The 57,671-nt window shown below is 40.1% G+C and carries 51 protein-coding genes, 8 tRNA genes, 1 rRNA gene and 2 pseudogenes (1 of these 62 running past the window's edge); 10 read left to right on the top strand and 52 right to left on the bottom strand.

Annotated features, from left to right (window positions below; all coding sequences use genetic code 11):
- Together BQ5364_RS03825 and BQ5364_RS03820 are read right to left on the bottom strand one after the other, a co-directional pair.
- On the bottom strand, window positions 1-71 hold the 5' end (the start) of the coding sequence (locus BQ5364_RS03825; RefSeq protein WP_004614698.1) for an asparaginase. 940 nt of this gene lie to the left of the window's left edge; only the first 71 of its 1,011 coding nucleotides appear in the window; it begins with the start codon at window positions 69-71; its stop codon lies off the left edge, out of view.
- A gap of 91 nt (window positions 72-162) precedes the next feature.
- Window positions 163-774 carry a TetR/AcrR family transcriptional regulator gene (locus BQ5364_RS03820; protein WP_022250534.1) on the bottom strand — a complete coding sequence of 204 codons (612 nt, stop codon included), beginning with the start codon at window positions 772-774 and terminating at the stop codon, window positions 163-165.
- A gap of 161 nt (window positions 775-935) precedes the next feature.
- Between BQ5364_RS03820 and BQ5364_RS03815 the strand changes: the two genes are divergently transcribed.
- Complete coding sequence (locus tag BQ5364_RS03815) at window positions 936-3,038, top strand: efflux RND transporter permease subunit (RefSeq protein ID WP_004614700.1); 2,103 nt, start codon at window positions 936-938, stop codon at window positions 3,036-3,038.
- Window positions 3,019-5,274 carry a methyl-accepting chemotaxis protein gene (locus tag BQ5364_RS03810; protein WP_071143671.1) on the top strand — a complete coding sequence of 752 codons (2,256 nt, stop codon included), beginning with the start codon at window positions 3,019-3,021 and terminating at the stop codon, window positions 5,272-5,274. The genes BQ5364_RS03815 and BQ5364_RS03810 overlap by 20 nt, the downstream gene beginning before the upstream one ends.
- Before the next feature lie 167 nt (window positions 5,275-5,441).
- Here the strand turns inward: BQ5364_RS03810 and BQ5364_RS03805 are convergent, their stop codons facing one another.
- From BQ5364_RS03805 to BQ5364_RS03755, 11 genes and pseudogenes are all read right to left on the bottom strand, one after another.
- A complete protein-coding gene (locus BQ5364_RS03805) occupies window positions 5,442-5,978 on the bottom strand; it encodes an HD domain-containing protein (protein WP_022250531.1) in 537 nt (178 codons plus the stop codon).
- Between the two features lie 226 nt (window positions 5,979-6,204).
- A complete protein-coding gene (locus BQ5364_RS03800) occupies window positions 6,205-6,519 on the bottom strand; it encodes an ArsR/SmtB family transcription factor (RefSeq protein ID WP_004614703.1) in 315 nt (104 codons plus the stop codon).
- A gap of 63 nt (window positions 6,520-6,582) precedes the next feature.
- On the bottom strand, window positions 6,583-7,002 hold the full coding sequence (locus BQ5364_RS03795; RefSeq protein WP_004614704.1) for a PPC domain-containing DNA-binding protein: 420 nt from the start codon (window positions 7,000-7,002) through the stop codon (window positions 6,583-6,585).
- Between the two features lie 14 nt (window positions 7,003-7,016).
- A pseudogene (locus BQ5364_RS03790) lies at window positions 7,017-7,881 on the bottom strand (Gfo/Idh/MocA family protein).
- Complete coding sequence (locus BQ5364_RS03785) at window positions 7,878-8,606, bottom strand: FadR/GntR family transcriptional regulator (protein ID WP_117787466.1); 729 nt, start codon at window positions 8,604-8,606, stop codon at window positions 7,878-7,880. The pseudogene BQ5364_RS03790 and the gene BQ5364_RS03785 overlap by 4 nt, the downstream one beginning before the upstream one ends.
- A gap of 68 nt (window positions 8,607-8,674) precedes the next feature.
- Window positions 8,675-9,607, bottom strand: coding sequence for an SIR2 family NAD-dependent protein deacylase (locus tag BQ5364_RS03780; protein WP_071143670.1), 933 nt, complete (start codon window positions 9,605-9,607; stop codon window positions 8,675-8,677).
- Window positions 9,552-10,331 (bottom strand): protein-ADP-ribose hydrolase, encoded by a 780-nt coding sequence (locus BQ5364_RS03775; protein WP_071143669.1) that lies wholly within the window; start codon window positions 10,329-10,331, stop codon window positions 9,552-9,554. The genes BQ5364_RS03780 and BQ5364_RS03775 overlap by 56 nt, the downstream gene beginning before the upstream one ends.
- A gap of 159 nt (window positions 10,332-10,490) precedes the next feature.
- Complete coding sequence (locus tag BQ5364_RS03770; RefSeq protein WP_004614710.1) at window positions 10,491-10,934, bottom strand: Rrf2 family transcriptional regulator; 444 nt, start codon at window positions 10,932-10,934, stop codon at window positions 10,491-10,493.
- Between the two features lie 63 nt (window positions 10,935-10,997).
- A pseudogene (locus BQ5364_RS03765) lies at window positions 10,998-11,258 on the bottom strand (arsenate reductase/protein-tyrosine-phosphatase family protein); the annotation flags it as partial.
- Window positions 11,259-11,272: 14 nt separating this feature from the next.
- Window positions 11,273-12,286: a permease gene (locus tag BQ5364_RS03760; protein WP_071143668.1), complete on the bottom strand. Its 1,014-nt coding sequence runs from the start codon at window positions 12,284-12,286 to the stop codon at window positions 11,273-11,275.
- A 104-nt stretch (window positions 12,287-12,390) separates the two neighbouring features.
- A complete protein-coding gene (locus BQ5364_RS03755; protein ID WP_004614713.1) occupies window positions 12,391-12,663 on the bottom strand; it encodes an ArsR/SmtB family transcription factor in 273 nt (90 codons plus the stop codon).
- A 145-nt stretch (window positions 12,664-12,808) separates the two neighbouring features.
- Here BQ5364_RS03755 and ymfI point away from each other — a divergent pair, with 145 nt between their 5' ends.
- On the top strand, window positions 12,809-13,543 hold the full coding sequence (gene ymfI, locus BQ5364_RS03750; RefSeq protein ID WP_004614714.1) for an elongation factor P 5-aminopentanone reductase: 735 nt from the start codon (window positions 12,809-12,811) through the stop codon (window positions 13,541-13,543).
- 17 nt (window positions 13,544-13,560) lie between these two features.
- Here ymfI and BQ5364_RS03745 read toward each other — a convergent pair whose 3' ends face one another.
- Window positions 13,561-14,331 carry a type III pantothenate kinase gene (locus BQ5364_RS03745; RefSeq protein WP_071143667.1) on the bottom strand — a complete coding sequence of 257 codons (771 nt, stop codon included), beginning with the start codon at window positions 14,329-14,331 and terminating at the stop codon, window positions 13,561-13,563.
- Between the two features lie 13 nt (window positions 14,332-14,344).
- A complete protein-coding gene (locus BQ5364_RS03740) occupies window positions 14,345-15,001 on the bottom strand; it encodes an ECF transporter S component (protein WP_022250525.1) in 657 nt (218 codons plus the stop codon).
- 290 nt (window positions 15,002-15,291) lie between these two features.
- On the opposite strand from BQ5364_RS03740, the gene coaBC reads away from it, so the two are divergent.
- Window positions 15,292-16,491, top strand: a complete 1,200-nt coding sequence (gene coaBC, locus BQ5364_RS03735) for a bifunctional phosphopantothenoylcysteine decarboxylase/phosphopantothenate--cysteine ligase CoaBC (RefSeq protein ID WP_004614717.1) — start codon at window positions 15,292-15,294, stop codon at window positions 16,489-16,491.
- A gap of 156 nt (window positions 16,492-16,647) precedes the next feature.
- Here coaBC and BQ5364_RS03730 read toward each other — a convergent pair whose 3' ends face one another.
- From BQ5364_RS03730 to BQ5364_RS03675, 12 genes are all read right to left on the bottom strand, one after another.
- Complete coding sequence (locus BQ5364_RS03730) at window positions 16,648-18,168, bottom strand: hypothetical protein (protein ID WP_022250516.1); 1,521 nt, start codon at window positions 18,166-18,168, stop codon at window positions 16,648-16,650.
- A gap of 23 nt (window positions 18,169-18,191) precedes the next feature.
- Entirely contained in the window at window positions 18,192-18,680 is a 489-nt protein-coding gene (locus BQ5364_RS03725; RefSeq protein WP_022250515.1) for a hypothetical protein, read from the bottom strand.
- Entirely contained in the window at window positions 18,680-20,071 is a 1,392-nt protein-coding gene (locus BQ5364_RS03720) for a dicarboxylate/amino acid:cation symporter (RefSeq protein WP_071143666.1), read from the bottom strand. The genes BQ5364_RS03725 and BQ5364_RS03720 overlap by 1 nt, the downstream gene beginning before the upstream one ends.
- Before the next feature lie 165 nt (window positions 20,072-20,236).
- On the bottom strand, window positions 20,237-20,767 hold the full coding sequence (locus tag BQ5364_RS03715; protein WP_004614722.1) for an isochorismatase family protein: 531 nt from the start codon (window positions 20,765-20,767) through the stop codon (window positions 20,237-20,239).
- A gap of 14 nt (window positions 20,768-20,781) precedes the next feature.
- Window positions 20,782-21,534 carry an exodeoxyribonuclease III gene (locus BQ5364_RS03710; RefSeq protein ID WP_004614723.1) on the bottom strand — a complete coding sequence of 251 codons (753 nt, stop codon included), beginning with the start codon at window positions 21,532-21,534 and terminating at the stop codon, window positions 20,782-20,784.
- Window positions 21,531-22,280, bottom strand: a complete 750-nt coding sequence (gene truA, locus BQ5364_RS03705; protein WP_071143665.1) for a tRNA pseudouridine(38-40) synthase TruA — start codon at window positions 22,278-22,280, stop codon at window positions 21,531-21,533. Before truA ends, BQ5364_RS03710 begins: the two co-directional genes overlap by 4 nt.
- 64 nt (window positions 22,281-22,344) lie before the next feature.
- On the bottom strand, window positions 22,345-22,797 hold the full coding sequence (gene nrdR, locus BQ5364_RS03700) for a transcriptional regulator NrdR (protein WP_022250510.1): 453 nt from the start codon (window positions 22,795-22,797) through the stop codon (window positions 22,345-22,347).
- A 51-nt stretch (window positions 22,798-22,848) separates the two neighbouring features.
- The gene (locus BQ5364_RS03695; protein WP_022250509.1) at window positions 22,849-23,109 is read right to left on the bottom strand and encodes a PRC-barrel domain-containing protein; all 261 of its coding nucleotides are present in this window, start codon (window positions 23,107-23,109) and stop codon (window positions 22,849-22,851) included.
- Window positions 23,110-23,154: 45 nt separating this feature from the next.
- Window positions 23,155-24,369, bottom strand: coding sequence for an ABC transporter permease (locus BQ5364_RS03690; protein WP_071143664.1), 1,215 nt, complete (start codon window positions 24,367-24,369; stop codon window positions 23,155-23,157).
- Window positions 24,370-25,143: an ABC transporter ATP-binding protein gene (locus BQ5364_RS03685; RefSeq protein WP_004614728.1), complete on the bottom strand. Its 774-nt coding sequence runs from the start codon at window positions 25,141-25,143 to the stop codon at window positions 24,370-24,372.
- A 101-nt stretch (window positions 25,144-25,244) separates the two neighbouring features.
- On the bottom strand, window positions 25,245-26,750 hold the full coding sequence (yjeM, locus tag BQ5364_RS03680; protein WP_268874325.1) for a glutamate/gamma-aminobutyrate family transporter YjeM: 1,506 nt from the start codon (window positions 26,748-26,750) through the stop codon (window positions 25,245-25,247).
- Window positions 26,747-28,144 (bottom strand): aminopeptidase, encoded by a 1,398-nt coding sequence (locus tag BQ5364_RS03675; RefSeq protein WP_044988156.1) that lies wholly within the window; start codon window positions 28,142-28,144, stop codon window positions 26,747-26,749. The genes yjeM and BQ5364_RS03675 overlap by 4 nt, the downstream gene beginning before the upstream one ends.
- 222 nt (window positions 28,145-28,366) lie before the next feature.
- Between BQ5364_RS03675 and BQ5364_RS03670 the strand changes: the two genes are divergently transcribed.
- Complete coding sequence (locus BQ5364_RS03670; protein WP_022250506.1) at window positions 28,367-29,053, top strand: helix-turn-helix domain-containing protein; 687 nt, start codon at window positions 28,367-28,369, stop codon at window positions 29,051-29,053.
- Here BQ5364_RS03670 and BQ5364_RS03665 read toward each other — a convergent pair.
- The 8 genes from BQ5364_RS03665 to BQ5364_RS03630 all read right to left on the bottom strand — a co-directional run bounded on the left by BQ5364_RS03665 (window position 29,037) and on the right by BQ5364_RS03630 (window position 37,614).
- Complete coding sequence (locus BQ5364_RS03665; protein WP_004614732.1) at window positions 29,037-29,570, bottom strand: ferritin-like domain-containing protein; 534 nt, start codon at window positions 29,568-29,570, stop codon at window positions 29,037-29,039. The genes BQ5364_RS03670 and BQ5364_RS03665 overlap by 17 nt on opposite strands.
- A gap of 87 nt (window positions 29,571-29,657) precedes the next feature.
- Complete coding sequence (locus BQ5364_RS03660) at window positions 29,658-29,840, bottom strand: ferredoxin (RefSeq protein ID WP_004614733.1); 183 nt, start codon at window positions 29,838-29,840, stop codon at window positions 29,658-29,660.
- A 56-nt stretch (window positions 29,841-29,896) separates the two neighbouring features.
- Window positions 29,897-31,633: an ABC transporter ATP-binding protein gene (locus BQ5364_RS03655; protein ID WP_071143663.1), complete on the bottom strand. Its 1,737-nt coding sequence runs from the start codon at window positions 31,631-31,633 to the stop codon at window positions 29,897-29,899.
- Window positions 31,626-33,359 (bottom strand): ABC transporter ATP-binding protein, encoded by a 1,734-nt coding sequence (locus BQ5364_RS03650; RefSeq protein ID WP_071143662.1) that lies wholly within the window; start codon window positions 33,357-33,359, stop codon window positions 31,626-31,628. The genes BQ5364_RS03655 and BQ5364_RS03650 overlap by 8 nt, the downstream gene beginning before the upstream one ends.
- Before the next feature lie 166 nt (window positions 33,360-33,525).
- Entirely contained in the window at window positions 33,526-34,284 is a 759-nt protein-coding gene (locus BQ5364_RS03645; protein ID WP_004614736.1) for an ABC transporter permease, read from the bottom strand.
- Window positions 34,285-34,306: 22 nt separating this feature from the next.
- Window positions 34,307-35,398 carry an ABC transporter substrate-binding protein gene (locus tag BQ5364_RS03640; protein ID WP_004614737.1) on the bottom strand — a complete coding sequence of 364 codons (1,092 nt, stop codon included), beginning with the start codon at window positions 35,396-35,398 and terminating at the stop codon, window positions 34,307-34,309.
- Window positions 35,399-35,452: 54 nt separating this feature from the next.
- Window positions 35,453-36,238, bottom strand: a complete 786-nt coding sequence (locus BQ5364_RS03635; protein WP_117787480.1) for an ABC transporter ATP-binding protein — start codon at window positions 36,236-36,238, stop codon at window positions 35,453-35,455.
- Window positions 36,239-36,441: 203 nt separating this feature from the next.
- The gene (locus tag BQ5364_RS03630; protein WP_022250500.1) at window positions 36,442-37,614 is read right to left on the bottom strand and encodes a MalY/PatB family protein; all 1,173 of its coding nucleotides are present in this window, start codon (window positions 37,612-37,614) and stop codon (window positions 36,442-36,444) included.
- Window positions 37,615-37,777: 163 nt separating this feature from the next.
- On the opposite strand from BQ5364_RS03630, the gene BQ5364_RS03625 reads away from it, so the two are divergent.
- The 3 genes from BQ5364_RS03625 to BQ5364_RS03615 are packed head-to-tail and all read left to right on the top strand — an operon-like array spanning window position 37,778 to window position 41,250.
- Window positions 37,778-38,329: a prolyl-tRNA synthetase associated domain-containing protein gene (locus BQ5364_RS03625; RefSeq protein WP_044988158.1), complete on the top strand. Its 552-nt coding sequence runs from the start codon at window positions 37,778-37,780 to the stop codon at window positions 38,327-38,329.
- 22 nt (window positions 38,330-38,351) lie between these two features.
- Window positions 38,352-39,254 (top strand): ABC transporter ATP-binding protein, encoded by a 903-nt coding sequence (locus BQ5364_RS03620; protein WP_004614741.1) that lies wholly within the window; start codon window positions 38,352-38,354, stop codon window positions 39,252-39,254.
- Window positions 39,229-41,250: a DUF6449 domain-containing protein gene (locus tag BQ5364_RS03615; protein WP_071143661.1), complete on the top strand. Its 2,022-nt coding sequence runs from the start codon at window positions 39,229-39,231 to the stop codon at window positions 41,248-41,250. Before BQ5364_RS03620 ends, BQ5364_RS03615 begins: the two co-directional genes overlap by 26 nt.
- Window positions 41,251-41,296: 46 nt before the next feature.
- Here the strand turns inward: BQ5364_RS03615 and BQ5364_RS03610 are convergent, their stop codons facing one another.
- On the bottom strand, window positions 41,297-43,033 hold the full coding sequence (locus tag BQ5364_RS03610; protein ID WP_071143660.1) for a S8 family peptidase: 1,737 nt from the start codon (window positions 43,031-43,033) through the stop codon (window positions 41,297-41,299).
- A gap of 106 nt (window positions 43,034-43,139) precedes the next feature.
- On the opposite strand from BQ5364_RS03610, the gene BQ5364_RS03605 reads away from it, so the two are divergent.
- Window positions 43,140-44,282: a DUF4317 domain-containing protein gene (locus tag BQ5364_RS03605; protein WP_071143659.1), complete on the top strand. Its 1,143-nt coding sequence runs from the start codon at window positions 43,140-43,142 to the stop codon at window positions 44,280-44,282.
- Window positions 44,283-44,324: 42 nt separating this feature from the next.
- Here the strand turns inward: BQ5364_RS03605 and rbr are convergent, their stop codons facing one another.
- Both rbr and BQ5364_RS03595 read right to left on the bottom strand, forming a co-directional pair.
- Window positions 44,325-44,930: a rubrerythrin gene (gene rbr / locus BQ5364_RS03600; protein WP_004614768.1), complete on the bottom strand. Its 606-nt coding sequence runs from the start codon at window positions 44,928-44,930 to the stop codon at window positions 44,325-44,327.
- A gap of 57 nt (window positions 44,931-44,987) precedes the next feature.
- Entirely contained in the window at window positions 44,988-46,004 is a 1,017-nt protein-coding gene (locus tag BQ5364_RS03595) for a glycosyltransferase family 2 protein (RefSeq protein ID WP_022250496.1), read from the bottom strand.
- A 131-nt stretch (window positions 46,005-46,135) separates the two neighbouring features.
- Between BQ5364_RS03595 and BQ5364_RS03590 the strand changes: the two genes are divergently transcribed.
- Complete coding sequence (locus BQ5364_RS03590) at window positions 46,136-47,356, top strand: 6-phosphofructokinase (protein WP_022250495.1); 1,221 nt, start codon at window positions 46,136-46,138, stop codon at window positions 47,354-47,356.
- A gap of 189 nt (window positions 47,357-47,545) precedes the next feature.
- On the opposite strand, the gene BQ5364_RS03585 is transcribed toward BQ5364_RS03590, so the two are convergent.
- The 14 genes from BQ5364_RS03585 to BQ5364_RS03520 form a co-directional block, all read right to left on the bottom strand.
- Window positions 47,546-49,450: a hypothetical protein gene (locus tag BQ5364_RS03585; RefSeq protein ID WP_071143658.1), complete on the bottom strand. Its 1,905-nt coding sequence runs from the start codon at window positions 49,448-49,450 to the stop codon at window positions 47,546-47,548.
- Entirely contained in the window at window positions 49,435-50,838 is a 1,404-nt protein-coding gene (locus tag BQ5364_RS03580) for a tetratricopeptide repeat protein (protein WP_071143657.1), read from the bottom strand. Before BQ5364_RS03580 ends, BQ5364_RS03585 begins: the two co-directional genes overlap by 16 nt.
- A 184-nt stretch (window positions 50,839-51,022) precedes the next feature.
- The gene (locus BQ5364_RS03575; RefSeq protein WP_004614773.1) at window positions 51,023-52,255 is read right to left on the bottom strand and encodes a 6-phosphofructokinase; all 1,233 of its coding nucleotides are present in this window, start codon (window positions 52,253-52,255) and stop codon (window positions 51,023-51,025) included.
- A 102-nt stretch (window positions 52,256-52,357) separates the two neighbouring features.
- Window positions 52,358-52,927 (bottom strand): glycerol-3-phosphate responsive antiterminator, encoded by a 570-nt coding sequence (locus BQ5364_RS03570; RefSeq protein ID WP_004614774.1) that lies wholly within the window; start codon window positions 52,925-52,927, stop codon window positions 52,358-52,360.
- A gap of 17 nt (window positions 52,928-52,944) precedes the next feature.
- A complete protein-coding gene (locus BQ5364_RS03565) occupies window positions 52,945-53,646 on the bottom strand; it encodes a transglycosylase domain-containing protein (protein ID WP_004614775.1) in 702 nt (233 codons plus the stop codon).
- Between the two features lie 179 nt (window positions 53,647-53,825).
- Window positions 53,826-53,899 (bottom strand) — tRNA-Arg (locus BQ5364_RS03560).
- A 4-nt stretch (window positions 53,900-53,903) separates the two neighbouring features.
- Window positions 53,904-53,990: transfer RNA gene (locus BQ5364_RS03555), tRNA-Leu, on the bottom strand.
- 25 nt (window positions 53,991-54,015) lie between these two features.
- A tRNA-Val gene (locus BQ5364_RS03550) sits at window positions 54,016-54,088 on the bottom strand.
- A gap of 37 nt (window positions 54,089-54,125) precedes the next feature.
- Window positions 54,126-54,199, bottom strand: a tRNA-Asp gene (locus BQ5364_RS03545).
- A gap of 19 nt (window positions 54,200-54,218) precedes the next feature.
- Window positions 54,219-54,292: transfer RNA gene (locus BQ5364_RS03540), tRNA-Ile, on the bottom strand.
- A gap of 50 nt (window positions 54,293-54,342) precedes the next feature.
- Window positions 54,343-54,415, bottom strand: a tRNA-Thr gene (locus BQ5364_RS03535).
- Window positions 54,416-54,428: 13 nt separating this feature from the next.
- Window positions 54,429-54,500, bottom strand: a tRNA-Glu gene (locus tag BQ5364_RS03530).
- A gap of 5 nt (window positions 54,501-54,505) precedes the next feature.
- A tRNA-Asn gene (locus tag BQ5364_RS03525) sits at window positions 54,506-54,578 on the bottom strand.
- Between the two features lie 88 nt (window positions 54,579-54,666).
- A 23S ribosomal RNA gene (locus tag BQ5364_RS03520) occupies window positions 54,667-57,563 on the bottom strand.
- Between the last annotated feature and the right edge of the window lie 108 nt (window positions 57,564-57,671).

Raw genomic sequence — 57,671 nt, 5'->3', positions numbered from 1 at the left:
GCAAGCCCGTGTTCCGTTTGTTTTGAAGCGATTGTTCCACCTGTACCAATCATAAGAATCTTTTTTTTCATTTTCACATCAACCTCACCGTCTCATTTTAACATGTCTTTCCACGGAATACAACCACAGGATATTCTTTCTTTAAATTAAATTTTCTTCCTACTATTGTCTCTGTATTGTGGACATATGACTTTTTATGATTGCCCGGATGCTGGCATTTAAATATGGTTTTAATTCCTCATAGCTTACGGGATCATTGTCCAATATCGTGCTGTACGAGGCAGAACTTGCCAATTCAATAATGAGAAACAACATCGTATCCGGCGCTTCAATATGCACATCCGGACATTCCGCCAACAACTCCTCCAACAGGTTTTTTACTCCTGTCGCTTCTTCCTTTTGTTCAATAGCTGCCCTGAAAACTCCCCAACTCAGATTCTTCGAGACAAACCGTAGAACTGCCTTATTCTTTTTCATCTGCTCTAATACATAATCCACAATAAAAATAATTTTATCTTCAAATTTCGGAACATTCACTTTTTTCAGTTCTGTATTTGCTGCCTTAAAAAGTTTCTCTGCAGTCCTTGCAATCAGTCTGTCTCGAATTTCAAACTTGTCCTTAAAATAAAGATAAAACGTACCTTTGGCAACTCCTGCATCCTGAACAATATCATGTATCGACGTCTTGGAAATTCCTTTTGACATAAACAAATTATACGCGCTTCTAAAAAGCGCATCTTCTTTCTGCTGTTTGTTTTCATCTACTTTTCCCATGTATTTTTCCTCGCTTTGTCCATTTTCTTTCCCTATTATAATTTCCAAATGACCAAAAGTCAACTTTTCACTTCCAAATTATTGACTTGTAGTCATTTTTAGGTTATACTCTTAGATAGTTAAAAATGACTGTTAGTCATATTTGAAAAGGAGGAATTTTTATGGTGAAAGTAGGAAAAAAGATTGCAAAGCACCGAATTGCCATTCTAATTATCGGTTTTTTGCTTTTAATCCCTTCTGCTTTCGGATACTTCAACACCAGAGTCAACTACGATATCCTGTATTATCTTCCGGATAATATTGATACCATGAAAGGTCAGGAGATTCTGATGGATGATTTTGGGAAAGGCGCCTTCGCAATGGAAGTAGTCGAAGGTATGACAACCAAAGAAGTGACCGATGTAAAAAAGAAAATTGAAGCTGTAGACGGTGTTGCCGATGTCATCTGGTACGATTCGATCTCTGACCTGTCCGTTCCGATTGATTCTCTTCCAGACAAAATCAAAGACATTTTTCAAAAAGATTATTCCACACTGATGGCTATCTTCTTCGACGACACAACTTCTGCTGATAACACAATGGATGCCATCACAGAGATTCGAAGCATCACAAATAAGCAATGTTATCTTAGCAGTATGTCAGCAGTCGTAACGGATATCAAGGCACTCTCCGAAAAAGAGACTTCTATGTACGTGCTGATCGCCGTGGTACTTACATCCATTGTTCTTGCCCTCTGTACAAATTGCTGGATTCTTCCGGTATTCTTTATGCTCAGTATCGGAATGGCGATCGTATATAATATGGGAACCAATTATTTTCTTGGAGAAATTTCCTATATTACAAAAGCGCTAAGTGCTGTCCTTCAACTCGGAGTTACAATGGACTACTCGATTTTTCTGTGGCACAGTTATCAGGAAAATCAGGAACGTTTTCCAAACGACAAAGACCGTGCGATGGCACATGCCATCTCCAACACTTTTTCTTCCGTTTTGGGAAGCTCTGTCACTACTGTAGCAGGATTTATCGCACTTTGCTTCATGAGCTTCACGCTTGGAATGGATCTTGGCATCGTCATGGCAAAAGGTGTTGTCTTCGGTGTCCTCAGCTGTGTGACTATTCTTCCTTCTTTTATTTTGGTTTTTGATAAATGGATTGAAAAAACTTCACACCGCTCCCTCATTCCTAAGATGGAAAAACTGACACACTTTGTCACGGATCATTACAAAGTATTTGCCGTTGTCTTCCTGTTAGTATTAGGTCCTGCAGTCTGGGGATACACGAAAGCCGATGTGTATTATAACTTAGATGCTACCCTTCCAAAATACCTGGACAGCATAAAGGCAAACGAAAAGCTGAGCAATACCTTTGACATGAATGCGACACATATGGTTTTGGCAGACGCTGATCTGTCTTCCAAAGAGGCAAAGGAAATGCTTCAGGAGATGTCTGATGTAAAAGGTGTCAAATTTGCGCTTGGACTTGATAGTCTTCTCGGTTCTTCCATCCCGCGCGATATGATTCCGGGCGAATTGACAGAGACATTAAAACAAGGAGACTGGCAATTGATTTTAGTACAGTCTGAATATAAAGCTGCAACTGACGAAGTAAACAAGCAATGTACCGAATTAAATAAAATCATAAAAAGCCATGACAAATCCGCAATGTTAATCGGCGAAGCACCGTGTACAAAAGATCTGATTACAATCACCGACAAAGACTTTAAAGTAGTCAGTGCCATTTCGATCATTGCAATTTTCATTATCATTGCATTTGTATTCAAATCCGGCTCACTGCCACTGATTCTTGTATCTGTCATTGAATTTGCAATCTTTATCAACTTGGGAATTCCATACTATACCGGAGTGAAGATGCCGTTTATTGCATCTATCGTAATCGGTACGATTCAGCTCGGTGCAACTGTCGATTACGCAATCTTGATGACAACACGGTATAAAAAAGAGCGCTGCAAAGGAAAACCAAAAAAAGAGGCTGTTTATATCGCGCTTTCAACTTCCATCAGCTCCGTTATCGTATCTGCACTTGGATTTTTTGCCGCGACATTTGGAGTCGGACTATATTCTGACATTGATATGATTTCCGCTCTCTGCAGCCTGATGGCACGTGGTGCAATTATCAGTATGTTCACCGTAATCTTTATTCTTCCGTCCGCACTGATGATTTTCGATAAACCAATCTGTGCAACGACAAAAGGAATGCGTTCAATCAATCAGGAGGTAACTAATTATGAAAAACAGAGATTATAAAAAACTTGTAACAATTGCAACAGCTGTCGCTTTAATTGTTGGATCTTTGGGTGCCGTATCGTCTCCGACACTTGCAAAAGATACCAAAACTACCGCTCAGACAACGACAGCAGAAAAGAAAACCACAAAAGAAAAAGAGGTCTCTTCTGATTCAAAACCATATAAATCTGAGACAGTATATGCAAAGACAGACGAAGACGGAAACGTCACATCTGTCATTGTGTCTGACCAGCTAAAAAATATTAACAGTACCGGAAAATTCAGTGATACCTCCACTTTAAGTGATATCGAAAATGTAAAGGGCAACGAAAAATTTTCTAAGCAAAAAAATAAGTTAATTTGGAACACAGCAAAAAAAGATATCTGCTATCAGGGTACAACCACCCAATCACTTCCTGTCGGAGTCAAGGTAACTTATACTTTGGACGGCAAAAAAATCAGCGCCAACGATCTAAAGGGGAAAAGCGGTCATCTTGTTGCGCGCTACCAATATGAAAATACAACGATTTCCAAAGAAGATTACGTTCCGTTCTTAATGGTGACTGGACTGATTTTCGACACAGATAAGATGACAAACCTGCAGGTGACAAATGGTAAAATTTTCTCCGACGGCGACAGGGACATTATAATCGGAATGGGACTTCCTTCTTTAAAAGAAAAATTGGACGTCAAAAATCTGGATCTGGACATTCCTGACTATTTCGAGCTGGAAGCTGATGTCACAGATTATGAACTCTCTGAAGGAATGACGATTGCTACAAACGATATTTTCAATCAATTGGATACAGAAGGATTTGACAGTTTGTCTGAACTAGAAGATTCTATGCAGACACTTCAGGATTCTTCCAACAAATTGGTAAGTGGTTCAGGAGAATTACGAAATGGACTGGACACCCTGCTGTCTTCTTCCGGTACATTGACAGACGGGATTGATCAATTGATCGCCGGCGGCAATACGCTAAAAGACGGTACTTCTTCCCTTGCATCCGGAAGTAAATCTCTGGCAGATGGAAGCGCTGCCCTCACAGATGGAACCTCACAATTAAAAGACGGCACAAACACACTCAATGCCGGTGCTTCCAAGGTAAGTCTGGGGCTTACTTCCGCCTCTAAGCAGGTTTCTGCCGTACTTCTTCCCGGCGCAGTTCAGTTAGATGAAGGCGTTGCGAAAATGCAGGAGCAGCTAGCTCCTGGAATCTCTTCGCTTGCAGGCGCTCTGCAGCAATTAGACGCCGGACTTAACAATCCGCTTACCGCAGAACAGCCTGGACTAAAAGCCAGTATTTCTGCGGTAAATGATGTGATGAATACAGGCACTTCACAGACTGGTAACCAAAGCCTGAAAGATATTGCAAAAAATACTGCTACTGCTGCACAGACACTTGCCCAGATGTTTCCACCTTCTTCAACAAATGATGAAGCAAACAGCGCAATCGCTTCCTTATCTGCATTATTAGAGCGTGACGATCTCCCAGAAGATGTAAAAGCATCTATTCAGGAAAGCATCAATACGTTGCAAGAACAAGCCAGCACACAGGAACGTGCAAAATCAGATATTCAGGAATTGTTAAAGAACGTAGTTATTGGAACACAGACAACCAGCGCTGTTGTAGATCAAGTTGCGCAGAATACGATTGCAATCAACGCTGGAACCGATAAACTTTCCTCCGGCGCCAGTGAACTTAACAACGCCGTAACCGGTCAAAATGGTCTCATCGACCAAGTGAATGCTGGTGTCTCCACTTTAAAAAACGGAACCTCGCAACTTTGCGAAGGAATCGGCGGACAGAACGGTCTTGCCAACGGCTTGAATCAACTCGCAAGTGGCTCCTCTCAAGTAAGCAGTGGGGCTGCCACTTTGAACAAAAAAATGACTGAGGCATATAACGGTGCCAAAAGCGTTTCAGATGGTGCAGCACAATTAAACTCCGGTGCCGCACAATTGGATTCCGGTGCTGGAACACTTGTAAATGGTCTCCAGACGTTAAACAGCGGTTCCGCCGCACTGATCGAAGGCGTGAAAAAACTAGATGACGGCGCCATCGCACTGAATGATGGTATGATTCAATTCAATGAAGAGGGAATCCAAAAATTGGTCGAAGTATTTGACGGTGACATTGATGGACTGCTCAATAAAGTCAATACAATATTAGACAGCTCCAAATCTTATAAGAACTTCTCCGGTATCTCTGACGGTATGGACGGAGATGTAAAATTCATCTTTGTGACAGAATAACTCTCTGTTGAATACACTAAACAATCGTGTTATACTCAACCACCCACAAGGGATTAACCTATAAAGAATGAACATAGAAATACCACCGCTCAACTCCAAGTGGTGGTTTTCTATGTTTTAAATCACCAGTGACAAATCAGGTAAATGATATCATTTCATTACATGTGTTACCCAAAATTCTTTTCCACCAACTCGCAATATTCCAAGTACACTGGATTTTCTTTCATCGCTTCCCTCAGTGAATCTCTGACACCTTTGTAATACCAGCCGATGATTTCCTTATCTTTCATGCGAAATCTCTGCCACAATTCTTCTCCACATTCCGGATAATCACGGTCAATGTCGCGCATATTCGACAGCTTATCTGCAAGACTGATCATCTGCACTTCCCTGCACGCTGTCTTCAAATGTTCAATCGTCGCCCCTTTGCGCTCCATCCATGTCTTAGACTTATCTTCACTTTCCTTCGCCACAAACTCTGCTACTCTTTTTGTAAACTCCCGACAGATCACTTCTTCCGTAATTTCTTCGCAGTCTTCAATTGTATCATGCAAAATTGCCGCACTGATGATCTCCTCGTCCTCTGTCATAGACGCTACAATTCTGCCCACCTCTAATGGATGTACAATATACGGTCTGTCCGTACCTTTTCGAACCTGTCCCTCATGTGCCTGTGTCGCAAACATAATCGCTTTTTCTATCACTTCGATACCGTCCTTTCTATCTTTTTCTGCCATTGGAAATTAAATACTTTCTTGTCTTTACTTCAAGAATGCCTGTGTCGCAAGCTATATATAATACAAATTTTAACACTCATCTTCTAAAGCCACAACCTCTTCTCAGTAATTTGTGATTTTATTAAATTTATATATCGCTAAATATAGATATTTTATCATTAGCAATAGGCAGGAATATTCCTGCCTAAGAGATTTAAAGTTCACTACGGATAAATTCTGCAAGTTCTTGAATGTTTTTTTCGTTCCTCCTGTAATACGTCCATTTACCGAACCTTCTAGATTCCAAAAGCCCTGCACGTTGTAACATATCTAAATAGTGCGATATAGTTGATTGTGAGATATTTGTCTTCTCACAAATAGAACCAACACATACACTGTTTGAAAAATCATCTCCATCCGGAATATGTAGTCCTTGTGGCGGAAAATATTTTTCAGGTTCTTTCAACCATTTCAAAATGCTTAATCTCGTTTCATTGCTTAATGCTTTAAATATATCTAATTTGCTCATGTTTGCATTATATATCTATTTTTACAGATATGTCAATATTAAGCTCTGTAAAAATAAAACAACTTAAAATCGAAACAGATTAAGGCCGATCTGTTCATCATAATATCTGTCTACCGCTCCATCAATGACTGTAATCACCATCTCACAAGTTGCACTTACAACAGCCTGATTCAAGTGCCCGCCAAAGACTTCGCCCTTGTCGTTACCTGCGCTCATATGCAGATGACAGTAAAACTCATCATTCATTGTATTGACTGTTCCTGTCAGGGACACAATTTCAAAACTTCCGCAAAATTCATTTGCCAAATATTCTTTTTCATCTGTTTTAAACACACCGACTGTAAACTTATTCATCGCCCCCAACGCCTGTACGCTTGCCAGTTTTATCTCTTCTTTTAGGGCAATTTCTTTTACCTGTGCAAGAATTTCTTCTCCTCTGTCCAGTCGCGCAACGATGGTATCTTTAAATCTTCTATACTCCATAACAATCCCTCCAATTATAAACTTTCTCGTTCTTCCGGATAAGACAGTCCCCACGCCTTTCTGATTTCAGTCATAACGTTCATCACATCCACCGTATAATCAAAATGCATCTCATCTGCAGCACCTGACACTGCCTCTTCCATATCATTCACCTCATACCAGAGTGCATCCTTCGTACTTCCACACTCTATGACTTCCTGCGAGGCATCTTCTGTATAAGTGATTACAGCTTTTTCTGCCCGTGGATAGTCATAAATCTCAACATAGCCATTCTCAAATGCAAGCATTCCCCTCTTCGGCTGTTTTGCATGCAGAGTAAGCGCTATCGTAGCCATCTCTCCTGCCGGATTCATAAGCAGGATTCCCGCCTGCTAAATTCGGATTAAAGAAACGGTTCTGCATATCGTATTCCTTATAACTTCCAAAATTCATCTGAGCCATGCAAAGTTTCCCCAACTTTCCGCTTCGAATCACTTCCTGCAATTTTTTATATAAAGGCATATGATAAATCGTCATTGCCTCCGCCAAAACGACACCATTTTCTTCTGCAAGCTGTTTTGCTTCTTCCAGTTCCTTTGCATTCAGCGTAATAGATTTTTCACAAAGCACATGTTTTCCATGCTTCAATGCCTCTCTCAAATATTGTATATGTGTATTGTGCGGTGTGGAAATATAGACAATATCCACATCATCATCCTCAAAAAGATCCTGTATGTTCTTATAAACTTTTTCAACTTCATACTTTTTGGCAAACGCAACTGCATTCTCATATGTTCTATTTGCAACACCGTAGAGTGTTCGTCCGTCTTTTTGCATTGCCTGTGCCAATTCATTGGCAATCACACCACATCCTAAAGTAGCCCAACGATAAGTTTTCATTTCCCGGTCCTCCTAATCGAATCTAAGTCAAGAGCAGCACGAATTTGAATAATATGCTCCTGCATTTTTCTATATGCCATATCCATATTCTGATTTTCAATAGCTGTTACAATCTCTCTGTGCATCTTTTGAGATTCTGCAAAATGCTGCCTGTCAACTGTATACTGTTCCGCAAAAAAATCTTTTTCAATGGTCACATGGCGTATTGCCTCAATAATCTGTAACATAAAATTGTTATGTGCAGATGCCGCTATCCCTAGATGGATTGCGCCATCATATTCCATCATGACCTCAGCTGATATTTCCCCCTTATGATAAAGAACTAACGCTTTTTCATGATTCACTAATGCTTCCTGCAAACATTTCAAATCCTCTGATGTTCTATTTTGAGCAGCCAGCCTTGCTGCATCTGCCTCAAACAGAATTCTGGCCTCAAAGACTTCATCTACTATAGAACGATCAAATATCCCATATTTTTTTATTACACTTGAAAAAATTTGAGCATTCTTTTCACTGACATATGTCCCATTTCCTTGATGCGCCTCTAAAATTCCAAGTGTTGACAATGTGCAGATTGCTTCTCTGAGCGGAACTCTGCTGATTCCTAACAAATCAGCAAGCTGTCTCTCATTCAATATTTTATCACCGGACTTTAAATTTCCACTTCTTATCTCCTGTAAAAAATATTGAATGGCAGTCTCTCTGGCACTTTGTTTTTCCTCCATATCCCGCCTCCTGTTCCAAATGGTATAACCAATTATATTCCTTCTTGTTTTCATTGTCAAATACTACTTTACACATTGTCTTTGATTATTTTTCCAAGCACCTCTCCAATATCTTGATCAATACAGATGGATCTTTCTGAAATCTCCTTCGGTGCATAGGCTTGTCCCCAATTTATACAGGCATAGACCGCCTTTGGATTCTCCGCCGTCATCCGCCAGAAAGGATACTTGATGATCGCCGGGGTATTTTCTCCAACCCCTAATTCCAGAAAAAGAATAAAAAGATTTTCGTGTCTCTTTAAAAACTCATAGTATCGATTCGATGCCGCATACCATCCCTCATCTTGTATAAATGTTCCATCAGCACGCAGATTCATACTCATCGGTTTCCCACATTTTGGGCAGTGCGGGACCAACTCTGATGGAATCTTCCTTTCAGGTTGTCTGCTTTCCGGAACAACTAACCGCCCATTACCATCGACACGATACCCTTGCGCCTCAACCATTTTTCTAATGACCGCTTCGTTATTGTAAGTGTTCTGATGACACGGTTCACTGCACTGGAACAGACCATAGTCCCCTTGCGTGTAAAATAACCGATGTTTATCAAATCCGGCTTTTTGAAAGCAATGATCTACATTTGTGGTCAATACAAAATAGTCTTTTTCTTTAACCCGTGAATACAAATTATTATAAACCGGATTCGGTGCATCCATATATCGATTGATGTAAATATATCTGCTCCAATATGCCCAATGTTCTTCCAATGTCTCATATGGATAAAAGCCACCGGAATACATATCTATAAAATGATATCTATTTGCAAAATCTCCAAAGTACTCTTTAAAACGTTCTCCCGCATAATGAAATCCGGCAGAAGTTGATAAACCGGCCCCCGCTCCAATAATAATCGCGTCTGCCTGTTGGATTTGTTTTTCCAGTTTCTCAATCTCTTTCCAACAATCGGTTGTAGATTTCCCAATCTTTTTCCTTAAAAACATTAAATACCACCTCCATCTGTGAACCTGTTTCTCGGAAATATTTTTTGACTGTATCCACAGCAATCTGACCTGCAATCTCATTCGGAAAGTGAAACTCTCCTGTGGAAATACAACAGAATGCAATGGATTTCAATTCATATGCATCCGCCAACTCCAGACAAGAACGATAGCAGGCTGCAAGCAGCGTACGGTCTTTTTCTGTCAATTGCCCACGGACAATCGGACCAACAGTATGCAGAACATATTTCGCCGGAAGATTGTAGCCCTTTGTGATTTTTGCTTTTCCCGTCGGCTCCGGTTTCCCTTGCCTTTCCATTATTTTTTGACATTCCAACCGCAACTGAATCCCCGCATTAGAATGTATTGCGTTATCAATACAACCATGACAAGGAATAAAACATCCTAGCAGCGCACTGTTTCCGGCATTTACAATTGCATCAACTTTTAATTTTGTGATATCACCTTTCCAAAGATACATATTATCCTTACGTGATGTCAAAAAATTCAGTTCGGTAATCTCCTGCTGTGTCAATTCATTTTTCAAATACTCATCCTGTATACGAAGAAATTCTCTGCTGATCGGAACAGCCGGACGAACGTTCATCAATGACCGCAACAGCCGTTTTTTCTCTTCTATTTCAGTTGGAATAGAAATCTCCTCATATTCCGGTTGTTCCTTTGTGAGACAGGTAATCAAATATTCCAAACGTTCTGTTTGTGTCATGTCATCCTTCCTCCTTTTATTGTAATACCTATCATTACAACTTAATATGAACCATTTTTATCGTAATGTCAATAGTTACAACATTTTTATGATGACAAAAAATGCTCGATATTAGAAAAAAGACTTCACCCAGAAAATTTCTAAGTAAAGTCTCTCTATCTATTCTCTTTCTTTCGCAATATAATATTGTGTATCTTTCATCACATCTTCTAATGTAATTTTACCAAGCTCATTCTCCAAGGCATCTTGTATCTGTATAAGTTTTCCGTCCAAAACATTGTGAATATTTCTTCCAACCGGACACTTCTGATTCGGATTTTCATGAAAATGAAAAAGTTCTCCATGCTCTACACATTCTACCGCCTGATAGATATCAAAAAATGTAATCTCATCAAGTGGTTTTGCAATCGAAGCACCTCCACTTCCTCTCTGCACTTTCACAAGTCCTGCTGCCTTTAATTGAGACAATATCTTTCGAATAATCACCGGATTGACATTGATACTGGCAGCCAAAAACTCACTGGTAAGTTTAAATTCCTCTTTAAATGTATCGATACAGGCAAATATATGAACTGCAATTGTAAAACGGCTTGAAATCTGCATGGTAGTTCCTCCCTTTCGTGCTTTTCTCTACCACAGATTATAATGCCATCTCATTGTAGTGTCAACATTACATCCCATAGTGATGACAATGTCCACCGGTGGTATTTCAGACAACAGTTTTGAATATTGTGTTTCTTCCATATCAATCTGATACTGCTCTTTCATCAAACGGACAGCATCTTGATTAATCTGTGGTTTCGTCTCCGTACCTGCTGAATAGCTTTCAAAAATCTCAGAAGCCAAGCTTTTCCCAAGTGCTTCCGCAATCTGACTTCTGCAAGAATTATGGACACATACAAATGCCACTTTCTCTTTCATTTTCATCTCCTCCTGCTCATCTACATTAAAAATACATGAAATGCATTAAACACATATCCAACTATTATAATTCCGGTCGCACAAATTGTAATAAATACACCTAGCAACTTTGGTTTTACGGCCTTTTTCAACATAATCATGGACGGCAGACTCAGTGTTGTAACCGCCATCATAAAAGAAAGAATCGTTCCAAGTTGCGCCCCTTTTACAAGCAGTGCTTCCGCAATCGGAATTGTCCCGAAAATATCCGCATACATCGGAATTCCAACCAAGGTTGCAAGGACTACGCCAAACGGATTGTTGCTTCCCAAAATGGATTCAATCCACGTCTGAGGAATCCAATTGTGAATAATCGCTCCAATTCCCACACCCACTAAAATATACGGAAATACTTTACGAAATGTCCATTGCACTTGTTCTTTTGCATTCATAACCCGTTCTCGCTTTGTGATAGTCGGGGAGTCACTCTCCACATGACTGGCGTTTCTGATAAATTCTTCCACATACGTTTCCATATGCATTTTTTCTATAAGCGTACCTCCTATTACCGCAATCGCAAGTCCTAAGATAACATAGACAAATGCAATTTCCGCGCCAAAGATGCTCATCAACAATACCAAACTTCCCAAATCGACCATCGGTGAAGATATCAAAAACGAAAATGTTACTCCAAGCGGCAATCCTGCACTTGTAAATCCCATAAAAATTGGAATACTTGAACACGAGCAAAACGGAGTCACGGTTCCAAGCAACGCCGAAATTATATTTGCCCATATTCCATGAAATCTTCCTAATATCTTTTTACTTCTCTCCGGTGGAAAATAGCTTTGAATATAGGATATGATAAAAATAAGCAAGCATAATAAAATCGTAATCTTAATCACATCATATAGGAAAAACTGAATGCTTCCTCCTACTCTTCCTTGAATATCTACCCCCAACACTGACAAACCTTTTCCGATAATTTCATTCATCCATTTCATTCCAAGTATCTGTTCCTGCAAAAATTGAAACATTAATTTTAACTTCTCCATTCAACACCTCCATATTGTTTTTTCATATCAAATATTTTTGATGTGTTAGGCTTTTATAAAAGCCATCTAATGATGACTTTTTATTTCCGATTCCTCTTCATCTGCTAGGATGTAAGTTCCGTCAATCTCTTGATTGCATATTCTCTCCCACTTTTACTGATGGTGTAGTGCGTCCATTTACCTTCCTGTCTGCTTGTTACTATTCCCGACTCACACAAAATCTTCATGTGATAAGATAACGCAGACTGAGCGATATTCAATTCTTCCATCAGGACACACGCACACTTTTCACCGCCTTTGAGCAATTCCAGTATCGAAAGTCTCTTTTCATCACAGAGTGCTTTAAATATGATCGTATCGTTTTTATACCCATTCATTCTACGGACACCTCACATCAAATATTTTTGATGTATTCATTGTAATCTAATTCATGACGAATGTCAACTAAAACCACCTTGTGATTGCCTCCCCTCCCCAATTACGCTATAATGATGTCATCAACGAAGGAAATGAGGAATTTTTATGCACAAAAAAACGGTATTAGTCACTGGTGCTTCCCGTGGGATCGGACGTGCCATTGCAATGACATTTGCACAAAATAATTACCACGTATTCTTAAATTGTCGTCACTCCATCTCAGAACTGGAATCCGTAAAATCTGCAATCGAAGCAATTCCTTACGGCTCCTGCGATATTTTTATCGGCGATGTAGGAAATCCACATTCTGTCAAAGAGCTGTACGAGATGATTTACACAAAATACGACTGTCTGGATGTACTTGTCAACAATGCGGGAATTGCTCACATTGGTCTGCTAAGCGATATGAGCGATGAAGAATGGTGCAATCTTCTGGACACGAATCTTTCCTCTGTATTTTACTGCTCCCGTGAAGCAATTCCAAAAATGGTGTCAAAAAAATCCGGTAAGATTATCAACATATCCTCGATGTGGGGAACAGTCGGCGCCTCCTGCGAAGCTGCCTATTCCGCAACAAAATCCGGTATCCACGGGCTTACGCGGGCGCTTGCCAAAGAGCTTGCTCCAAGTAATATTCAGGTAAATGCTATCGCATGTGGGGCGATTGAGACGAGCATGAATGCCCAACTGAGCGCAGAAGAAAAATCTGCCTTTGAAGAAGAAATTCCTGCGGGGCGTTTCGGCACACCGCAGGAAGTCGCTGATTTGGTATGGAATCTTGTCAACAGTCCTTCCTATCTGACCGGTCAAATCATCGGTCTGGATGGCGGTTATATTTAAAACCGCCATCTAAAGCACTATTTCTGATTCTTTTCATATATGAGTTTTAGACCTTTCAACAATAAATTTTCATCTAAAAACATATTCCGACCGCAATGGGGAACGATATACTTCGCAGCCTCCCCGGTCGCAACAATAGCTGCCGCTTTTTCTTTCAATTCTCTCTCAATGCTGGCAATGGAGCCATCTATACAGGCAGCAGTCCCATAAATGATTCCACTTTTCATACATTCCACCGTATTACTTCCAATAACCTTTTTCGGCCGTTCCAAACTGATTTTCGGAAGCTGCGCCGTTCCTTGCGTCAGAGATTCCGAAGAAATCCGGACTCCCGGAATAATCATTCCTCCGATATAATGTTTTTTTGCATCAATCACAGAAAGGGTCGTCGCTGTTCCCATGTTGACTACAATGAGCGGAAGTGGGTACTCTGCTATCCCTGCTACTGCATTTGCCACCAGGTCACTCCCCACCTGTCCCGGCTGATCCATCATAATATTCAATCCGGTCTTCACTCCCGGTTCGATAATCAACACCTCATTTTCGGAAATCCTCTTTGCCGCCTCTTTTACAACATTTGTCACCGGGGGCACCACAGATGCGATAATCGTTCCCTCTATCTGATTCATATTCAAGCCATGTAATTCAAATATATTTTTAAAACTAATTGCATACTCCAGCCCTGTTCTTGTCAGGCTCGTGGAAATGCTCTCCACAAAGACTATATTTTCACCTTCAAAACATCCGACCACGGTGTTCGTATTCTCGATATTAATTGCCAGAATCATATTTTTCCTCCTGCTATCCTGTCACGAGACGCGATTTCAACAGCGTTCTTCCGACAACTGCCACAATCACTGCCGCAACAATCGCCTCAGGTATTCCATTCATCGCAATGATGGATAAAATAAAGCCATACACCGCATTTGCCGCAACTCCATTTGCCGCTGCATAGGCATCTCTAAAAAACACAAAAATCAAATTCATTACTAACAATGTGTTGACAAAAGATCCCGCAAGCCCTGCAATTCCTAAAGCTACCAGCATGCCTGATCCTTTGGACTTCATTTCCTTATACAATACTTTAAATACAAAATACGGAATAATCCCAACTAAAATACGTGGGACAAAACAGATAATAATACTTCCGATCCCCCCCTGCATCTCACCGAGTGAATAAAACGGTGTAAACACAAACGATGTCACTGTCGGATTCATCGTATTATTAATAAAACTCGTCAGTCCAAAAATGCCTCCTAAAACAGCGCCTTTCTTTGGACCAAGTAAAATAGAACCGATAATAACCGGTACATGGATAATCGTCGCCCTTGTAAATCCAAGCGGGATATATCCTAAGAATGGGGTAAATGCCATGATAATAATCAGTGCCGCGAACAGTGCAACCTGTACCATGCCAAGTGTCTGTGACCTTCCGTCACTCTTTGCTTTGTTATTCATTTTTTCCTCCTTGTTATCATTCTCTTACGAGATACAATACATATCGCTCCAGTTCACACATACACATACGTCTGAGAACGCTCATGCTCGCATGGAAACGTCTGATGTCGTGTGTTGATGAAAGGAATTGAATTCCGTGAACTGCAACGGAGTTACTTTCTCAGTATACCATCCTCCTTCACACGAAAACAACCATGTTTTCAAAAATAAACACAAAATTTGCGTACACTTTTTCTAAATATGTGCTAGAATAATTTACAAACCATTCAGAAAGCAGAGGATTTCAAATTATGTTAAAGGGAAAAACTGTTATTTTAGGTGTTACGGGAAGTATTGCCGCCTACAAAATCGCCAATCTTGCCAGCATGCTTGTAAAGCTTCATTGTAATGTCCATGTTATCATGACAAAGAACGCAACAAATTTTATCCATCCGATTACATTCGAAACATTGACAAACAATCGTTGTCTTGTTGATACATTTGATCGAAATTTTCAATATAATGTAGAGCATGTGGCGCTCTCCAAACAGGCAGATGTCGTTTTAATCGCTCCTGCAACTGCCAATGTTATCGCCAAACTGGCAAATGGACTTGCTGATGACATGCTTACAACTACAACACTCGCATGTACCTGTAAAAAAATCATTTCGCCGGCAATGAACACACAGATGTATCAGAACCAGATTACACAGGACAATCTGCTGAAATTAAAAGATTACGGATTTGAGGTGATTGATCCGGCAACCGGAATGCTTGCCTGCCGTGACGTAGGAGAAGGAAAACTCCCTGATCCAGAGACTTTACTAGACTATATCTTAAAAGAAATCGCATATGAAAAAGATATGAAAGGATTAAATGTCCTTGTCACCGCCGGACCAACCACAGAAGCGATCGACCCTGTTCGCTATATTACCAATCATTCTACCGGAAAAATGGGGTATGCCATTGCAAACTGCGCAATGCTCCGCGGTGCCAATGTAACTTTAGTCACTGGACCTACTTCACTTCCGAAACCACCATTTGTCAATACGATTTCTATTAAAAGTGCTGAAGAAATGTTTGATGCCGTAACTTCTTGTTCCGATACTCAGGACATTATCATCAAAGCTGCCGCTGTGGCAGATTATCGTCCTGCCTCTGTCAGTGATGAAAAGATGAAAAAGTCAGACGACTCTCTCTGTATTCCATTAGAGCGCACGAAAGATATTTTGAAGCACTTAGGAGAACACAAAAAAAATCACCAATTTTTATGTGGCTTTTCTATGGAAACAGAAAATATGTTAGAGAATTCCCGTGCGAAACTGGAAAAGAAACATCTCGATATGATTATTGCAAACAATTTAAAAGTGTCCGGTGCCGGATTCGGAACCGATACGAATGTCATTACGATGATTACAAAAGAAGAAGAACTCGCATTAGACATTATGACAAAAGCCGAAGCGGCAAAACAAATTTTAGATAAGATTCTTGAAAAGCTAACATTGATATGATCCTTTTGATTTCAAAGACCTGATGGCTTTTGGAATGTTCATTTTGGCATTACTAACATTCGTTTTTACGTTTATCAGATAATGTTTTAGAGCATAGAAAACCACTCCAAAACTTTGGCGAGCGATGGAGTGGTATTTCTATAACCATATATCTACCTATTTTTCTAATTCTATACCTACATTCTGTGCATAGCTTTCGAACACAGTCTCAATCTGCGAATTGCATGCTTCCATGTTCTTTTCTTTTCCGATATAATATCTCTTTTCAGAATCTGTCGTATACGGCAATTCCACAGAAGCCGTAATCGGTGCAGCAAAACCATCTTCATCTTTTGCATCTTTATTATAAGCAAAGAAATATGGTTCCTGAATCAATGCATAGCCATCTTCTGTTGTTTTTGCTGCTGTCAGATTTGTAAGATGTCTGTCAATCAATCCTGTATACATTTTCGCAATTGGAGAGTTTTCTTCACAAATAGAAGTTGTCTGTGTGTATCCCCACTTATCAACAGTTATTCCTCCGTCAATCTGAGGATCATACATGTACACACGAACATTGTTTTTCACTGCATACTGATTGATTTGTCCAATAATGGCACGTGTTTTTTCATTTCCAGAACCACCTATGAGCACAAGCGAATTTCCCTTTTCATCAAGCAACCATTCCAGTTGACGGTATGTAATCGGGTAAATATTTATCTGCTCGTCAGAGCCAAAAACTTCTGTTCCGTAACTGTTAAATGTATCTCGAATATATGTTTCTTTTGTATACTTTGAAAATTGAATGTTATTTGTTTTAATAAATTCAAACATTTGTTTTAGACGTGCTGTATACTCATCCGTCACATACTTTCTTACCTGATTTCCTTCTTTATCAAGAACCGGATTTCCTTCGTCGTCCGTTTCCTTCACATAAAGACCTTTGGAGTCACGGTCAACCATCTCCTCAAAAGCATACATGATTGGACATTTTCCGCTTGTATTTCCTTTCCCGCTGTAGTCTGTCTGATTATCTTTGTTATAAAGAAAGATAATAGGCTGTTGCAATCTTCCGACTGTCACCTCTTTCCCTTCTGCATTGGTATAAGAAAGTGCAGTATCGTGATCTGACGGATATGCAATCCAGTCATCCAAGTTTGTAAGATATCTTGACACAAACTCTCCATACATATAATTGTATTTTGTTCCAAGAGTTGTCTTTTCGTTCGACATACGGACAAACATAGAACCGTCATCACCATTATCTACATTAAAATCATAAGAATAAATAGTATCAATTCCGTATTCCTTTGCATATGCATTTACATAAGGACTCATTGCACGGCTGTTATGACACCATGAACCGCTCAACTGAATCAGGTAATTTCCTTCCTGTCCCAAAAGCTGAATGAGCTGGTCATAGCTGATGTCCTGAAATACAATATCTTTATCCTCAAACGTATCAATTCCATCCTGTCGTTCTGCATCTGCTTTGGAGTGTGCATTAAAGTCACCGTAAGCATATTCTTTTTCAAACTCATAGTCCGGGGAAGAAAGTTGTGCATTCGAGACTTTGAGTTCTTCTTTTTCTAAAGTTTTAACATTATTTTTGATGCTGCTGTTTTTTCCTGAGCAACCCGTAATCATTCCTGCCGCCATCACTGTAACAAGAACAGCAGAGATTAGTTTTCTTTTCATGATCAATCTCCTCCTATCTTTTCCTAACACATTGGAATAGATACTTCTTCCGAAGAACCACCGGAACTTCCTGTTGAAGTATATTCAGATTCCAACTCTATCAGGTCTGCATAATTTTCGATAAGAGTATATTGATCAGCTGTCAGATAGCTGTCAATCACTTCTCTTGCTTCTGTTACATATTTTTTCACATCATCAAAGGAATAGCCTTCTACAGTCTTTCTTGCATCTGCAACACTTGCCGCTTTAATTGCCAGACGTGCATATTCTATTTTTGCCGCATTAAATACATTCATATTTTTAATCTTCTTTTTGAGATCAAAATTCGGATCTAATGCATTATAATATTTTACTGCACGATCGATTTTTGCTTTTGATTCCTCTGTATAAGTTACTTCTCCGATATTTTGAATGGCATCATTTGTTCTTACCACTGAGGCTTTTACAGAAAATACAGAAAGTCCCAGACATACAAAAGCCGCCACAATCAGTGCAATTGTTGATTTTTTCATTATGCCCGTCCTCCCTTTTTCTCTAATTTTTCATCCTCTGTCTGAAAAATTTCGTCATCCAAAAGTTCTGTTTTTCTTGCAACAACAGCAGCTGTCACATTTGCTCCTACGACATTCGTCAATGTTCGTGCCATATCTGTAATGTTATTGATCGGAGTCAGAAGTACCACTGCTGCAATCGGAAGATTTACTGCACTGAACAGTGATACTGCTGTCACAACTCCGATTCCCGGCATTCCGGCGCTTCCCATCGAAAGTACAAGGCACATAAAGCACATGATGAGGTATTGACTGATATTCCAACTCTGCCCCGTTGCATTTAGATAGAACATAGCTAACAAAATCGGCCAAATACACGTACAGCCCGCCATTCCAATTGTTGTTCCAAGTGGCGCTGTAAAGTTCGCTACCTCCTCATCTACACCAACCTTATGTATCAGACGGTCAATTGTAATCGGAAGCGAGCCGACACTACTCTGTGTCGTAAATGCTGTCGCCTGTGCATCAAATGTCTTTTTAAAGAATTTGAGCGGACTTATTTTTCCTGCAAATTTCAGAATGAACGCATTTACAACATAAGCCTGTACGAAGCATACCACATAGACAACCGCAACAAGCAGAATCAATTGTACCAAAGCGTCTTTATCACTCAACAGCTGGCTTGCAGACACTGCTGTCAAACATAGCACTGCATATGGAGTCAAATCAATGACGTAGGAAAGAATTCGGAAAATGATCTTCTTCACCGCCTCAATGATACTCTTAAACGGTTTCACTTTATCTTCACCTTCGTCTGATGCTACACTTACATATGCAACCGCAATTGCAACTGCAATAATGATAATAGCCACAACATTGTCTGCTGCCAGATCCCCAAACACATTTGTCGGGAACAAGTTCAAAATGATCTTATCAAAAGATGTCCCCATTTCCTTATATGCGTCAAGTGTTGTACTGGAGACTCCTGCAATGTCGGCAAACACTGCTTGCGCTCCCTTTCCAACCTGTGTTGCCATGCCAAAGACAATTGTAACTACAATCGCAATTGCCGATGAAACCAAAAGCCAGAATACAGACTTTGTTCCAATTCGTTTCATTTTTTCTTTATCGTTTAACTGAATCAATCCTGAAATGACAGAAACAAGAATCACCGGTGCGACAAGTGCCGTAATCAAATTCACATAAATATCGCCGATCAATGCAAGCCATGTCATATAAGAATTGTTCTCGGACGCAAATACGATTCCAAGCACCGCTCCCATTACCATACTGATCAAAATGACAAATGTCCAATTAATTTTATATGCCAGTTTGTTCAACACTTTAAATAAAAGCAAGGCAATGATAAGTACAAGCAAGGCAATCCAATTTACGCTTAAAAGTGCATCCATTTTTAAAACCTCCTCTTTCTTTTCTCAACATTCCTATTATAGTATTGTAAAAAGTCAGAAACAAATTGGTTTTTTTGATATATATATTTGATTTTTCTATAATTTAAAAAATCCTCGCTTTATAAACCTAAAATGATTTATAAAACAAGGATTCTATCGTCCACTCTATTTAATCAATCTCTGTATCTTTTTACTCTTTTCCGTCCCCGCTTCTTTTAGCAGTTCAAAAAGCACTGACTCGTATGTCGTAATAATTGCGCCTTCCTCTTTCATCCGCTGCAATGCAATCTTTTTGTCATTTTCTTTTCTGCTGGAAACACAATTCTCCACAATGACCGGAATAAATCCTGCTGCTTTCAGATCAATCACCGTCTGAAGTACACAAATATGTGTCTCAATCCCGCAGATGATAATATATTTTTTGTCTCTTATCTTTTCTTTTACACCTTCATATGCACTAAACGAAATCTTTTCCACATACTCTTCTGTTCCCGCAGCCGTTGTAATCTCATTAACAGTCTCTCCAAGTCCTTTTGTGTACTGCTGTGTAAGAAACATCGGAACCCCAAGCACATTTAACCCTCGGAGCAAAATGCCAGATTGGCAGATCAAATTTTCCTTTTCGTGCATGACAGGCACTAATTTTTCCTGATAGTCAATGACAAGTGCCGCTGTATGTTCCGCCTCTATTCTCATCTTATATCTCCTCCTTATTTTAGATCCAGTTCAATCGGGCAGTGGTCCGATCCCATCACATCAGTTAAAATTTTTGCGTCTGCAAGCCTGTCTTTCAAACTCTCTGACACACAGAAATAGTCGATTCTCCAGCCGGCGTTCTTTGCTCTTGCACTGAATCGATATGACCACCAAGAGTAAATTCCTTCCATCTCCGGATAAAAATAGCGGAATGTGTCGATAAAACCGGCTTTTAAAACTTCACCGAATTTTGCACGTTCCTCGTCTGTAAAACCGGCATTTTTCCGATTGGTTTTTGGATTTTTCAAATCTATCTCCGCATACGCCACATTCAGATCCCCCGCAAAGATAACCGGTTTCTTCTGTTCCAATCCTTTTAGATATGCAAGAAAATCCGTCTCCCACTGTATGCGGTATGAAAGTCTTGCAAGTTCACTCTGTGAATTTGGCGTGTACACGGTCACAAAATAAAACTCCTCAAATTCCAGTGTAATAACACGCCCCTCTTTGTCATGCTCCTCTATCCCGATGCCATATTGTACCGACAATGGTTCCTTTTTTGTAAACACAGCCGTCCCGGAATATCCTTTTTTCTCTGCATAATTCCAATATTGATGGTATCCTTCCAATTCCAAATCTAGCTGTCCTGCCTGCATCTTACTCTCCTGAATACAGAAAATATCTGCATCCGCCTCCTGGAAAAATTCTAAAAATCCTTTCTGCACACACGCACGAATTCCATTTACGTTCCACGATATCAGTTTCATCTTTCTTCTCCTTCCTGATAATATACTTTTTCTAAAAACAGTCCTCTCGCCGGCGCTAAAAAGCCGGTCAGTTCTCGTTCTTTCTGTTCAAGAGCCATCTTTATATCTTCAATACTCTTTTCTGCGCATCCTACTTCCAAAAGTGTTCCTGTCAGAATTCTCACCATATGATACAAAAAGCCGGTTCCATAAAATTCAAACTCCAGCCTTGTCCATTTTTTTACAATCTTAATCTCATAGATTGTCCTCACTTTTGATTTCTCATCTTTATTATCCGTAAATGCTGAAAAATCATGTGTTCCTTTCAGATACTCTGCCGCTTTCTTCATATCATCCAGATGTAGTTCCTTCGTAAAATGATATGTATATCTTCTTGTAAAAACACACGGCTTCTTTCGTGTATCGATACAATACTTATACTTTTTCGCCTTTGCACTGTAGCGGCTGTGAAAACTTCCAGGAACAAGCTCCATTTCTTTCACACAGATATCCTCCGGCAAAAGACAGTTCAGTTCTCCCACAAAACTCTCATCTAAAAGCCCCGACACTTTCATGTTTGCCACCTGGCCATTTGCATGAACACCCGCATCCGTTCTTCCGGAGCCATCGATTTCGACCGGATAACCAACGATCTGCTCCACCGTACGTTCTAAAATTGTCTGAATCGTCAGATTGGTCAAATTTTGTCTCTGCCATCCTTTGTATCTTGAACCATCATATGCAATTATCATTTTATAATTTCTCATCTATACTGCTCCCTTTACTCAAAATAGAGAGTTCCGTTTCCGGAACTCTCGTATCAAGTGTGTTTTATTTATCCAGAATTTTCTTCAATTCTGCCACAAATGTATTCACGTCCTTGAACTCTCTATACACCGACGCAAACCGCACATAGGCAACCGGATCTAAATTCTTAAGCTTTTCCATCACAATCTCTCCAATCAGATTGCTGGAAATCTCTTTTTCTTCCCGCTTAAAAATCTCCGTCTCAATAGCTTCGATCGTCCTTTGAATCGCCTCTGCAGACACCGGTCTTTTATAGCACGCCCGCAAAATGCCGGCCTCAATTTTTGCCCGATCATACTGCTCTCTATTATTATCTTTTTTTATGATAATCAAAGGAATCGTCTCAACCTTCTCATATGTAGTAAATCTTTTCCCGCACTCATCACAGGCTCTTCTTCTTCGAATCGAATTCCCGTCTTCTGCCGGTCTGGAATCAATTACTTTCGTATCTGGATTACTGCAATATGGACACTTCATATTCTGTTCCTCCTCAGGATTTTCTCATATCGTCATTTTAGCAGATAATAGTTAGTCTTTGCAAGTTTTCAGACATTTTTCTTCACATATTTCTACCATGATAATATCCGGACCTACTTTTTTGATACATTCAAATGGAATCACATATTCCGAATCGCATCCAAACAGCCCATGCATCTTCGCCTGCCCCGGTACAACGATCGCCTCAACACATCCTTTGCATAGATCAAATACCAGATCCACCACACACCCAAGCCGCCTGCAGTCACAAAGATTAATCACTTCTTTCTGTCTCAATTCACACAACCGCATCTTTTTTCCCTGACTCATTTATTATTCAGTATATGCCGCTTTCCTCTATGCTGCCATCACTTTTTCACTTTCAAATGCTTTTACAATAATACCCACAAGCAGGAAACCGATTGCAAATGTCATCGCCACCGTCACCCCATACTGTGCCATTGTCACCTCATGACTTAAGATTCCTTTTAAAACCAAAGAAATATTATAAACCGGAATATAGTACATCTTTCCATCTGTGTTTCCTGTAGTGAACATCGTCATCAAACCTAGAACAAGCACTACCATATAGAGCGGCATTACATAGGTAGTCGCCTCTTTGATTGTCTTTGCAAACACCGAAGTAAGTGCAATCATCGTAGAATATAAAAACGCAACTCCAATAAGCAGGACTGCAAGCATTGCAATCTGGTTTGCATTCAAACTGATATTCAAATTCTCACCTGATGTTCCAAGCATCGACTTGGACATCAATGGCATAAATGCCACCATCGCTCCCACGTAAATTACTGAAGAAATTCCAGACAACGCCATCAGTGCAAACACTTTTCCGAGCACGATCGAACTTCTCTTGATCGGCGCCACAAGAAGGCTTGCCATTGTTCCTCGTTCTTTTTCACCCGCAATCATATCCGTTCCGATTCCCATTGCCCCTGCAAATAAAAGAATTGTGATAAAATACGGGAGCATCATTCCAAGCGCCTTTCCACTCGCCTTTTGCTCGTCCTGAATGACCATCTTATCGTTGTCAGAATTCACTGTAAACACTGCAATCTGCTCTAAATCTCCCACACGCTCTGTCAGCAGCGTCTGACGGTACGCCTCAAGTACTTCCAAAGAGATCTCTTTATATGCCGCATTAGAATATTCTTCCGACGGATTGTAATAGGTCTTGATCTGTGGAGCCGGATCTCCCTCCTTGTAATCTTGAATCATCTCATCCATATTCTTTGGAAACTCAATCAAAAGATCGGCTTCTCCATCCCGAATCTTCGTCTCCACATCTGCCCTCTCACTTTCGGAAATCGCATGTATCTTATAATCCGCATGGATACTCTCTAAAAATTTTTCAAAACTTTCCTGTTCATTTTGAACATAGACAATCGGCTTGTGTTTTGTGATGTCATCCTCCATCCCTGTAATCATCTGACTCATCAGATACATAATTCCAATCATGATAATAACCGGCAGAAAAAATACCGAAAAGACCATTTTTTTATCCTTGAAAACACGTACCATCTCTTTATTGAAGATTTCTTTGATGCTCTTCATCTACGCCTCCCCCTTTCTGCTTCTGTACAACTCGAAAAATGCATCCTCCAAATCTTTCGTCCCTGTACTATCCAGTATTTCCTGCAATGTACCTTCACTTACCTTCTGACCATCAATGATCACTCCAATCCGGTCACAAAGCTTTTCTGCCTCCGACATAATGTGCGTGGAGACAATAACAAGCTTTCCCTCTTCACGCAATTTTTTCAGGTAATCTGTCACACCTCTTGCAGTCACGATATCAAGACCATTTGTCGGTTCATCAAAAATCACGATTTCCGGATCATGTACAAGACTTACCGCAATTGCCGCCTTTTGTTTCATTCCGGTCGACAGTTCTTTGATCTGTTTATGCGCAAAATCCTTAATACCAAAATACTCAAATAATTGTTCTTTTCGTTCTTTTAAAACCTCTTTTGACACACCGTGAAGCCTTCCAAAAAATTCAAACATATAGTCGGGTGTAAACTGTGGATCAAGCTTAATGTCACTTGTCAGGAAACCGATGCTTTTACGCACCTGCTCCGCCTCTGTCACCACATCATGCCCTGCAACCTTAACCTCACCTTCTGTTGGCTTAATAATCGTTGCAATGCAGCGAAGTGTCGTCGTCTTCCCTGCACCGTTCGGACCCAATAGACCATATATTTCCCCTTTGTGCGCATTTAGGCTCAAATGATCTACCGCTACCTTTCGATTGCTCTTTGTTTTGGATTCTTTCATCTGCTTTTTGTTCAGTTTATACACTTTTGTCAGATTTTTTATCTCTATCATATTCCCCCACCTTTCTTAATTTCCTTAGTATGCAATAAAAAAATCACCACTTTCCTTCTAATTTATCTAAAAAGTGGTGATTTGTAAACCTGATATTTCTTTTATTTCATTTTTTTCTCATATCTGCTGTGCAATACTAATGCTACTACAGTGAACAGCACCGGTCCTACGATACTCCAAACAGTTGTCGCAACATCTCCCGCCATCGCCGGCTGGATGATTGTAAAGAAGTTTGCAAACCCAACAGTCACTGTTACCAGTACTGTAAAGACGATTGCTACCGTATCATTTTTGAAGATCACAAACGGTTTATGAATATTTTTATTTTTCTTAAATCTGATAAACGCTGCTGAAATAAACATATATGGAAGTGTCATCGCAACGTTTGTCATTGATACAAGAATGTTGAAAAATTGTGTCATCGTATCTCCACCCATAGCGATTAACAGAATAAATACCACAACTACAACCGCCTGAATCTTCAACGCAAATTTCGGCATTCCATCTTCCATTTTACAGAATCTTTCCGGCAGTAATCCTTTCGGACTTCCTTCAATCAGCTGTTTCAAAGGAGAATAGCTTAACGTAAATACTGCGCCTGACAAAGACAGCAGCATTGAGATCCCCATAATTCTTGCAGCCCAGTTGCCCATCTGTACACAGACTCCCTGACTTGCTCCAAATACAGCTCCAATCTGGTATCCAAGATTGTTCATAATCACATAAGATGCATTTCCCTTATGCACAGTTGCTGCGGAAAGTGTATCGCTCCAGTTTGTAAAGATTCCCACACAAAAAATTCCGATTGAATATCCCACTGCAACAATAATAGCTGCTATTGTAAGACCTTTTCCAAAGTTCTTTTCCGGATTTTCAGTCTCATCTACAAGACCTCCGACAGCCTCTGTTCCACCATATGCAAACAACGCATATACAAGGAACGCCAGCATGGCAATACTTCCCGCATACTCTGGATTCGGAGAATCCACAAATGATGCCACCGATGTAATCGGCTGTGCCAGTTCACCTTTATTTCCAATCAATACCAAAAGTGCACCTCCAATCAGCATCACATTTAAAAACATACATGCAATTCCGCCGATTGATGCTACTTTCTGGATATTTTTCAATCCTTTGCTTCCAAAAAATGTAACTGCAATGATAAAGACTACACCGAGAATCCCAAGTGTCTGTGTTGATTTCAATCCAAACAATGTCCAATCTGCTGTCGTATCTTTCCCAAAAATCGCATTGGAAAGCGGCACCATGATACCTGATGCAATATTAACGAGCCAGATTACATAAGATGTATACCACATGAATGTTGCCACGAACGCATATTTTTTTCCGACACAGATTTGCATCCATGAAAAAATACCACCCTTTTCATCTTTAAAAGCCGAGCCATACTCTGCAACCATAAACGCAAATGGGACAAAGAAAACTACTGCTGATAACAGGAAAAACGGAATCGCTCCATATCCCATCAGATAAAATGATCTAGGCATATTGTTAAACCCATACACCGATGTAAAGATCATTAGAATCAATGCTCCCATTGTTAGTTTTTTGTTTTTTCTGCCATTCTTTCTCCTCCTGTACTCTATGCGTTCGCCAAAAACGCACGATATCCCTTTACGGCTTCGTAGATATCTGCTTTGCTACTCACCTCATAAGGTGCATGCATACAAAGAAGCGCAATTCCGCTGTCAATCACTTCCATTCCGTAATTTGCCATGATATAAGCAATTGTACCGCCGCCTCCGGCATCCACCTTTCCAAGCTCATCGAACTGATATGCCACATTTGCATCGTCAAAGATTTTTCTTAAAACTGCAATATATTCTGCATTCGCATCATTAGAACCGCTTTTTCCTCTGACACCAGTAAACTTATTCATAGAAATTCCTCTGCCAAAGAATCCGGAATTTCGTTTTTCATAATGCTCTGCATACAGAGGATCATACGCTGCGCTTACATCTGAGGAAAGCATTCTGGAACGCGCAAGCGCTCGTCTTACTTTCAATTCAGATTCCCCTTCTGTCAGCGCAATTAACTCAGCAACTGTATTTTCAAAGAAATGTGACTGCATTCCTGTCGCACCTACACTGCCGATTTCTTCCTTGTCCACAAGAAGACACACTCCTGTCTTTTTCAGATTTTCTGCCTCCAGCATCGCAAAAAGGGATGTAAATGCACAGATTCTGTCATCCTGTCCATACCCTAAAATCATACTGCGGTCAAAACCAAGGTCTCTTGCTTTACCGGCTGGCACAATTTCAAGTTCTGCTGACTGAAAATCATCCTCTTCAATCCCATACTCCTGTTTTAAAATAGAAAGAATATTCGCTTTCACCAGCTCTTTTTCCTCTTCTTTCAAATCTTTACAGTCTCTCAAAGGCATATTTCCGATCAAAAGGTCCATATTTTCACCTTCAATAACCTTTGCCGCAGTCTTTTCCATTTTTTCGCCCGCAAGATGGATCAAAATATCCGTAATCGTAAATACCGGATCTCCTTCTTTTTCCCCAACGCAGATCGGAACGGTCTTTCCGCTTTTCAGTACAGCTACACCATGTAGAGCAAGCGGCTGTGCAACCCACTGGTATTTTTTGATTCCACCGTAATAGTGTGTGTCCAGATAGGCAAATCCATCCGCTTCATACAGCGGATTCTGTTTTACATCCAAACGTGGTGAGTCAATATGTGCTCCAAGAATATTCATTCCATTGGAAATCGGCTCTTCCCCGATTTGAAATAATGCGACCATCTTATGCATCCAGACCGCATACACTTTATCACCTGTTTTCAGCTGTTTATCCTCGGCAATATAGGCATTCAAATCTTTGTATCCGGCCTCCTTGGCCATCTCAACCGCCAATGCCACACATTCACGCTCTGTCTTTCCTGCATCCAGACATGTTTTATATCGCTCACAAACCGCATTAACTTCCTTAAGCTCCTTCTGATCATACGACTTCCATACACTCTGTTTTCCCATTGTGAACCCTCCAGTCATTTTTACAATTTTTTATTTTTTTTATTTTATTTACACACTGTTTATAACGCAAACATTCTATATTTTCTTGACAGGAAAATTTTTGCGTAGTATTATACTATGAATAAAATTTTCGCACAAAATGTGGAAAATAAAATTTTTATTTTTTTTTAAAATTGATTTTTTATCAAAAAATTGATTTATAAGAAAAGAAGGAGTATACACATGACAATCAATGAACGTGTCGGAAATAACATCCGCAAATACAGAATCGCACACCATTATACGTTAAAAGACTTATCCGCACTTGTACACAAGAGTTGTTCTACTCTTTCAAAATATGAAAAAGGAATTCTTCCTGTCAGTGTTGAGACGCTGGAAGAATTCGGGGAGGTTTTTCATATTCCCACTTCGCATCTCTTGTCTGCGCCGTCCGAGGGGAAACCGGACGTCTCTCGCAAAAGTCTCCTCAAAAAATACTACATGTACAATTATGATGGCAGAAGAAAACGAATTATGAAAAGTATTATTGAAGAATACGCCACAGATCAGCCGGATACCTATTCGATTCAGCTTTTCTATGACGTAGATGATCTGGAACACTTTGGAAAATGCGAGGTAATCTATTCCGGTGAAAGCACAACCTTTGGGCCATGGCAAAATTATAGTTTAAAAAATACTGCAAATACACTGGAGGAAATTTGGATGTGCACCGTAAATACCTTTTCTCAAACGGATCTGAAAAGTGGTATCTTGTCCGGTATCTCACAACTTACCATGCGCCCCTGCAGCCGAAAGATCCTGATCACGTCTCAGATACAAAAAGAAAATCATTTCATAGATGACCTGCTGCTCTCCAAAGAGGATATCCAGCAGATTAAAAAATACAACTTATTTACACTCGGGGAATAGCCGTTTTTACGTATTTTTCATACAATTGCTCTATGATTTCAATATGCAGCCGTTCATCTAAAATAATTCGCTCCAGATTTGCGACAACATACTCGTCCTGAATCCATTCTGCCTGTCTTTTATAGGTTGCAATCGCAAGCTTTTCCCCTTCATATGCATGTTTCAGCATCATATCTATCCGCCTTGGGTATCGGTTGCACCCAGGGCTCCAATATGTAAATCTTCTCCGCTCAACACTCCAAAGCCTTGGGTCTGCCCCAAGTTTCTGCGCCAGCTGCCCATAAATATTCATGTGGTGCATTTCCACCATACTGATCTTGTGAAATGTCTTTCCGATTTCTTCATACTTGCCATTTGCGATCAAACTGTTGTAAAAATACAGACTGACTGCAGACATCTCTGAGTTGCAGGCTCCGATATTGCTTAACATCGCCATTGCATACCTCGGATTTTTTTCACATACTTTCACAGGAGGATATTCTGCAGAATCTCTTACCTGAATCTCTTCTTCACACATAAAAAAGTCTCCTTTATTTCTCTATACTTTACACTTTATGGTAAAGTCAGAAAAAGGAGACCTCTTTTTTTCTTTTCTCTATAAATTCTATTCTTCGATGTCAATCACTGAGACAGGACAGCCATCTCTTGCTTCTTTTGCTTCCTTTTCGTTCTCTTCAGTCACGTCTGCATGTACCTGTGCAATCTCATCACCCATGCAAAACACTTCCGGGCAGATACTTACACACATCCCGCATGCAATACATCCATCTTCTACAACTGCTTTCATCCTGTAATTCCTCCTGGTTCTTTTTTTACAGTATGTCCGCTTTTTTGTGTTTTATACTATGCAAACTGACTTTGATATAATTTTGCATAGAAACCGTTTCTTGCAAGTAACTCCTCGTGGTTGCCCTGTTCTACAATATTGCCATCCTTCATCACTAAAATGATATCTGCCTCTTTTATTGTTGACAGACGATGTGCCACAATAAAACTCGTTCTCCCCTCCATCATTTTCTGAAATGCTTCCTGAATCTTAATCTCAGTTCTCGTATCAATTGACGATGTCGCCTCATCCAGTATCAAGATCGGTGGAAGTTTCAGCATCACTCTGGCAATACACAGAAGCTGTTTCTGTCCCTGTGACAGATTCCCTCCATCTTCCGAGATGACTGTATCGTACCCATCGGACATGCGCTTGATAAATCCATGTGCATGCGCTGCCTTTGCAGCCTCAATAATCTCTGCTCTCGTAGCTTCGGGTTTTCCATATGCAATATTTTCAGCGATTGTTCCTGATTTCAGCCAGGTGTCCTGCAATACCATTCCAAAATTTGCACGCAGACTGTCTTTTGTAATCTCTTTCACATCATGTCCACTCACATAGATTTTCCCCGCATCGATATCATAGAACCGCATCAACAAATTGATCAAGGTTGTTTTTCCACATCCTGTCGGACCTACAATCGCAACCTTTTGTCCCTGTTTTACATGTAGATTCAGATCTTTCAACAACGGTGTATCCTTTCGGTAAGAAAACGAAATATGCTGCAATTCCATACTTCCATCTGTCTGCTGCAAAATCAGTGCGCCTTCTTTGTCTTTCGTTTCTACCTCTTCATCTATAAAATCAAACACTCTTTTCGCACACGCAAATGCATTCTGGATCTCTGTGAGCACACTCGATATCTCATTGAATGGTTTTGTATATTGATTGGCATAGGTGAGAAAACAAGACAACTGTCCAACCGTGATCACGCCCTGCATCGCCAAAACGGCTCCAAAAATTCCCACACCCGAATATACAAGCCCATTCACAAACCTTGTGCTTGGATTCGTGATGGAAGAAAAGAAAATGGCGCGGATACTGCATGTTTTTAGTTCCTCGTTAATTGTATCAAACCGTTCTAATGAACGTTTTCCATACCCAAATGCCTGCACAACTTTTTGATTTCCCACCATCTCATCCACGAGAGATGTCATCTGTGCCCGCGTTTCAGACTGTATTTTAAACATGTTATACGTCTTTTTTGCAACAAAACTTGCGACAAACAATGACAATGGTGTGATGAAAATAACAATGAGCGAAATCTTGACATTGATAGAAAGCATAAATGCCAATGTCCCGGCAATTGTCACAACACCTGTAAACAGCTGTGAAAATCCCATCAAAAGTCCATCTGAAAATTGCTCTACATCTGTGATGATTCTGCTGATCGTCTCTCCGTATGGGTGACTGTCTACATATTTCAAAGGAAGTTTTTGCAGATGTTCAAATGCATTCATACGCACATCCTTTACCACCCGGTACGTAATCTGATTATTGCACAGATTCATCAGCCATTGTGCCATGCTTGTCACTCCAATGATAACTGCAAGTTTCACAAGTATTTGCAGAATTTTCCCAAAATCGACCTGCCCCTTTCCTACAATAAAATCTACCGCATCCCCAATTAAAATCGGTGCATACAAAGTAAAGCCCACTGTGATCACAGCAAAAACCAACGATAATATCAGATAATGCAGATACGGCAGCAAAAGCTTTCCGACTCTCTTAATCGTTCCATGATGTTTACGCATGATGTCCCACCTCCTCTTTTGAGAATTGCGAACTGCAAATTTCCTGATAAACTTCACAGGTCCGAAGCAATTCCTGATGTGTTCCGATTCCTGCCATTTTGCCGTCATCCAATACAATGATTTTATCCGCCTGCATGATCGATGAGGCTCTCTGTGACACGATAAATACCGTCATCTGATCTGTATTTTCTGCAATCGCTTTACGCAGCCTCGCATCTGTCGCAAAATCAAGTGCAGATGCGCTGTCATCCAAAATCAATATCTCTGGATTTTTCACAAGTGCTCTTGCAATGGTAAGCCTCTGTTTTTGTCCTCCTGACAGATTCTTTCCGTTCTGGCTGATTTTCGCATCCAGTCCTTCTTTCTTTTTCTCTACCACCTCCAGAGCCTGCGCCGTTTCCAATGCTCTGTAAATCATCTCGTCTGTTGCATTTTCATTTCCCATTTTCATATTGTCGCGAATGGTTCCACGAAACAATACTGCTTTTTGCGGAACAACACCTATTTTCTTTCGAAGCGTCTCAATCTTATAGTTTTTCACATTTTCTCCATTTACCAATATCTGTCCTTTCGTGACATCATAAAATCGAGGGATCAGATTGACCAACGTCGATTTCCCGGATCCGGTTCCTCCGATCACACCGACTGTCTCTCCCCTTTTTACAACGAAACTGATATTTGATATCGCTTCTTCTGCACCGGAATAAGACATACTGACCTCATCAAAGATCACCATATTCTCTTTATTTGATTCCTCTCTATCATATTCTCCATCGACAATATCTGACGTCAGTTCAAAGACTTCATTAATACGAGATCCTGATGCAAGCGCTTTTGTGAAAGATACGATCAAATTAGCCAATGCAATAAGCGCTAGAAGAATCTGAGACATATAATTGACAAGCGCAATCACTTCTCCCTGTGAAATATTTCCAACATACACCTGCTTTCCACCAAACCAGACAATTGCAATTGTTGCCACATTTACAATAATGTAAGTCGCTGGATTTAAAAGTGCCGAAAGTTTTCCTACCAGCATCTGAACATCGAGCAAACTGCTGTTTTCCTCTGCAAATGTTTCGATTTCCCGTTTCTGTGTACAGAACGCCCTTACAACACGTATCCCGGAAAGGTTCTCTCGCGTAGATAAAAGTATTCCATCCAGCCCGCGCTGCACTTTTTTATATAACGGAATCGTGATCATCATAATTCCATAGATCACAATTGCAAGAAGCGGTACTGCCACCACAAAAATCAGGGCAGCTTTCACACTGATTGTAAAAGCCATGATCATTGCTCCCACCACAATAAACGGAGATCGTAAAAACAGACGCAATACCAGATTCACACCGGACTGTACCTGATTGATATCGCTGGTCATCCTCGTCACAAGCGTCGCGCTTCCCGCCTGATCAATCTCTGCATAGGATAACGAATTGATATGCGCAAACAGATCATGGCGTAATTCTGTTCCAAACCCGACTGCTGCCTTTGCCGCAAAGTACTGTGCCGTCAAAGAGCAGGCAAGTCCAAGTACTCCAAAAAGAACAAGCACTGCTCCCATTTTCCAGATATAAGGCATATCCTGATTTTTAATCCCAATATCAATAATATTCGCCATAACAAGCGGCACAATCAATTCAAAGCACGCTTCCAGCAGTTTAAACAATGGTCCGATAATACTTTCTTTTTTATAATGTTTCAAATAACGAAGTAATTTTCTCATGCTTTTTATCGTTCCCTTTCTTTTTTACTTTTGATACCGCTCATTATAAAGCTTTCCTTTTTTCTCTGCAAGGTTCCTGCATCATTTTTCGGCAATCTCAAAACTAAAAAAGCAACTCATAAATGCTAAAACTGCTTTTATGGTTGCTTTTATACTCTTTCTAAAATCACATGGTCCATTTAAGAAGGTGTTTCTTCAACAATTCAAATGCCTGCATAACTATCACAAGTATAATTACCATGAATACAAATCCTACCCATGTATTAGCAAAAATACCAAGTTCCGCATATTTCTTTACGAAATATCCCATTCCTTCTCCAGCTCCATACATTTCCGCATAAACCAGCATCACAAAAGAACTTCGAAGAGAATTTACAAATCCTGCCAATATGGAAGGACTCGCTGCCGGAAGAATCACCTTTGTAATCCGCTTCATTCCTTTTAATTCCAAAGTTGCCGCTTTGTCAAGATAACGCTTGTCAATCGTCATAATTCCGGTAATTGTTGCAAACAGCGTTGCCCATACAATATTATATACTATCAAAAATACGGAAGCAGAAAATAATGTTGGTGCAAGTAATAGTACAAACGGAGACAAAAGAATAGAAGGCACTACGCTGAACGCATAGATAACCGGATGTAAAATTTCCCGAACTCTCTGGTTCAACCCCATAATCGTCCCTAAAAAAAGTGCAATGAGCAAAGAAAGCAAAATAGATGGAATCAGCAATTTAAATGAAGCAACTGCATTTCCAAACATCATATCTTTGCTGTCGATAAATGCTGCTTTAATCTTATCTGTTGACGGGAACAAATATGGATTTACCAATCCATTGCTTGTCAAAAAAATATATAATGCCACTAACCCAATGAATATACAACATGTAATCCAGTATTTTTTTAGAAATGCTTTTACTGTATTCATGATCTATCTCCTGTAAAATTGCTTATTTGTCATGCTCCTGGAAAAACGCAGCCATCTCTTCGTAAAATTCAGGCGCCTCTTCCCCATACTTTTCTGTAGCCTCTTTTAACGCTTCTTCATATAATTCAGTGTTAATGTGGTCTTCAATCTTCACATTATTATCTTCTCCAAGATAACCAGTCTTGTCCAAAATATCCCACGCTCTTACTACCCCATCTTTTAATGGATCCACACTTACAAAATAATGTTCATCATCTAACATATAAGCGCCCACATATTCTTCTGTCGCTTCAATAGCCGCCGCATGTAGTTTCACCGCTTCTTCTTTATTGGCTTCATACCATGACTGTGCACGGAGTAACGCACGGATAATTGCTTTTACTGTATTTGGATTATCATTAATCCAGTCTGTCTGTGCAACCATACGACAGCAAGAATAATTTTCCATAATTTCACTCTGATAACTTACAATATCAATTTCTCCATTTGCTGCCATATCCTGAACTGCTAAATTCTGTCCCGTTCCCATCAATGCATAGGTAACATCCCCGCGGACAACTGCAGCAAGTGCATCATTATAGTCTGAGTATATTTCCCAATCTACAACTTCCAAAGGATTCTCATATCCAAGATCCATAACTGCACCTGTAAACGCAAAATAGCTTGGGTTTACAGCTACTTTTTTCCCTATGAACGATTCTATTCCCTTCCATTCCGTTCCTTTTTTGGCTACAACCGGCATACATCCCTCAATCATATGTCCGCCAAATACTGAGATATCTACACCGGAAGCAATCTGCTGTAGTGGATTAGACGTACCCGCATTTGATACAACATCTACCTTTCCTGTTGCCAAAAGTGTCATAGCATCTGCATTTGCATTGGCTTCTACCGGATCAATCTGAATCCCTTCATCCTCAAAATATCCCTTTTCTTCTGCAATTGTCACAAGAACATTTCCACTTGTCCCATAGTTCCATTTTACGACTTCCTGCTCTAAAACTCCTTCCTTACCTTCTTTTGTGTCTTTGGGATTGGACTTTTCACCAGAGCATGCCCCGAGACTGCATACCATAGCAAATACTAACATCCCTGCTAAGATTTTCTTTTTCATTTTCCATTTCCTCCATAAAATATTTATATCAAATGGATTCTTCCATTGATATTCCTAAGAAATATGCGTCACAACATCTTTATTAATCTGACGAATCAGTTCATTACGAAGCTTCATTGTTTCCAAATTGTCAAATTGTGTTTCTCTAGTCGGGCGTTGTTCATCTGACAGTTTGCATTCATAAATAATATTGCTTGGTGATTGTCCCAGTACTACAATCCGATTTGCCAGCAATAGAGCCTCGTCTACATCATGTGTGACAAAAAATACAGTCTTTTGAGAAGCCTGTCCAGACCACAAATCAAAGAGCATATCCTGAAGTCTGGCACGGGTGACCGCATCAAGTGCTCCAAATGGCTCATCCATTAGAAGGATTGGCGGATCAACGCTGAGTGCCTGTGCAATCGCACATCTTTGTTTCATACCACCAGACAACTCTTTCGGAAATTTGTTATAGACCGATGCACTAAGTCCTACTGCTTCCAGCATCTCTACTGCTGTCTGTTTTAACTCCTTTTTATCTTTTTTCGGAAAACGCTGCCTCAATGCAAGCAGAATATTTTCTCCCGCTTTCATCCAAGGAAATAGTCCATAGTCCTGAAATACAACTCCTTTGTCAAGACTTGCACCTTCAGCCGAAACACCTTGCATAAGGATTTCTCCTGTTGTCGGTTGTTCCAAGCCTGCCAGCAGTCGCAAAAGTGTACTTTTCCCACAACCTGACTGTCCTAGAATACATACAAATTCTCCCGCCTCTATCTCCATATTAATATCTTTTAAAATAAGTCTTTCGTCTCCACCATACGAAAAAGAAAGATTTTTGACTGTTATATCACCCATTTCATTGATCCTTCCTCTACATATACACAAAAATTTTTGTTTCTCTTGGTTTTTTTTGTGATTTTTGTCATGTAGATACAATTTATCATATTTGATTCTCTTATTCCAATTGTTATTTTCAATAAGTAAATGATTTATTGCTTTTGTCTATAAACGAAAAAAAGGCAAATGTCAAATGCATTTACCTTTTTTCACGCTATTTTCTATTTTTCATCTTTAATAAGAGCCTTAATAAGTTGATCTGCAGCCATCTCTATATTCTCCCATTTAGTTGCAAGATTCACACGTATAAAAGTACTGTACTCTTTTCCACCAAACCATTCTCCGTAGTCTACCGCCAAATGACATTGATTCTGAAGCACTTCTTCTATCCTTTTCGGACTTATATATGCTCCTAAATCAATCCACATCAGATATGTCCCTTCCAAATTCGGAATCCATACTTTTGGAAGCTTTTCTTCCAACATCGCTTTCATGCGTTTAAAATTATCTTCAATAATCGTCAACGCTTCCTCAAGCCACTCTCTTCCACCTTCATATGCGCTCTGAACTGCAATATAACCAAATGCATTGCCACTGCTGATACGAATTTTTTCCAAATACCCATCGTACATATCCCTAATTTTCTCATTTGGAATTATGACAATGGAATTTTGACATCCTGCCAGATTAAATGTCTTAGTTGCCGCCGTAAGCGTGACTAGAATATCATCGTAGTCCCCGGTTGTCGCCGCCGTGATTTGCCTGTATTCACTCATAACGATATCCTGATGAATTTCATCTGCAAGTACATAGACATGGTGCCTTTTACAGATATCCAACACTTTTTTAATCTCTTTTGCCGTCCAGACTCTTCCGACCGGATTATGAGGTGAGCAGAATATGAACAGCTTTACATCATTCTTTTGTATTTTCTGTTCAAAGTCTGCATAGTCTATCTCGTATCCCTCCTTTGTTCTGATAAGAGGACTCTCCACCAGCATACGCTCGTTGTTTATAATTGCATCTCGAAATGGGTAGTACACCGGACTCATAATAATGACACCGTCTTTTTCTTTCGTCAATATCTGTATCAGCCAGTTAAATGCCGGCACCACGCCGGGTGCAAATCGAATCCACTGATCTTCAACCTTGTAATCATGGTATTTTTCTTCCCAGTTCTCAAATGCCTCAAAGTATGCCTTTGGCGGCTGGTAATATCCATACACGCCAAAATCCACATAGTTTTTCAAAGCCTCTTTTACACATACCGGCGCTTCAAAATCCATATCCGCAACCCAAAGCGGGAGCAGTTCTTCCATTCCGAATTTCTCCTTGCACCCATCCCATTTCACACAATCTGTTTGTTTTCTTTCTTTATAAATTACCTGCTTCATAACACTTCATTTCTCTTTTCTTTCTTCCTGTTTTTCTTCCGTCAATTACAAAATTTAATATAATACCATGTACATAAACTTGTCAATTCTAGCTTGTTATTTGTTTCACTTTCCATTATACTTAGCCATAGAAAGAACTCTATACAAGAAAGGAATTATTTTTATGAGTGAAATACATATCAGCGAAAAACATTTTACTTCTGCCCCGACAGACGGAAATCGTCTGCCAAAAGAGATGGCAGTATATGAGCTATTAGATAAACTGAAAATCCCATATGAAGGAGTAGACCACGATGTTGCCGGCACAATGGAAGAATGTGCTGCTGTTGACGAAGCCCTCGGGGTTACAATGTGCAAGAATCTATTCCTGCGCAATCAGCAAAAAACAACCTTTTTCCTGTTATTGATACCAGGAGACAAAAAATTCATGACGAAAGATCTTTCGAAGCAGCTTGGCATCTCAAGACTTTCTTTTGCCGAGCCGGAATATATGGAAAAATTTCTGAATATCACTCCTGGATCAGTAAGTGTTCTCGGACTGATGAACGACAAAGACTGGTACGTAGATCTTTTGATCGACAAGGACTTAATGGATGATGAATATATCGGATGCCACCCATGTATCAATACTTCCAGTCTCAAGATCAAAATGGATGATATTATCAAAAAATTTCTAAAATATACCGGACACCGTCCAAGATACGTAAAATTGTAACAGCTTTCTAGGAGGAAACACAATGATTCAGGTTGACAATCTAAGTAAGTCATATGGTAAGAAAATGGCACTTGATCATATAACCGCTTCCATTCACGATGAACACATTTTCGGTCTGCTTGGGACAAATGGCGCGGGCAAAAGTACCTTTTTAAAAATATTAAGCGGTATTCTAAAGCCTGATTCCGGAACTGTCATCATCGATGACCATCCTGTATTTGAAAACGAACTTACAAAAGCAGATATTTGTTTTTTATCCGATAATCCATATTTTTTCCCAAATGCGACTCCTCATACTATGGCGCATTACTACAGCCTTGCTTACTCGCAATTTGATACGATCCGCTTTGAAGAGCTTGCCAGACAATTCCATATAGATATTCAGGAAAAAATCAGCGATTTTTCAAAAGGAATGAAAAAACAAGTCTCTATTTTGCTCGGCATCTGTGCAAACACAAAATATCTTTTCTGTGACGAGACGTTCGACGGTTTAGACCCTGTTGTTCGCCAGTCTGTAAAAGGTATTTTTGCAGCTGAACTTTTAAATAGAAATTTCACGCCGGTCATCTCCTCACACAATCTGAGAGAATTGGAAGATATCTGTGATCATATCGGACTTTTACACAAAGGCGGAATACTTTTATCTCAAGATTTAGAAGACTTGAAATTCCATGTCCACCGCCTGCAGTGTGTGATTGAAGATCCTGTCGCAGAAGAAGAACTTCTCAGACAGTTAGAAATTCTGCACCGCGAAAAACGTGGTTCACTGACTACCATCGTTGCACGCGGAACTCGTGAGGAAATTTTAGAAAGGGTCAATACAAAATCGCCTCTTTTTGCTGAGGTATTACCCCTTTCATTAGAAGAAATCTTTATTAGCGAAACGGAGGCTGCCGGATATGACATCAAAAATTTCATGTATTAAATTTATAAAAGAAGATTTGCGCCAAAGGACTTGGCTGATTGCAATTCTTTCCACCGTAACATTTTTATTTCAGCCTCTGATGCTTATTATCGGGATCAATGAAAAGAAAAATTGGATAAACACTGTTTCTCCGGGCTTTACCATGAAAGATTTTAAATTTTGGTTATTTAATTTCATGGGATTTAATAATAACGCTGTTGTCTTTTGTGTGATTTTATTTGCAATCCTTTGTGGGGTGTCTGGTTTCTATTATCTGCATTCCAAAGAAAAACTAAATCTTATACACAGTTTGCCAATCCGACGTGAGAGACTATTTTTTATCCAATTTGTAAGTGGATTTCTTATTTTTCTGATTCCATTTACGCTAAATCTGTTAGTCAGCATGCTAAGTATTTCCTTTCAGGGATACATGTCCTTAGAATTATTAAAAGTAAGTTTTGCTGCATTTGGAATACATGTTTTGTTTTTCTTATTCTTATATACACTTACCGTTTTTTCCATGATTATGACAGGGAAATTATTGATTGGACTCATTGTCACACTTAGCCTTTTTTCATACGGAACTCTTATTATTGCACTTTTCCGATTATTGGCGATACGCTTTTTCTCTACATATTTTTTGAAAGTTGACGCTTATTGGTTTAGTTGGTTCAAATCACTTTATATAACAACTGATGGAAGCGACGGGCTTTCTTCTCCTTTGTTAGCTTATATTTCCACGTTAAACCAAATGTCTAACCAGACAGTTCCGTACAAGTTAATTCTTTTTTCAGTGATTGGAACAGTCGTATTTTTACTGCTTGGGATTTTTTTGTATCGATTGCGCCCTACAGAAACTGCCGGGAAACCTATCGCGTTTCCAAAAGCAGAATCTGTACTGAAAATATTATTGAGCATTCCGCTTGGAATCTGCGCTGCATTTTATCTTGATAGTTTAGCGAATCAAGCTTCCAACAATATTGTAATTTTTATACTTGCTATATTATGCACATTTATTTTTGCAATTGTAATTGAATTTATTTATACAATGGACTTAAAACATTTATTTGCCAAAAAGGGGGCTTTATTGCTTTCTGTCAGTCTTGCATTCGGAATTACTGCAATCTACAAATTTGATTTGTTCAAATATGATAACTACATTCCGAAAAAAAATGAGATCGAGAGCATCGCAATTTACATGGAAGATTTTAATACTCGTTTTAACTATCCAATTCCTACCAATGTCCAGTCAATCAAAGACTTTTTAGATTCTTCTGCACTAAAAGACTTTGATCCAGTTTATCAGCTCGCTCAAAAAGGGGCAGCCACATTTGATATGACGGACGAAACTGCTCAATATGTAAATTTGAAATACAACTTAAAAAATGGGCGAAGTGTTTACAGAATGTATCTGATTAACAAAACTGATGCGCAAAACTGTGCCAAATACCTTCTAAACAATCAACAATATAAAGAAGCATTGTTTCAGACTAATTTGTATTCTTCTTTAGACTTTCAATATGCGGAGGTAACTGATATTTACCAATCCACGAGTAAACTGAATATTTCAGCTGCTCAAATGAAGACGTTGTTGGATATTTATCAAAAAGATCTGGTCAATGCCAGCTATTTTGATTTGACCAATCAATTTCCAAGCGGAACTATTAATTTTGCTCCGAAGAATTCGTCTGATACATACATGCGACCACTTTTTTGCAGTTTTACAAACACATATGACTATTTAAAAGAACTTGGCTATGACCTTCCAACAAAAATAGCGTTAGATAATGTGCAACGCATTGAAGCAACGAATCAAGACAATCAAAAAAATATTGTTTTCAATACTCCGGAATACATTGCAAAGATTCTTCCAAAACTCACATGGGTTCCCTACTATTTCTATAAAAAACCGATTGAATTTATTGTAACATTTAAAAGCAACATTTATAGTTCTTCCAATCTATTTTATCTGAACTCCGAACAAATTCCAGATTGTCTCAAAGATCTTCTTAATTAAGAGAAAAGTCTCTTACGCATCAGCCCTGATGTAAGAGAGACTTTTCTTATATCGGAATACTGTCTCTTACGCACAGTGCTCCATATCCCACCTGCGGATTCGGATACTCTGTGAATCCAGGCAGCGGTCTCGCTCCCCTTTGCATATATGCCTTTACCTTTTCTCCATATAAATACGGATCATTTTCCTTAATGATTCCCCACTCCATCATAAGCGCCGCTCCTCCGGTTACAAACGGTGTGGCAAATGATGTCCCACTGAAGCTTGCATATGTGCCACTAGTCGTCGGTGCTGTAACATTCACACCTGGCGCAACAATATCCGGTTTTGATAATCTCCCTGCCCCCCTTTGTCCGCGTCCTGAGAAATCCGCATAGGAAAAAGTAAGTGCATCGTATGCCCCCACACCAATTGTACGCGAAGCTGTAGATGGTATCGTGAGTGTTCCGGTCTCCGTCGGGAATAAAAATGCTGTTCCCGGATTCAATACATTTTCACTCGGGAGCCACATCGCATAATTTCCTGATATAATCTTTCTCGGTGTCAACACAATCTCCCAAATGCCACTGTTGATATATACCTCTTTCGGTAGAAAATCAACATAAATTTCCTGTGCAGTACTGTATGGACTTGGTTCTCCATAATAGAGCAAAAGTTCTGTATTTCCCACAGAAAACCGCTGTGTTCCAAGCACTTCCTGAATCGGTCCTATTCTTTCCCCAGACGGTGATACAAAAGAAATATCCATGATGTCATAGTAAGCTTTCCAAATTTGAAGATTTAGCGCGGGTTCCTGTTCCTGCACTGCAAGCTGGATAACCGTTTCTTCATTTTCCCTGACAATTCCAGCTTTGTGCCCTGCACTTCTTCCTTCATTTCCCGTTCCAATACAAATCACACTCTTCCATATATTCGCAATATCCTCTATAAATCGTTCTAGTAAGCTCGTTCCGTCATGAGAACCATATGTATTTCCAAAGCTGATATTAATTGCCACCGGCTGTTTATAAAAAAGTGCTTTTCGTACTACGTAATCTATCGCCTGCATTAGTTCTGTTGTGCGAGGGAATCCTTCTTCCCTCGGATTTCCAAGTTTCACCACAAGAAGTTCACTCTGTGTCGCAACTCCCCGATAAATTCTCCCTCTGCTTCCTCTTCCATTTCCAGCTGCAATTCCTGCTACTGATGTCCCATGACCTGATACATCCACGCTCGGCACAATTTGCATACGCATCGGCACTGTCGGCTGCTTTATTGCTTCATCAATCTGTTCTCTCGTAAATTCTGTCCCTATCAAATATCCTTCCGGTGGATTTCCCATGATTGTCTGATCCCAAAGATTACGTATTCTTGTCGTTCCGTCGTCATTGCGAAAATCCGGATTTGTATAATCGATTCCTGAGTCGATAATTGCAACAAGAACCCCTGAACCAAACAATGAAAATGGAGGGTTCTGCACTGGTGGCACACAGGATACTCTTCTCCCGTTTGCTGCCTGAAAAAATAATCGTTTCGGCTTTTCGACATATTCAATCTGTGGAAAATCAGCCAAACGTTCTACCAAGCTCTCTGGTACTGTTAAAATTGCAAATTCATTGCTCAATTCAACCACCTGAATTCCTATTTCCCGCAGTTCATTCAATGTCCCCGAATATTTCACTATCAGTTCCCATTCCTTGTCATCTCTGCTATATCCAACATCTAATTCCAGCGATTTTTCCCGTTCTCGTCTTGTAGCATTCAATGCCAGATTTAACAGATTCTCTATTTTTTGGTCTGCCATATTTTCACCTCCCATACTAACATATTCATTCCGATAATTTATTTGTAAATTTTTTTTCCATATGCTAATATTACATCAGTATTATGATAAAAGAGGAGTATCCATTATGAATAAAAAAGAAGTATTAGAACTTAGAAAGCAGTTCAAACCCGAAGACTGCTCTATCACCCGAATCTGCGGCTGCTATGTAGATGGGGAAAAAGAAATTAAATCACAGACGAAAGATGCCTTTTTGTCCCTTCCGGAAGAAGAAATTTTCAAGTATCTCAATATCTTTAAACAGACACTCTCCGGAACAATCGGAAAAAATCTGCTGAACATGGAATTTCCACTGGAACAAGAACTCTCCGGTGGAACACAGGAATTTCTTTTGCAGCTTCGCGACAGTAAACTGCAAGATGATATGCTCATCGAAGAATTTTATCAAAAGATTATTGAAAATTACAATTATGGAGAGAATTACTACATTATTCTCATCCACGTTGCCTATGACATTCCAGGAAAATCTACTGATGGAACTGAGATGTTCGATGCTTCAGATGAAGTTTTTGAATATGTGCTTTGCAGTATCTGTCCGGTTCACCTTTCCAAAGAAGGACTTTGCTACAATCCTGAGACGAACCATGTCGAAAACCGGATTCGTGACTGGATTGTCGAACCACCGGTAAAAGGATTCTTATTCCCTGTATTCAATGACAGAAGCACTGATATTCATGGGGTATTGTACTACTCAAAAAAGCCAGAAGATTTACAACCTGAATTTATCGAAAACGCCCTCGGGTGTACCTTCCCAATGTCAGCAGGCAGTCAAAAAGATACCTTCCATGCCGTTGTGATGAATACACTTGGCGAAGAGTGCGATTATACGGTTGTTAAAAATATTCATGATAACTTAAATGAGATGATCGAAGAGACCAAAGATGCTCCGGAAGTGCCTGTACTTACGAAACCCGAAGTAAAACGCCTCCTTGCAAAAAGCGGTGTTGCAGATGAAAAAATTGAAACATTTGATAATAATTTTGACACCATAGCAGGCGAAGAAGCATCTTTTTTGGCAACGAATATTGCTGAGACCAGAAAATTCAGTATTGAAACACCTGATGTTTCCATCAAAGTCAATCCAGACCGCACCGATCTTGTGGAGACAAAAATGATCGATGGAAAACAATGCCTCGTCATTGAAATCAACGATCAGGTAGAAGTCAACGGTGTTCCTGTCCGCACTTTGCCAATTGGCACAGTAGAATAAGTATTCTCCCGATAAGCCTTAACGCTTATCGGGATACTGTCATTATTCACATTCCATCAGATATGGTGCAAGGCTTACAGGAATAAAGTAACCTCTTTCATGTCTGCATACGGGACATACTCCCGGTACTTTCAATCCACTATGAATATGCCCACAATTTAAGCACATCCATTTTTCACCTTCTTGACACTCAAAATATGCTCCTGTCTTTAACAGTTCCGCCAGTTTTCCGAATCTGTCTCCATGAATCTTCTCTATTTTCGCAATCTGATAAAAAGCGGATGCAACTTCCATAAATCCTTCTTCTTTTGCCACGTCACCAAAAGACTGATACACATCATCCGCCTCTTCATATTCATTGTGCTGTGCCGCATAAAGTAGTTCTTCAGTCGAATCCTGCTTATCAACCGGATATCCACCACAGATTTCAATCGTTTCTCCTGCCATCTCTTTTAACAATTCATAAAATCGCTCTGCATGAGCCCGCTCCTGTTCTGCCGTAAATAAAAATATTTGACTCACCGCATACAAGCCCTCTTTTCTTGCTTCCTCTGCCGCAAAAGTATAACGATTTCTTGCCTGACTTTCTCCTGCAAATGCCTTCATCAAGTTTTCTTTTGTTTTACTGTTCTTTAACTGAGACGCCATCCTTTCCACTTCCTTTCCTTGAAAAGTATATCCAAAATTGCTTCACTTATCCGAGAATCAATTAAAACCTATAATCTGATTTGCAACTGTATATGCCATAGAGGATATCTTTCTTCCTGATTTTCCCGGCAAGTTAATAGTCTCTCCCAAAATGCCATGTCTTATCTTCCAATATACTCGATGGTCTTTCTTTTTCAGATATTCCCACAGTTCTTTCTTTTTATCAAGATTTTCCTGGCTCTTAGATCGAATACATATAATAGAGGAAACCGTCATCATAATCGCCAAATAATTTGTCATATAATTCCGAAGCTTTTTATTTGGAATTTTTCTTAGAGAATACATATCAATCATTGTTTTGGTAACAAATATCTGCTGGTCAATGCGCTTGATCATGTTTTTCTCATTTACCGACTGATCCTCCCGCCCAATGAAATAACGATAAAAATTCACATCCAGATAATAGAATGTTTTCACATGCGGCAACGGATAATAAACATAAATATTATCTACATAAAAAGTGTGTTTGGGCAGCTCCAGCTTACACATCTTCAAAAGCTCCGTCCGATAAATGACTGAATGCATCAAAATATATTGAGCGAGACGGAAATGTCCCATCTCTTTCCATGTGATAATTCGATCTTGCGGCATCACATTCCGGTAATGAATCACCTTCTTATGTTTTGCTCCTACTTTTTCATACACATAATTGGAGACAAGCATATCAATTAACGTCTGCTTTTCAACCAGTTCGTGTAATACACTTAAAATCTTTTCCAATGCCCCTTCATCTACCCAGTCATCGCTGTCCACTACTTTAAAATAAAGTCCGGTAGCATGCTTCAATCCTGTATTTACCGCATCTCCATGTCCTCCGTTTTCTTTATCGATTGCTTTTACAATCGTCGGATACTTTCTTTCATACTGTTTTGCAATCTCTGATGTCCCGTCCATCGATCCATCATTTACAATAATAATCTCTACATCTTCGCCGCCTTTTAAAATCGACTCTATTGCATGTTCCATATAGCTTTCTGAATTATAGCAGGGAATCGCAAATGATATATACTTCATGATTCAATCCTCCCAATCTTTTACGTTCTTAATAGTATAATTCATTTTGGGCAATTTTCCAACACATATATTGTAAATTCCACGAATTTCCGTTATAGTAAATATAGATTACATAAATGGAGGAATTACAAATGAAAAATATGATCGTCGGTCAGTCTGGAGGACCTACTGCAGTGATAAATGGAAGTCTGTATGGTGTTGTATCCGAAGGCTTCAAACATCCGGAATCGATAGAACATGTATATGGTATGATAAATGGAATTGAAGGTTTTCTAAGCAATCAGATTATGGACATGCACCCATTACTGAAAAACGGAGATTTAGAACTCATCCGAACTACCCCTGGTTCTTACCTTGGGTCTTGCCGCTACAAGCTGCCGGAAGATTTAAATAATCCAGTATATCCTGAACTATTTCAAAAATTTGAAGACTACAATATCGGTTATTTCTTTTATATTGGCGGAAATGACTCTATGGATACTGTCAGTAAGCTTTCTCGCTACGCAGCCAAGATTCAAAGTCCGATTCGTGTAATCGGTGTTCCTAAAACAATTGACAATGATTTGGTTGAGACTGATCACACACCTGGATTTGGCAGCGCCGCAAAATTTGTCGCGACTACAGTACGAGAAATCGCTATTGATGCCTCTGTATACGATAATAAAAAATCTGTAACAATTGTAGAAATCATGGGACGTCATGCCGGATGGCTGACTGCTGCAAGTGCTCTTGCAAGAAAATTTGAGGGAGATAATCCGGTGCTTATCTATCTTCCAGAAGTTGCATTTAATCAGGAAGATTTTCTCGAAAAAGTGAAAAAAGCTTTAGAGACAACCCCTAACCTTGTTGTATGTGTTTCCGAGGGAATCAATGATGGAAATGGTACTTTTATCTGTGAATTTGCAAGCGACGTGGGTGTTGATACCTTTGGCCATAAGATGCTTACAGGTTCCGGAAAATACCTGGAGAATCTCATAAAAGAAAAACTTGGTGTAAAAGTGCGTTCCGTAGAGCTGAATGTGAGTCAGCGCTGCTCTTCTTCCTGCCTTTCTAAGACAGATTTAGATGAAGCGGATCACTCCGGTGCTTTTGCCGTAAATGCAGCATTGAATGGGGAGACAGGAAAGATGATCTCTTTTGTGAGGACGAACACTTCCCCTTATGAACTTTCTTTTTCTACTGCGGATGTCAATATTATCTGTAATCAGGAAAAAGCTGTTCCTCTCTCTTGGATCACCAAAGATGGTTCCGATGTAACCGATGAGTTTATTCGTTATGCAGCCCCATTAATTCAAGGCTCTGTAGATGTTCCAACCGAAAATGGACTTCCGCTCTTTGCATTCCGTAAATAGTAGAAAGATGTTTCGTTCATAATTTGTTCATTTATCTTTCAAAATTACTTTACTTATTTAACATTATTTCTTCACTTTTCTAGAATATACTAACAGTATCAAAAGAAAAGAACTTAACAATTATCTAAAGTATTAACATACTATTTGAATAAACTTTTTCATAATACGTGCCGGGAATTGCGAAAGCAGTTACCCGGCATCCTCCCTGTTTTGGGAGGTTTTTTTATATCTGATTCCAATCACCGCAATTCCTGTTATAACAAGAATCCACATCAGTGCCTCATAACTGTTTTGTCTCTTCTCTGTTTTTCTCTCCTTTAATATTTCCTTTTTAGGTTGTATCAAATTTTGAAAAAATGACTTTTCTCCTTCTATCTCAAATGCGACTTTTTTCTCTGACTGATTTCCTGCCAGATCTCTGGCAAATACCAAGACTTCATAACTTCCACTTTTCTCAAATATATGCGAAAACTTTCTCTCATTCTCTCCTATTTGTTGTTTCTTTTCATTAATAAAGACCGCATCTAAAAAATCATGTTCCTCTCCCAGGACAATATCCAGTTTCTTCTCCTCTTTTGAGCAATCGATTTGAATTTCCGGAGGTGTATGATCTATGAAAAATCCTACTTCCATACTCGATGTATTTCCCGCCAAATCTTCCGCAATCAATTCCAGTGAATGCTTTCCTTCCTGTGTATATTTCTTGTTTTGCTCACAAATTCTTCCATCCATGTTAATACGATAAGTATATGTGGTAAAATCCTCCACAATTTCAGAAATGTCATATTTCCATTCAAAAAATGGCACATATTTTCCCTCTAATTCTTCTATTTTATGTATCAGCGGATTCTCTTTATCCATAATAATCTGCATCTCTTTTTCACTTCTGTTCCCCGCCTGATCAACAGCTTCCAAATAAACTTTATACTTTCCACTCTCCGTCAGATTCTCTTTCGCAAAATATTGTGCTCCGTCCTTTTCCCAACTTTCTATTCTTTTTTCTATCCTATTCCCATTGGCATCATTCCAGATAATCGTACCACCCACAGATACTATTCTTTGATTATCAATCGCTTTACATGTAAGGGTTTTATCATTGGCTGCTATACAATAATCTTCTGCTCCCTCTAAAATCAGCTGCGGATTCTCATTATCAAATAAAATCTTTTCCCGTTTCTTTGTGTAATTCCCCGCCCAATCGCTTACCTCTACCACAATTTCAGACAATTTATCAACAGAGATTGTTACATTCTCTGTCTCTTTTTCTCCACGCTCATACTCTCTATTTTGCACAACCTTATTATTTACCGAACAAATTACCTGTTTGATGCCTGATGCAACTCCATGTTCACTTATGTCAATCTGAATCAGACATGGTTTGCTATACCATTTTCCTAACCCTTCTGACGCTCTGATTAAAATTTCCGGTATTTCATCTTCACAAATAATTTTTGAGGACTTGGTTACTTCTCCCTTGTTTCCAGCTCCGTCTATCGCATATGCTGAAAGATTCCCTTCAAATCCAACCGGAATCACAGCACTTACGCAATTTCCTTCTAAAAACTGATACTCTTCCTCATTTATTTGATAATAAATTCCCTGAATCCCTGAAGTATCATCCGAAGCAGTCATTTCCACTGTTATCTCCTCATTTGAAATAATCTGTTCTTCACCATTATGTTTCGAATACTGAAAGGAAATCGGGTCTTCCGGTGCCTCCTTATCTATCTTGATTTCCCGCTTCTGCTCGGTGCCCTCCACCATTTTTCCCTCCTTGTTTTCCATCCATACAATCAGATGATAGTTTCCTTTCTCAAATAAATTCTCCTCCAGCACGATTTTTTCTTTCGCTTTCTCCAATTCCCCAGTCAACTCTTTCCCATCCGGGAAACTCAACTGAAACTTTGTAATGCATTCCTGATCTAAATGTTCAATTTCTACTTTGACTGATTTTGTGTAATATCCTTTTTCCCCATTTGGCTCTTCACAATAAATCTGATATATCTGCACCTTTTCTTCAGCCCGCGAACCAAGCACATTTAATAAAAATATCATACCTAAAACAATTAAAATTTTCCCTATTTTTCTACCCATATAACCTCTCCTTCAATCGTTATTCCACATTCTTCCTGCAGTTTTCGAAACGTTTCCTCCTCAGCTAATTCCGGACATTCCTCCAATATTTTTCTTATACTTTCCTCACACATCTCTTTTGTTGTCACGTTATCCTTACACTGTATCTGTATCAATTGAATACGAAGCTCTTTTGATTTGGGATTTGCCGCTATCCCCTCTTCACACAGCCGCAACGCCTCTTGTTCATCAATATTTTGTGCAATTCTTACCATAGAACGGTAGAGTTCTTCTGTTTGATTCCATTGACTTACCTTCCTATACTGTTCTAACGCCAACTCTTCCTTTCCTGTTTTTTCATATGCTTCCGCCAATACGGTTCGAACTTCATTTTCTATCCTCTGATCCACATCATTTTCTTTCCATTTTTCATGTGTCGATAATATCTTTTCCCCCAATCTGATTCTTGCTTCCAGTGAGACCGTACCTTCTATCTTTGCCCACACACGAAAAAGCATTCTATTTTCCACCAACTCGCCTTTCTGACTTTCTTCTATCTCTGATAATATCGACTCCATCTCCTCCTCACTTTTTCGACTCTCTCCAAGCATATATGCCGACAGTTCCTTATAGTTTTCCGCAGACTCTATCTCACCTTCTGCACATTCAAACATTTGCATACTCTTCCTATAGTCCTCCATCTCTAAAAAATAAGTTCTGCCAATCTCCAAGAAATCTACCTTTTTCTGGTCAATAATCGCTTCTGGTCTCTTTTCCTCCATTTCATCACTTAGAAACATACTCACACCGCCACCCAAAAGCACAATTGTTCCAACTATAATCCATTTTATTTTTTTGTTTTTATTTGTTTTTTTATATTTTAATTGTGGAAAATCAAAAAGAATTTCAGAAATTTTTTGATATTGTTGTTTTACGTTGTCTGACAGACATTTTGAAATGATTTTTTTCAACTTACTCTCTTCATACTTTGTAAGCTTTGGCTCTATGATTGCTTTTGCCAAAATAAACTGCATCGTTTTTCCAATTGAATACATTGCCTCATAGGAATTTCCCTTTTTTAAAAATCCATCCCGAATTTCTCCTCTTCCCATTTGATTCACGATATGCTGATTTCCTTTTGCATTGAGATCCAACAACATCAACTCCCCATTTTTCTTAATAATCATGCAAAACGGAGTGATATAGCGATACGGCTTTGCATCTCTGACATCTTGTAAATATCCAAGCTGTTTGATCATCTGACATAAGTAGGAGAATAGCTGCTCTTTTGCTATCATTCCATGCTCCTCCAGATATTCAGGTAACATTGTTCCTAAAACACAGTCCGTAATAATATGGCAAGAAGCATTCTGCTGAATCAAACGGATCACCTCGTATTCTCTTTCCAAATGCACTCCTCCTCTTCTATTCAATTTTTATTCATGGAACTCGGAGCCTCGACTAAACTCCTTTGAAATCTATAGAACTTTTAGAATATGCATCTATACTAGCCCACTTTCTGTCAAAAAGCAAGCATTTTTTGAAAATAAAAGCAGAACAGAAATACCCCACCTTCTGTTCTGCCCTTCTTACTTAAAATGGTCTATACAAATGCCTTGGAATACCATCTACCATAACAGGAGATACATCCCCTTGAATCAACGGTTTTACATAAGTAATAAACTCTTCTGTAACATATGTTCCCTCTTGATTTACCCAATTTCTTGGAACTAATTTCTCTCCATTCGCTATTTTATGTACATCTTTTACTTCCGTTCCACTTTGATATGGATCATCTGAAAATCGCTCAATGACAACCATTTTCCCTGAATCGCCTTCATCGGCTGCTTTTACAGCTGCTCCACCTACCTGATATGCTTCCAAAATATCCACACGGGATGCAAGGTGAGATGCTGCTCTTTGCAATGTACTCAACTCAATCGCACGTGTCTTACAACCTACCTCGCCCGCAACAAAGTTTGCCAAATAGCTTGCTGTTCCTGTCAGTTGTTTATGCCCAAATGCATCTACAAAATCAACACCTGTTCCAAGCTCACATACATAACGCCCATCCTCAAGCTTGATTCCCTCAGAAACCGCTACTACAACAGACATCTTCTTTTCCATCAGTTTTTTTATTTTTGTACTAAATTTTTCAAGATCAAATGCTAACTCTGGAAGATAGATTAAATCAGGTCCCGGACAATCCTCTCCCTTTGCAAGTGCCGCTGCCCCTGTAAGCCATCCCGCATTTCTTCCCATAATCTCAACTATGGTAACAACACCTTTTTCATATTCTAAGCAAAATCCGTCTCTTATGATTTCTTTTACTGAAGTTCCAATATATTTTGCCGCACTCCCATATCCAGGTGTATGATCCGTCAAAGCAAGATCATTATCAATTGTCTTTGGACATCCGACAAATCTCGTTGGCTGCCCAGTTACAATTGCGTAATCCGACAATTTTTTAATAGTGTCCATTGAATCATTTCCTCCAATATAGATAAACGCTTCAATTTCCAATTTGTTGAGTATTTCAAAAATTTTCTCATAAACATCTCTGTTTTCATGAATTTCTGGAAGCTTATAACGACACGACCCCAGATATGCAGCCGGCGTCCGTTTGAGCAGCTCCACATCCAGCTCATTTGTGATATGCTCTGATAAATCAATGTACCGCTCCTTTAAAAGTCCCTGAATCCCATGAAGCATTCCATATACTTTTTTTGCACCACGATCTTTTGCAGTTCGATACACTCCCGCTAAACTTGAATTGATTGCTGCGGTAGGTCCACCCGATTGTCCTACAATTACATTTCCCTTCATATTCCTTTACCTCCATATTGAGATTACCATGTTATCTTTATTTTAGGATGTTTTGAACTATTTGTAAAGAAATATAATTACATTTTTGTGTATTTTAAACAATTACATCAACCAAACATCTTGGTTTGTAGTAGAAACAGATATTGCTCCTGCAGATAATGCCGCCATAACATCTTCCTTGTCCATCACCAAACCGCCGGCGATAACCGGAATATTCCCCATCTTACATATTTTCTTTATGATTTTAGGCATGACCCCCGGCAAAATCTCTATAAAATCAGCTTTTACCAGATGGCATTGTTTGCTTATATTTTCAAATGCCATAGAATCAATGATAAAAAAGCGTAATATGGTATATAACCCCAATTCCTTTGCCCTCTTAACCAACAATGGCTTTGTAGAAATAATTCCATTTGCCTCTGTATGCTTTTTTATAAAATCCACTGCAATCTCTTTCGAGCCAAGTCCACTGATCAAATCAATATGAACCATCGCTATTTTCCCTTTTTCCCTCACTTTTCTCACAATCTCATCAATATTGCATACATCTCCAAAGAGAATAAAAACAACTCTGATCTCCTCAATCCTACAGCATTTTTCTAATCCTTCAAAATCTTTCACTGCCGCAATAACAGGGCTTTCCTCCATCGCATCATAAAATTGCTGATTCATAAATCCATCCTCCAAGTCTACTCTAATATTTTTTCTGCTTCTTCTGATGTCAGATATTTATATTTTATCATCTTTTCTAATACTTGTCTCTGCCTTTGTGCTGCGAGATCCGGATTAGCCGTCAGCGCATACACTGACGGCGCATTCGGGATTCCGGCAAGCAAGGTGCTCTCATATTCTGTCATCTTTCCCGGCTCTTTCCCAAAATATCCCATACTTGCATCTTTTACACAATAATAATTATTCCCAAAATAAATAGAATTCACATATAATTCCAGTATGTCCTTTTTACTATATTCTTTTTCCAATTCAACTGCCATGAAAACTTCCGCAACTTTTCTTTCTACTTTCTTTTCCTGGGTAAAATAAAGATTTTTAGCAAGCTGCTGTGTAATCGTACTTCCACCCTCCACAAATGACATTGCTCTAATATCATTATACGCGGCTCTCAAAGTAGCTAATACATCCACTCCCCAATGCTCATAAAATCGATGATCCTCCACTGAAATAATAGCCTCAAGATATATCTCGGGTAATTCTTCTATTTTTGTATAATTCTCTTTCGCTCTTATTTCATTCACCTTATCCTCGATACTCATTTCCTCTACCGCATTTTTGTACATGTTGTAGCCTTTGTAAATAAAAATGCCACTTACACATACAATCATTAGAAAAGCTACAACAAGCAGTCCTTTTATAATTTTTCCTATTACTTTCATCTTTCGTCCTCCTCGTATGTTACTACTATAACATACAAATGAAAATATAGTTTTGCGATATTCTTAAATTCTTCTTATTATGTATTGTCTGCTATATTTCAGAAATTTTTCCAAATACAAAAATAGTGCAAACCCTCTAAATTAAAGGATTTGCACTTTCTCAAGGCTTAACGCCGAAGCGTGGGTGAGAAGATTCGAACTCCCGACCTTTTGGTCCGTAGCCAAACGCTCTATCCAGCTGAGCTACACCCACACAATGCCGCAAACCGGAATCGAACCGGTACGGGAGTATAAGTCCCGCAGGATTTTAAGTCCTGTGCGTCTGCCTGTTCCGCCACTGCGGCATTCTACCTAATGGAAATTAGGCAATGGGACCAACAGGGCTCGAACCTGTGACCCCCTGCTTGTAAGGCAGGTGCTCTCCCAGCTGAGCTATGATCCCATGGGATATTAAATTGTATGTATCGCTTCGATACAAGCGACCCGGAAGGGACTCGAACCCTCGACCTCCGCCGTGACAGGGCGGCGCTCTAACCAACTGAGCCACCGGGCCAAAATATATTTTTTTAAAGTGGACCTTCAGGGACTCGAACCCAGGACCGATCGGTTATGAGCCGATTGCTCTAACCAACTGAGCTAAAGGTCCAAATCTTTTTTGTCTTATAACCTAAAGACCGCTTATTTTGCATAAGCAAAAGCCGATGATCGGACTCGAACCGATAACCTGCTGATTACAAATCAGCTGCTCTGCCAATTGAGCCACATCGGCATGTGGTAATAAGTGACTCCTACGGGAATCGAACCCGTGTTACCGCCGTGAAAGGGCGATGTCTTAACCGCTTGACCAAGGAGCCAAAAACTCCCCCTGTTGGACTCGAACCAACGACAACTCGGTTAACAGCCGAGTGCTCTACCGACTGAGCTAAGGAGGATTATTTTCAGGTACTTTCATGTGCCTTCAAAATCACATACAATCCACTTTGATAAGTCTCTCTTCATCCTTCTTGTTCCTATCACCTTTTGGTTATGCCCTCGACCGATTAGTAACAGTCAGCTGCATACATTACTGCACTTCCACCTCTGTCCTATCTACCTTGTCGTCTTCAAGGGGTCTTACTAACTTGACGTTATGGGATATCTCATCTTGAGGGGGGCTTCACGCTTAGATGCCTTCAGCGTTTATCCCTTCCCGGCTTGGCTACTCTGCCATGCTCTTGGTAGAACAACAGATTCACCAGCGGCCAGTCCAACCCGGTCCTCTCGTACTAAGGTCAGCTCCTCTCAAATATCCTACGCCCACGCCGGATAGGGACCGAACTGTCTCACGACGTTCTGAACCCAGCTCGCGTACCGCTTTAATGGGCGAACAGCCCAACCCTTGGGACCTACTCCAGCCCCAGGATGCGATGAGCCGACATCGAGGTGCCAAACCACTCCGTCGATGTGAACTCTTGGGAGTGATAAGCCTGTTATCCCCAGGGTAGCTTTTATCCGTTGAGCGATGGCAATCCCACTTTATACCACCGGATCACTAAGTCCTACTTTCGTACCTGCTCCACCCGTCGGTGTCGCAGTCAAGCTCCCTTCTGCCTTTGCACTCTTCGAATGGTTTCCAACCATTCTGAGGGAACCTTTGAGCGCCTCCGATACCCTTTCGGAGGCGACCGCCCCAGTCAAACTCCCCACCTGACATTGTCCCCCAGCCGGTTCACGGCTGCTGGTTAGAAATCCAATACTGCAAGGGTGGTATCCCAACAGCGACTCTGCGGCAACTGGCGTCACCGCTTCCTAGTCTCCCACCTATCCTGTACATGCAATATCGAATCCCAGTATCAAGCTGGAGTAAAGCTCCATGGGGTCTTTCCGTCCTGGCGCAGGTAACCAGCATCTTCACTGGTATTTCAATTTCACCGGGTGCATTGTCGAGACAGTGCCCAAATCATTACGCCTTTCGTGCGGGTCGGAACTTACCCGACAAGGAATTTCGCTACCTTAGGACCGTTATAGTTACGGCCGCCGTTTACTGGGGCTTAAGTTCAAAGCTTCGCATTACTGCTAACCTCTCCCCTTAACCTTCCAGCACCGGGCAGGCGTCAGCCCATATACTTCACCTTTCGGTTTTGCATAGACCTGTGTTTTTGCTAAACAGTTGCTTGGGCCAATTCTCTGCGGCCAGCTCTCACTGGCACTCCTTCTCCCGAAGTTACGGAGTCATTTTGCCGAGTTCCTTAACAATGCTTCTCCCGTCGGCCTTAGGATTCTCTCCTCATCCACCTGTGTCGGTTTACGGTACGGGTACGATATGAACAATAGCGGCTTTTCTTGACGCATGGCTCACGGACTTCCTTACTTATATTTCAGTACGCATCACATCTTCAGATTGACTGGCGGATTTGCCAACCAGTCTCCTACCTTGCTTGCACCGGTCTTTCCATTCCCGGCTTCCGCTTTCCACACGTGTCCCCACAGTTCTGTCATATCATAGTACAGGAATTTCAACCTGTTATCCATCGACTACGTCTTTCGACCTCGCCTTAGGCCCCGACTTACCCAGAGCAGATCAGCTTTACTCTGGAAACCTTAGATATTCGGCCGGAAGGATTCTCACCTTCCTCTCGCTACTCATTCCGGCATTCTCTCTTCTTAAAAATCCACTGCTCCTTCCGGTACAGCTTCTTCTCTTTAAGAATGCTCCTCTACCAATCATCTTGCGATGATTCCACGGCTTCGGTAGTGTGTTTCAGCCCCGGACATTTTCGGCGCAGGACCTCTCGACCAGTGAGCTATTACGCACTCTTTTAATGTATGGCTGCTTCTAAGCCAACATCCTGGTTGTCTTCGAAATCCCACATCCTTTTCCACTTAACACACATTTTGGGACCTTAGCCGGTGGTCTGGGCTCTTTCCCTTTCGACTATCCAACTTATCTCGTATAGTCTGACTCCCATACATCATCTACGCGGCATTCGGAGTTTGATATTCTTCGGTAAGCTTTGACGCCCCCTAGGAAATTCAGTGCTCTACCTCCGCAAGACTCGTATGAGGCTAGCCCTAAAGCTATTTCGAGGAGAACCAGCTATCTCCGGGTTCGATTGGAATTTCTCCCCTACCCACACCTCATCGCCACCCTTTTCAACGGATGTGCGTTCGGTCCTCCATTGCCTTTTACGGCAACTTCAACCTGGACATGGGTAGATCACCCGGTTTCGGGTCTGCTCCGACTGACTATATTCGCCCTATTCAGACTTGGTTTCCCTTCGGCTCCGGACCTTCAGTCCTTAACCTCGCCAGCCAGCGCAACTCGCCGGACCGTTCTACAAAAAGTACGCGGTTGAGCATGTAAAGCTCTTCCACAGCTTGTAAACATATGGTTTCAGGTTCTCTTTCACTCCCCTCCCGGGGTCCTTTTCACCTTTCCTTCACAGTACTATGCGCTATCGGTCACTAAGGAGTATTTAGCCTTACGGGGTGGTCCCCGCTCATTCCCACAAGGTTTCTCGTGTCTCGTGGTACTCTGGATACTGCCATGCTCACTCGTCTTTCATGTACGGGGCTTTCACCCTCTCTGGCAGGCTTTCCCAAAACCTTTCCATTAGACTCGCTCGTCAATTTTGCAGTCCGAACCCCGACCTGCACGCAGGTCGGTTTGGGCTCTTCCGCTTTCGCTCGCCGCTACTCACAGAATCGATGTTTCTTTCTCTTCCTCCGGCTACTTAGATGTTTCAGTTCACCGGGTTCCCTTCTTAACGTTATGGATTCGCGTTAAGATGACAGAGGGATGCTCCGCCGGGTTTCCCCATTCAGATATCTCCGGATCGTAGGATATTTGCTCCTCCCCGAAGCTTTTCGCAGCTTATCACGTCTTTCATCGGCTCTTAGTGCCAAGGCATCCACCATACGCTCTTTCTAGCATAACCAACTGCTTCCATCCACGGGAATGGATGTCTGCTACACACACCTAGCGTGATGTGCGTTGGTAATAGGTCATTTTTTTAATTCGTTGTGTTCGAATGAGTTAATTATTA

Origin of the sequence: Coprococcus phoceensis (genome assembly GCF_900104635.1) — a bacterium.
GTDB lineage: Bacteria > Bacillota > Clostridia > Lachnospirales > Lachnospiraceae > Faecalimonas > Faecalimonas phoceensis.
The sequence above is the reverse complement of the archived record's forward strand: the minus strand, read 5'-3'. Positions and strand labels throughout refer to the sequence as shown.

What these genes read in the sequence shown, in the direction of transcription:
- BQ5364_RS03595 (WP_022250496.1), bottom strand. Translation starts at nt 46,004, where the DNA reads ATGAAGTATATATCATTTGCGATTCCCTGCTATAATTCAGAAAGCTAT.
- BQ5364_RS03710 (WP_004614723.1), bottom strand. Translation starts at nt 21,534, where the DNA reads ATGAAACTGATATCGTGGAACGTAAATGGAATTCGTGCGTGTGTGCAG.
- BQ5364_RS03770 (WP_004614710.1), bottom strand. Translation starts at nt 10,934, where the DNA reads ATGCAGATTTCAAGCCGTTTTACAATTGCAGTTCATATATTTGCCTGT.
- BQ5364_RS03685 (WP_004614728.1), bottom strand. Translation starts at nt 25,143, where the DNA reads ATGATAGAGATAAAAAATCTGACAAAAGTGTATAAACTGAACAAAAAG.
- BQ5364_RS03610 (WP_071143660.1), bottom strand. Translation starts at nt 43,033, where the DNA reads ATGGCAGACCAAAAAATAGAGAATCTGTTAAATCTGGCATTGAATGCT.
- rbr (WP_004614768.1), bottom strand. Translation starts at nt 44,930, where the DNA reads ATGGCGTCTCAGTTAAAGAACAGTAAAACAAAAGAAAACTTGATGAAG.
- BQ5364_RS03760 (WP_071143668.1), bottom strand. Translation starts at nt 12,286, where the DNA reads ATGGAGAAGTTAAAATTAATGTTTCAATTTTTGCAGGAACAGATACTT.
- ymfI (WP_004614714.1), top strand. Translation starts at nt 12,809, where the DNA reads ATGCACAAAAAAACGGTATTAGTCACTGGTGCTTCCCGTGGGATCGGA.
- BQ5364_RS03740 (WP_022250525.1), bottom strand. Translation starts at nt 15,001, where the DNA reads ATGAATAACAAAGCAAAGAGTGACGGAAGGTCACAGACACTTGGCATG.
- BQ5364_RS03720 (WP_071143666.1), bottom strand. Translation starts at nt 20,071, where the DNA reads ATGGATGCACTTTTAAGCGTAAATTGGATTGCCTTGCTTGTACTTATC.
- BQ5364_RS03690 (WP_071143664.1), bottom strand. Translation starts at nt 24,369, where the DNA reads ATGAAGAGCATCAAAGAAATCTTCAATAAAGAGATGGTACGTGTTTTC.
- BQ5364_RS03775 (WP_071143669.1), bottom strand. Translation starts at nt 10,331, where the DNA reads ATGACACAAACAGAACGTTTGGAATATTTGATTACCTGTCTCACAAAG.
- BQ5364_RS03715 (WP_004614722.1), bottom strand. Translation starts at nt 20,767, where the DNA reads ATGAGAATAGAGGCGGAACATACAGCGGCACTTGTCATTGACTATCAG.
- BQ5364_RS03660 (WP_004614733.1), bottom strand. Translation starts at nt 29,840, where the DNA reads ATGAAAGCAGTTGTAGAAGATGGATGTATTGCATGCGGGATGTGTGTA.
- BQ5364_RS03780 (WP_071143670.1), bottom strand. Translation starts at nt 9,607, where the DNA reads ATGTTTTTAAGGAAAAAGATTGGGAAATCTACAACCGATTGTTGGAAA.
- BQ5364_RS03800 (WP_004614703.1), bottom strand. Translation starts at nt 6,519, where the DNA reads ATGAGCAAATTAGATATATTTAAAGCATTAAGCAATGAAACGAGATTA.
- BQ5364_RS03570 (WP_004614774.1), bottom strand. Translation starts at nt 52,927, where the DNA reads ATGAATCAGCAATTTTATGATGCGATGGAGGAAAGCCCTGTTATTGCG.
- BQ5364_RS03625 (WP_044988158.1), top strand. Translation starts at nt 37,778, where the DNA reads ATGAGTGAAATACATATCAGCGAAAAACATTTTACTTCTGCCCCGACA.
- BQ5364_RS03640 (WP_004614737.1), bottom strand. Translation starts at nt 35,398, where the DNA reads ATGAAAAAGAAAATCTTAGCAGGGATGTTAGTATTTGCTATGGTATGC.
- BQ5364_RS03645 (WP_004614736.1), bottom strand. Translation starts at nt 34,284, where the DNA reads ATGAATACAGTAAAAGCATTTCTAAAAAAATACTGGATTACATGTTGT.
- BQ5364_RS03615 (WP_071143661.1), top strand. Translation starts at nt 39,229, where the DNA reads ATGACATCAAAAATTTCATGTATTAAATTTATAAAAGAAGATTTGCGC.
- BQ5364_RS03755 (WP_004614713.1), bottom strand. Translation starts at nt 12,663, where the DNA reads ATGAATGGGTATAAAAACGATACGATCATATTTAAAGCACTCTGTGAT.
- coaBC (WP_004614717.1), top strand. Translation starts at nt 15,292, where the DNA reads ATGTTAAAGGGAAAAACTGTTATTTTAGGTGTTACGGGAAGTATTGCC.
- BQ5364_RS03605 (WP_071143659.1), top strand. Translation starts at nt 43,140, where the DNA reads ATGAATAAAAAAGAAGTATTAGAACTTAGAAAGCAGTTCAAACCCGAA.
- BQ5364_RS03630 (WP_022250500.1), bottom strand. Translation starts at nt 37,614, where the DNA reads ATGAAGCAGGTAATTTATAAAGAAAGAAAACAAACAGATTGTGTGAAA.
- nrdR (WP_022250510.1), bottom strand. Translation starts at nt 22,797, where the DNA reads ATGAAGTGTCCATATTGCAGTAATCCAGATACGAAAGTAATTGATTCC.
- BQ5364_RS03620 (WP_004614741.1), top strand. Translation starts at nt 38,352, where the DNA reads ATGATTCAGGTTGACAATCTAAGTAAGTCATATGGTAAGAAAATGGCA.
- BQ5364_RS03655 (WP_071143663.1), bottom strand. Translation starts at nt 31,633, where the DNA reads ATGCGTAAACATCATGGAACGATTAAGAGAGTCGGAAAGCTTTTGCTG.
- truA (WP_071143665.1), bottom strand. Translation starts at nt 22,280, where the DNA reads ATGAGAAATTATAAAATGATAATTGCATATGATGGTTCAAGATACAAA.
- BQ5364_RS03665 (WP_004614732.1), bottom strand. Translation starts at nt 29,570, where the DNA reads ATGTGTGAAGAAGAGATTCAGGTAAGAGATTCTGCAGAATATCCTCCT.
- BQ5364_RS03730 (WP_022250516.1), bottom strand. Translation starts at nt 18,168, where the DNA reads ATGAAAAGAAAACTAATCTCTGCTGTTCTTGTTACAGTGATGGCGGCA.
- BQ5364_RS03810 (WP_071143671.1), top strand. Translation starts at nt 3,019, where the DNA reads ATGAAAAACAGAGATTATAAAAAACTTGTAACAATTGCAACAGCTGTC.
- BQ5364_RS03695 (WP_022250509.1), bottom strand. Translation starts at nt 23,109, where the DNA reads ATGCGGTTGTGTGAATTGAGACAGAAAGAAGTGATTAATCTTTGTGAC.
- BQ5364_RS03650 (WP_071143662.1), bottom strand. Translation starts at nt 33,359, where the DNA reads ATGAGAAAATTACTTCGTTATTTGAAACATTATAAAAAAGAAAGTATT.
- BQ5364_RS03575 (WP_004614773.1), bottom strand. Translation starts at nt 52,255, where the DNA reads ATGAAGGGAAATGTAATTGTAGGACAATCGGGTGGACCTACCGCAGCA.
- BQ5364_RS03590 (WP_022250495.1), top strand. Translation starts at nt 46,136, where the DNA reads ATGAAAAATATGATCGTCGGTCAGTCTGGAGGACCTACTGCAGTGATA.
- BQ5364_RS03565 (WP_004614775.1), bottom strand. Translation starts at nt 53,646, where the DNA reads ATGAAAGTAATAGGAAAAATTATAAAAGGACTGCTTGTTGTAGCTTTT.
- BQ5364_RS03745 (WP_071143667.1), bottom strand. Translation starts at nt 14,331, where the DNA reads ATGATTCTGGCAATTAATATCGAGAATACGAACACCGTGGTCGGATGT.
- BQ5364_RS03815 (WP_004614700.1), top strand. Translation starts at nt 936, where the DNA reads ATGGTGAAAGTAGGAAAAAAGATTGCAAAGCACCGAATTGCCATTCTA.
- BQ5364_RS03670 (WP_022250506.1), top strand. Translation starts at nt 28,367, where the DNA reads ATGACAATCAATGAACGTGTCGGAAATAACATCCGCAAATACAGAATC.
- BQ5364_RS03785 (WP_117787466.1), bottom strand. Translation starts at nt 8,606, where the DNA reads ATGGAGGAAAAACAAAGTGCCAGAGAGACTGCCATTCAATATTTTTTA.
- BQ5364_RS03795 (WP_004614704.1), bottom strand. Translation starts at nt 7,002, where the DNA reads ATGGAGTATAGAAGATTTAAAGATACCATCGTTGCGCGACTGGACAGA.
- BQ5364_RS03675 (WP_044988156.1), bottom strand. Translation starts at nt 28,144, where the DNA reads ATGGGAAAACAGAGTGTATGGAAGTCGTATGATCAGAAGGAGCTTAAG.
- BQ5364_RS03635 (WP_117787480.1), bottom strand. Translation starts at nt 36,238, where the DNA reads ATGGGTGATATAACAGTCAAAAATCTTTCTTTTTCGTATGGTGGAGAC.
- BQ5364_RS03820 (WP_022250534.1), bottom strand. Translation starts at nt 774, where the DNA reads ATGGGAAAAGTAGATGAAAACAAACAGCAGAAAGAAGATGCGCTTTTT.
- BQ5364_RS03585 (WP_071143658.1), bottom strand. Translation starts at nt 49,450, where the DNA reads ATGGGTAGAAAAATAGGGAAAATTTTAATTGTTTTAGGTATGATATTT.
- BQ5364_RS03725 (WP_022250515.1), bottom strand. Translation starts at nt 18,680, where the DNA reads ATGAAAAAATCAACAATTGCACTGATTGTGGCGGCTTTTGTATGTCTG.